At 62.7% G+C, this 57,671-nt stretch carries 39 protein-coding genes and 1 tRNA gene (1 of these 40 running past the window's edge); 14 read left to right on the forward strand and 26 right to left on the reverse strand.

The window, feature by feature from the left end; translation table 11 throughout:
• Positions 1–274: 274 nt before the first annotated feature.
• The gene (locus BLS51_RS23110) at positions 275–1,051 is read right to left on the reverse strand and encodes an enoyl-CoA hydratase (RefSeq protein ID WP_090189876.1); all 777 of its coding nucleotides are present in this window, start codon (positions 1,049–1,051) and stop codon (positions 275–277) included.
• Positions 1,052–1,109: 58 nt separating this feature from the next.
• Here BLS51_RS23110 and BLS51_RS23115 point away from each other — a divergent pair, with 58 nt between their 5' ends.
• Together BLS51_RS23115 and BLS51_RS23120 are read left to right on the forward strand one after the other, a co-directional pair.
• Positions 1,110–2,405 carry an MFS transporter gene (locus tag BLS51_RS23115; protein WP_090189879.1) on the forward strand — a complete coding sequence of 432 codons (1,296 nt, stop codon included), beginning with the start codon at positions 1,110–1,112 and terminating at the stop codon, positions 2,403–2,405.
• Between the two features lie 44 nt (positions 2,406–2,449).
• Positions 2,450–2,887, forward strand: a complete 438-nt coding sequence (locus tag BLS51_RS23120; RefSeq protein WP_090189881.1) for a universal stress protein — start codon at positions 2,450–2,452, stop codon at positions 2,885–2,887.
• On the opposite strand, the gene BLS51_RS23125 is transcribed toward BLS51_RS23120, so the two are convergent.
• Both BLS51_RS23125 and apaG read right to left on the reverse strand, forming a co-directional pair.
• A complete protein-coding gene (locus tag BLS51_RS23125) occupies positions 2,884–4,083 on the reverse strand; it encodes a murein transglycosylase A (RefSeq protein ID WP_090189883.1) in 1,200 nt (399 codons plus the stop codon). The two genes, BLS51_RS23120 and BLS51_RS23125, sit on opposite strands and share 4 nt — an antisense overlap.
• Positions 4,084–4,215: 132 nt before the next feature.
• Positions 4,216–4,590 (reverse strand): Co2+/Mg2+ efflux protein ApaG, encoded by a 375-nt coding sequence (gene apaG / locus BLS51_RS23130; protein WP_090189885.1) that lies wholly within the window; start codon positions 4,588–4,590, stop codon positions 4,216–4,218.
• A 170-nt stretch (positions 4,591–4,760) separates the two neighbouring features.
• Here apaG and rpe point away from each other — a divergent pair, with 170 nt between their 5' ends.
• From rpe to trpC, 7 genes are all read left to right on the forward strand, one after another.
• Positions 4,761–5,426 carry a ribulose-phosphate 3-epimerase gene (gene rpe, locus BLS51_RS23135; RefSeq protein ID WP_090189887.1) on the forward strand — a complete coding sequence of 222 codons (666 nt, stop codon included), beginning with the start codon at positions 4,761–4,763 and terminating at the stop codon, positions 5,424–5,426.
• 4 nt (positions 5,427–5,430) lie between these two features.
• Entirely contained in the window at positions 5,431–6,123 is a 693-nt protein-coding gene (locus BLS51_RS23140; RefSeq protein WP_090189889.1) for a phosphoglycolate phosphatase, read from the forward strand.
• 201 nt (positions 6,124–6,324) lie between these two features.
• A complete protein-coding gene (gene trpE / locus BLS51_RS23145; RefSeq protein ID WP_090189891.1) occupies positions 6,325–7,821 on the forward strand; it encodes an anthranilate synthase component I in 1,497 nt (498 codons plus the stop codon).
• A 1-nt stretch (position 7,822) separates the two neighbouring features.
• The gene (locus BLS51_RS23150; RefSeq protein WP_090189893.1) at positions 7,823–8,386 is read left to right on the forward strand and encodes an anthranilate synthase component II; all 564 of its coding nucleotides are present in this window, start codon (positions 7,823–7,825) and stop codon (positions 8,384–8,386) included.
• Between the two features lie 17 nt (positions 8,387–8,403).
• The gene (gene trpD / locus BLS51_RS23155) at positions 8,404–9,441 is read left to right on the forward strand and encodes an anthranilate phosphoribosyltransferase (RefSeq protein ID WP_090189895.1); all 1,038 of its coding nucleotides are present in this window, start codon (positions 8,404–8,406) and stop codon (positions 9,439–9,441) included.
• 2 nt (positions 9,442–9,443) lie between these two features.
• Positions 9,444–10,094 carry a LysE family translocator gene (locus BLS51_RS23160; RefSeq protein WP_090189896.1) on the forward strand — a complete coding sequence of 217 codons (651 nt, stop codon included), beginning with the start codon at positions 9,444–9,446 and terminating at the stop codon, positions 10,092–10,094.
• A 2-nt stretch (positions 10,095–10,096) separates the two neighbouring features.
• Complete coding sequence (gene trpC / locus BLS51_RS23165; RefSeq protein ID WP_090189898.1) at positions 10,097–10,897, forward strand: indole-3-glycerol phosphate synthase TrpC; 801 nt, start codon at positions 10,097–10,099, stop codon at positions 10,895–10,897.
• On the opposite strand, the gene BLS51_RS23170 is transcribed toward trpC, so the two are convergent.
• From BLS51_RS23170 to BLS51_RS23200, 7 genes are all read right to left on the reverse strand, one after another.
• Positions 10,890–12,071 carry a GGDEF domain-containing protein gene (locus BLS51_RS23170; RefSeq protein WP_090189899.1) on the reverse strand — a complete coding sequence of 394 codons (1,182 nt, stop codon included), beginning with the start codon at positions 12,069–12,071 and terminating at the stop codon, positions 10,890–10,892. The two genes, trpC and BLS51_RS23170, sit on opposite strands and share 8 nt — an antisense overlap.
• Positions 12,072–12,215: 144 nt before the next feature.
• Positions 12,216–14,036, reverse strand: a complete 1,821-nt coding sequence (locus tag BLS51_RS23175) for a M61 family metallopeptidase (protein WP_090189901.1) — start codon at positions 14,034–14,036, stop codon at positions 12,216–12,218.
• Positions 14,036–14,602 (reverse strand): nucleotidyltransferase family protein, encoded by a 567-nt coding sequence (locus BLS51_RS23180; protein ID WP_090189903.1) that lies wholly within the window; start codon positions 14,600–14,602, stop codon positions 14,036–14,038. Before BLS51_RS23180 ends, BLS51_RS23175 begins: the two co-directional genes overlap by 1 nt.
• A 5-nt stretch (positions 14,603–14,607) precedes the next feature.
• Positions 14,608–16,824: a xanthine dehydrogenase family protein molybdopterin-binding subunit gene (locus BLS51_RS23185; RefSeq protein WP_090189905.1), complete on the reverse strand. Its 2,217-nt coding sequence runs from the start codon at positions 16,822–16,824 to the stop codon at positions 14,608–14,610.
• A 10-nt stretch (positions 16,825–16,834) separates the two neighbouring features.
• On the reverse strand, positions 16,835–17,293 hold the full coding sequence (locus BLS51_RS23190) for a (2Fe-2S)-binding protein (RefSeq protein WP_090189908.1): 459 nt from the start codon (positions 17,291–17,293) through the stop codon (positions 16,835–16,837).
• 41 nt (positions 17,294–17,334) lie between these two features.
• The gene (locus BLS51_RS23195; protein ID WP_090189911.1) at positions 17,335–18,063 is read right to left on the reverse strand and encodes a DsbC family protein; all 729 of its coding nucleotides are present in this window, start codon (positions 18,061–18,063) and stop codon (positions 17,335–17,337) included.
• 18 nt (positions 18,064–18,081) lie between these two features.
• A complete protein-coding gene (locus tag BLS51_RS23200; RefSeq protein WP_090189913.1) occupies positions 18,082–19,308 on the reverse strand; it encodes an FAD-dependent monooxygenase in 1,227 nt (408 codons plus the stop codon).
• Between the two features lie 77 nt (positions 19,309–19,385).
• On the opposite strand from BLS51_RS23200, the gene BLS51_RS23205 reads away from it, so the two are divergent.
• Both BLS51_RS23205 and BLS51_RS23210 read left to right on the forward strand, forming a co-directional pair.
• Positions 19,386–19,461 (forward strand) — tRNA-Phe (locus tag BLS51_RS23205).
• Between the two features lie 87 nt (positions 19,462–19,548).
• Complete coding sequence (locus BLS51_RS23210; RefSeq protein WP_090189914.1) at positions 19,549–21,330, forward strand: DUF885 domain-containing protein; 1,782 nt, start codon at positions 19,549–19,551, stop codon at positions 21,328–21,330.
• A 60-nt stretch (positions 21,331–21,390) separates the two neighbouring features.
• Here BLS51_RS23210 and BLS51_RS23215 read toward each other — a convergent pair whose 3' ends face one another.
• The 5 genes from BLS51_RS23215 to BLS51_RS23235 form a co-directional block, all read right to left on the reverse strand.
• Positions 21,391–23,490 carry a GmrSD restriction endonuclease domain-containing protein gene (locus BLS51_RS23215; protein ID WP_090189917.1) on the reverse strand — a complete coding sequence of 700 codons (2,100 nt, stop codon included), beginning with the start codon at positions 23,488–23,490 and terminating at the stop codon, positions 21,391–21,393.
• 8 nt (positions 23,491–23,498) lie between these two features.
• The gene (locus BLS51_RS23220) at positions 23,499–24,983 is read right to left on the reverse strand and encodes a M48 family metalloprotease (protein ID WP_139168774.1); all 1,485 of its coding nucleotides are present in this window, start codon (positions 24,981–24,983) and stop codon (positions 23,499–23,501) included.
• Complete coding sequence (locus tag BLS51_RS23225) at positions 24,983–25,333, reverse strand: hypothetical protein (protein WP_090189923.1); 351 nt, start codon at positions 25,331–25,333, stop codon at positions 24,983–24,985. The genes BLS51_RS23220 and BLS51_RS23225 overlap by 1 nt, the downstream gene beginning before the upstream one ends.
• A complete protein-coding gene (locus BLS51_RS23230) occupies positions 25,320–26,729 on the reverse strand; it encodes a CHASE2 domain-containing protein (RefSeq protein WP_175472666.1) in 1,410 nt (469 codons plus the stop codon). The genes BLS51_RS23225 and BLS51_RS23230 overlap by 14 nt, the downstream gene beginning before the upstream one ends.
• Before the next feature lie 107 nt (positions 26,730–26,836).
• Positions 26,837–27,739: an AEC family transporter gene (locus BLS51_RS23235; RefSeq protein WP_217636486.1), complete on the reverse strand. Its 903-nt coding sequence runs from the start codon at positions 27,737–27,739 to the stop codon at positions 26,837–26,839.
• A gap of 64 nt (positions 27,740–27,803) precedes the next feature.
• Here BLS51_RS23235 and yegQ point away from each other — a divergent pair, with 64 nt between their 5' ends.
• Positions 27,804–29,159 carry a prephenate-dependent tRNA uridine(34) hydroxylase TrhP gene (yegQ, locus tag BLS51_RS23240; protein WP_090189926.1) on the forward strand — a complete coding sequence of 452 codons (1,356 nt, stop codon included), beginning with the start codon at positions 27,804–27,806 and terminating at the stop codon, positions 29,157–29,159.
• 93 nt (positions 29,160–29,252) lie between these two features.
• Positions 29,253–30,110, forward strand: coding sequence for a CAP domain-containing protein (locus BLS51_RS23245; RefSeq protein WP_090189929.1), 858 nt, complete (start codon positions 29,253–29,255; stop codon positions 30,108–30,110).
• A gap of 4 nt (positions 30,111–30,114) precedes the next feature.
• On the opposite strand, the gene BLS51_RS23250 is transcribed toward BLS51_RS23245, so the two are convergent.
• The 7 genes from BLS51_RS23250 to BLS51_RS23280 all read right to left on the reverse strand — a co-directional run bounded on the left by BLS51_RS23250 (position 30,115) and on the right by BLS51_RS23280 (position 47,413).
• A complete protein-coding gene (locus tag BLS51_RS23250; protein WP_090190355.1) occupies positions 30,115–30,663 on the reverse strand; it encodes a DUF2058 domain-containing protein in 549 nt (182 codons plus the stop codon).
• Positions 30,664–30,735: 72 nt separating this feature from the next.
• Positions 30,736–42,180 (reverse strand): Ig-like domain-containing protein, encoded by an 11,445-nt coding sequence (locus BLS51_RS23255; RefSeq protein ID WP_090189931.1) that lies wholly within the window; start codon positions 42,178–42,180, stop codon positions 30,736–30,738.
• Positions 42,181–42,350: 170 nt separating this feature from the next.
• Positions 42,351–43,772, reverse strand: a complete 1,422-nt coding sequence (locus tag BLS51_RS23260) for an efflux transporter outer membrane subunit (RefSeq protein ID WP_090189933.1) — start codon at positions 43,770–43,772, stop codon at positions 42,351–42,353.
• Between the two features lie 12 nt (positions 43,773–43,784).
• Positions 43,785–44,663: an efflux RND transporter periplasmic adaptor subunit gene (locus tag BLS51_RS23265; protein WP_090189935.1), complete on the reverse strand. Its 879-nt coding sequence runs from the start codon at positions 44,661–44,663 to the stop codon at positions 43,785–43,787.
• Positions 44,664–44,665: 2 nt separating this feature from the next.
• Entirely contained in the window at positions 44,666–44,872 is a 207-nt protein-coding gene (locus tag BLS51_RS23270; protein WP_090189937.1) for a DUF1656 domain-containing protein, read from the reverse strand.
• Positions 44,869–46,947, reverse strand: coding sequence for an FUSC family protein (locus BLS51_RS23275; protein ID WP_090189939.1), 2,079 nt, complete (start codon positions 46,945–46,947; stop codon positions 44,869–44,871). Before BLS51_RS23275 ends, BLS51_RS23270 begins: the two co-directional genes overlap by 4 nt.
• Positions 46,948–46,963: 16 nt before the next feature.
• On the reverse strand, positions 46,964–47,413 hold the full coding sequence (locus BLS51_RS23280; RefSeq protein WP_229207728.1) for a MarR family winged helix-turn-helix transcriptional regulator: 450 nt from the start codon (positions 47,411–47,413) through the stop codon (positions 46,964–46,966).
• Positions 47,414–47,528: 115 nt separating this feature from the next.
• On the opposite strand from BLS51_RS23280, the gene BLS51_RS23285 reads away from it, so the two are divergent.
• Positions 47,529–49,403 (forward strand): alpha/beta hydrolase family protein, encoded by a 1,875-nt coding sequence (locus BLS51_RS23285; protein ID WP_090189941.1) that lies wholly within the window; start codon positions 47,529–47,531, stop codon positions 49,401–49,403.
• Here the strand turns inward: BLS51_RS23285 and BLS51_RS23290 are convergent.
• The 4 genes in view from BLS51_RS23290 to BLS51_RS23305 are tightly spaced (at most 2 nt apart) and all read right to left on the reverse strand, a layout consistent with a single transcriptional unit that may run on beyond the window.
• Complete coding sequence (locus BLS51_RS23290; protein WP_090189943.1) at positions 49,387–51,813, reverse strand: cyclic nucleotide-binding domain-containing protein; 2,427 nt, start codon at positions 51,811–51,813, stop codon at positions 49,387–49,389. The genes BLS51_RS23285 and BLS51_RS23290 overlap by 17 nt on opposite strands.
• 2 nt (positions 51,814–51,815) lie before the next feature.
• Positions 51,816–53,165 (reverse strand): multiheme c-type cytochrome, encoded by a 1,350-nt coding sequence (locus tag BLS51_RS23295; RefSeq protein ID WP_090189945.1) that lies wholly within the window; start codon positions 53,163–53,165, stop codon positions 51,816–51,818.
• Positions 53,162–56,923: an LVIVD repeat-containing protein gene (locus BLS51_RS23300; protein ID WP_139168775.1), complete on the reverse strand. Its 3,762-nt coding sequence runs from the start codon at positions 56,921–56,923 to the stop codon at positions 53,162–53,164. Before BLS51_RS23300 ends, BLS51_RS23295 begins: the two co-directional genes overlap by 4 nt.
• 1 nt (position 56,924) lies before the next feature.
• Positions 56,925–57,671, reverse strand: the end of a protein-coding gene (locus tag BLS51_RS23305) for an SH3 domain-containing protein (protein WP_090189947.1). 1,317 nt of this gene lie beyond the right edge of the window; the window shows 747 of its 2,064 coding nt (coding positions 1,318–2,064); the start codon falls outside the window, past its right edge; it ends in the stop codon at positions 56,925–56,927.

Raw genomic sequence — 57,671 nt, forward strand, 5'->3', positions numbered from 1 at the left:
CCACTGCTGGTCACTGGTTCGCTCTTCTCAAAAATACTGACAGTATTTCTACTGAATATTTCTTTGTTGAGCATTTAATGCTTTTTGTTGCAGCATCAAACGCCCACATTTATCGACTGTAAATTTTTAAAGATCTTGCACTGCGTGCCGCGAAGCGTTTTGTTCGTCAGCGAAGAAGGAAGAGTATGAAGCGTTTGCAGCATTTCGTCAACCTTCTTTTTCTCTCGCTTAACTCAGCATTTACATGCGGTGTCTTGCGAGGGACAGAATCATATCAAAGCCCCTCGAAGTTTGGCAAGCGTTTTTCCAGGAAAGCTTTCATGCCTTCTTTTTGGGCTGGTGTGCCGAACGCGGAATGGAACAGGCGGCGCTCATAAGTCACGCCTTCCGACAGCGTGGTTTCGAAGGCGCGGTTGACCGCATCCTTGATTTGCATGGCCACCGAAGTCGGCATCGCGGCGATCTGCGTGGCCACCGCCAGTGCCTCCTCGATCAGCTTGTCGGCCGGAATCACGCGCGACACCAGGCCGATGCGCTCCGCCTCGGCCGCATCAATGGTGCGGGCGGTCAGCAGCATGTCCATGGCCTTGGCCTTGCCGATCGCGCGCGGCAGGCGCTGCGTGCCGCCGGCACCCGGCGTCACGCCAACCTTGATTTCCGGCTGGCCGAACTTGGCGCTGTCCGCCGCGATCAGGAAGTCACACATCATCGCCAGCTCGCAGCCGCCGCCCAGCGCGTAGCCGGCCACGGCGCCGATCACCGGCTTGCGGACGCGCAGGATGTGTTCCCAGTTGCGGCCAATATAGTTGTCGCGATAGGTATCCGGGTAAGTGTATTCCGCCATGGCGGCGATGTCGGCGCCGGCCGCAAACGCTTTCTCGCTGCCGGTCAGCACGATGCAGCCGATGGCCGGGTCGGCGTCGAACTTATATAAAGCCTCACCCAGCTCGTTCATCATATTGTCGTTCAGCGCATTCAGCGCTTTCGGACGGTTCAGACGGATCAGGGCTACTTTATCGTGCACTTCGACAATCAGGTCTTCATACGACATGTGTACCTCCAGGTGGAATATTTACCGGGCGATTGTAGCGCCTATCCCCCGCGCTGGTATGATTGAAATCTGGCAACCCGCACCAAACGAGCTTCCTATTCTTAACGCCTTCCGCAACGCGCTTCTGAGCGACAACCTGCTACGCAACGGCGATTTCCGGCGCTACTGGTCCAGCGCCATCATCAACGGCTTCGGCAGCTATGTCAGCGCGCTAGCGCTGCCGTTGTGTGCGGTGCTGCTGCTGAAGGCATCGCCAGCGCAAATGGGCATGATGGGCGCCGCCGCCGCCCTGCCCTACGCGCTGCTGGCCCTGCCGGCCGGCGTTTTCCTCGATCGCAACCGCAAGCTGCCCATCCTGCTGGCGAGCAAGGCCGTGCAGGCGGTGTCGCTGGCCAGCATCCCGCTGGCGTGGTGGCTGGGCCTGCTGTCGGTGCCATGGCTGTATGCCATTTCCTTCATTTCCGGCATCTGCGCGGTGATCGGCGGTGGCGCCGAGGTGGTATTCCTGACCAATATGATTGGCCGCGACAAGCTGACCGACGCCCAATCCAAGTTCACCGCCACCGATTCCGCCGCGCGCCTGCTGGCACCGGGCTTTGCCGGCGTGCTGATCCAATGGCTGACCGCGCCGTATGCGGTGCTGCTGAACGCCATCGGCTTTCTCGTCTCCATCGCGCTGCTGCGCAATGTGAAGGCCAACGATCCCAAGCCGCCGCCGAGCGACAAGCATCCGCTGCGCGATATCCACGACGGCATCCTGTTCATCTGGCGCCAGCCGCTGCTGCGCACGCTGGCCTGGGTTTCCGGCTCGTGGCACATGCTGTTCTACGGCTTCGCGGCGCTGCACGTGATTTTTGCCACGCGCGAGCTGGGCATGAGTCCCGGCATGCTGGGCATGGCACAGATGCTGGGCGGCGTCGGCGTGCTGGCCAGTTCGCTGCTGCTGAAGCCGCTGACCCAACGCTATGGCCCCACCGGCACGATGAAAATGGGCATGACCCTGTGTGCGCTGGCATACACTGTAACGCCGCTGATTCCAGCCAATCTGTTGGGCTATCCGCTGGCCAGCGCGATTGCCTGCGCCACCATGTCCTTCTTCCTGGATTGTGGCGTGATGCTGTTCCTGCTGCCATACACCACCATGCGCCAGAAAGTCACGCCGGACGCGTACCTTGGCCGCATGGTGTCGACCATGCGCTTCCTGACAGTGTCGGTGGCGCCGCTGGGCGCGCTGAGCGCCGGCTATCTCGGCGAACATTTCAATGTGCGCACCGGCATGGCCTGCGTTGCGGCCGGCGGTATCGTCCTGACTTTGCTGCTGGCCCTGTCGCCTTCCGTGCGCCAGAAAAGCTGACGAGCCGTTAGGCTGGCTCCAGTGTTCAACAATAGGAGTCAGCCATGTTCAAATCCATTCTATTGCCGACGGATGGGTCCGATCTGTCCGAGAAAGCCACCGCGACCGCCGTGGAATTCGCCAGGCTGCATCAATCGCGGATTACCGCCATTTCGGTGATCCAGCCGCTGCTGATGCCGTCGCTGGGCGACAGCGGCGCCATGATCAGCATCGACCAGTACGAAGCCGACATGAAAAACGCCGCCCGCCAGCATATCGACAAGGTGGCGGCAGCCGCCAGCGCGGCGGGCATTCCATTCGAGGGGATTATCGCAGCGTCGCCCAATCCCTATGAAGAGATCGTGGATGCTGCCAAGAAGTACGGCTGCGACCTGATCATGATGGCCTCGCACGGCCGTACCGGCCTGAGCAAGCTGTTACTGGGCAGCGAGACGCAAAGCGTGCTATCCCACACCACGCTGCCCGTGCTGGTACTGCGTTAGAACTTCTTCGGCAGCAGCACCCAGATATTGCCGCGCTGTTTCATGCGGCCGGCATTCTCGGCAGCCTCGGCGCCAAAGCCGAAGAAGTAGTCGACACGGATGGCGCCACGAATGGCGCCGCCCGTATCCTGCGCCATCACCAGCCGCTGCAGCGGGATATCGCTGTTCGGCATGGTGGTGGACAGGAATACCGGCGCGCCCTGCGGCAACTGGGTGGCGTCGATGGCGATCGAACGCTGCGGCGTCAACGGCACGCCCAGCGAGCCTTTCGGCCCCACTTTCGGGTCCGGCAACTTCTCTTCTCTAAAGAACACATAGCTCGGATTGACGTTGAACAGTTCCTGCATGCGGGTAGGATGACCAGCCACCCACGCCTTGATGCCCTGCGCGGACGCCTGTTCCACCGTCAACTCACCCTTCTCCACCAGGTATTTGCCGATGGATTTATACGGATGGCCGTTCTGGTCCGCATACGCCACACGCACCGTTTCACCGGTTTCGCTCAGCTGCACGCGGCCCGAGCCCTGCACCTGCAGGAAGAAGGATTCGACCGGATCGTCGACCCACAGCAGCTCCTTGCCGCTGAAGCTGGCCGATTCGATATCGGCGCGGGTGGCGTACGGCACCACCTTTTTGCCAACCAGCTTGCCGCGCAGGCGCATGCCCTTCAACTCCGGATAAACGCCGGCCAGGTCGATGGTGACCATGTCGTCCGGTACTTTATACAGCGGCGTCTGATAGGCGCCGCCTTTTTTACGCGAACCATGCAGCAGCGGCTCGTAGTAGCCGGTGACCAGGCCGTCGCTGGCGCCATCCGGCGCGATCACCTGGTTCGGCTCCAGGAAAGTCTCGAAGAAGGTGCGGATCGCCTTGTCGTCATTGCCATTGACGCTGCGGGCGACAGTGCAGGCTTCCTTCCACGTCGCCTGCTTGACCAGCACACTGCACGATGAAGTAAAGGCTGGCCAGGCGGCGCGGACGTCGTCCTTTTCCCAGCCTGGCAGCGCGGCGAACGAGGCCGGCACCATTTGCAGCTTGCCAGGTGGCGCAGGCTGGGCCGGCGGTGCTGGCGTCGGGATTGGCGCTGGCGGCGTCGGCTGAACCGGTGGCTGCGGCGGCACTGGCGACACCCTGGCCTGGTCGGGCGGCAGCGGCGTGGAGGTACAGGCGGCGAGCGCAAGCGCAACAACGCCCATCGAAACGGGTAGACTACGGCGTGGAGATAACATAAACAAGGATAACTATGTGGCTATTAATGGTGGAAGCAGGCGTGGCGTTTTTCCTGCTGGTGTTCATCGTCTGGTGGACCATGAAGGGCAAGAAATAAGTCAGTGCAGCGTGCGCGGCAGCGACAGCACGAATTCCGGGATCTTCGCCTCGAACTGATGGCCGTCCTCGGCCACGCAGAAGTATTCGCCGACCATCGAGCCCTGCGGCGTTTGCAGCGCGGCGCCGCTGGTGTATTCGAACTGCTCGCCCGGTTGCAGCAGCGGCTGGTGGCCGACCACGCCCAGCCCGCGCACTTCCTCAATATGGTTGTTGGCGTCCGTGATGATCCAGTGGCGCGAAATCAGCTGCGCCGCGACCGTGCCGGTATTCTTGATCGTGATCGAGTACGTAAACACAAAATTCGTGCGCTCCGGGTCTGACTGATCCGGCAGGTACTGGGTTCTGACCGATACGGTAAATTCATAAGTCGACATCAACATTCCTCTACATGGCAAGCTTGGCGATCAGATACCGCCAAGCATCCATTGCACCTTAAATCGGCGCGCTGTGCAAGGACGGCGCGGCAGAAAACGGGCGCAACGGCGCGGAGCAGCGTAAAATAACGCATCTTTTTTAATGCAAGCCCAAGGGCCAGCCCAAAGCCATGACCACTTTCCGCATCGCTCCCAGCATCCTGTCCGCCGATTTCGCCCGACTGGGTGAAGAGGTACACAACGTCGTTACCGCCGGCGCCGACATCATCCACTTTGACGTGATGGACAACCATTACGTGCCCAACCTGACCATCGGCCCGCTGGTGTGCCAGGCGATCCGTCCGCACGTGGATGTGCCGATCGATGTGCACCTGATGGTCAAGCCGGTGGACCGCATCATTCCGGACTTCGCCAAGGCCGGCGCCAACATCATCACCTTCCACCCAGAAGCGTCCGATCACATCGACCGTTCGCTGCAATTGATCCGCGACCACGGCTGCAAGGCCGGCCTGGTGTTCAACCCGGCCACGCCGCTGAGCTACCTGGAGCACGTGATGGACAAGATCGACATGATCCTGATCATGTCGGTCAATCCAGGCTTCGGCGGCCAGTCCTTCATTCCGCAGGCGCTGAAGAAGATCGCTGAAGCACGCCGCCTGATCGACGAATCCGGCCGCGACATCCTGCTGGAAGTCGATGGCGGCATCAAGATCGACAACATCGCCGCTGCCGCCGCTGCCGGCGCCGACACCTTTGTTGCCGGTTCGGCCATCTTCGGCCAGCCGGACTACAAGGCCGTGATCGACGCCATGCGCGCCAACCTCGCCAAGGTCTAAGACGATGAGCGTGCTGGCAGGCGTGCGCGCCGCAATCATCGACCTTGACGGCACCATGCTGGACACGATCCCCGACTTCCATGTCGCGATCAACGCCATGCGTGGTGAACTGGGCCTGGCGCCGATCACCCAGGCGCAAATCGCCCTGATGGTCGGCAAAGGCTCGGAAAACCTGATCCGCTCCGTGCTGTCGCTGGATTGGGATGCCGAGCGGGTCGAGGCGGCCTTCGAGGCGGCGATGCAGTCCTACCAGCGCAACTACCTGGCCATCAACGGCAACCACAGCACGCTGTTCCCGGAAGTGATACAGGGCCTGAGCGCGATGAAGGCCAACGGCCTGCGCCTGGCCTGCGTCACCAACAAGCCGATCAGCTTCACCACGCCGCTGCTGAAGCTCAAGGGCCTGGACCAGTTCTTCGAAGTGGTCTACGGCGGCGACTCGCTGCCGCGCAAGAAGCCGGACCCGCTGCCGCTGCAAACCGTGTGCGCCGACTTCGGCCTGCCACCGGCGCAGGTGGTGGCCATCGGCGATTCCTCGAATGACGCGCAAGCCGCACGGGCTGCGGGCTGCCCGGTGCTGACGGTGCCATATGGTTATAACCACGGAGAGTCTATACACGACACGGATTCCGATGGTATAGTGAGCACGCTGCTAGAAGCGGCTAGCCTGATTCGTTCACATCACACCCATAGCTGAACAACTGACCAACATGTCGTCTCTCACCAAAAAACACAACGTCAACCAACCAGGCTCGATTGAGGCCTGGCTGTGGCGACGCTGGCAATCCTGGCATAACTAAGCCGAACTGATTGCTGTCGTCCGCCCGCTTGCGCGCGACAGGTTTTTTTGATGCACCACCCGCCGGCATACCTCATACCGGCGGCATGGAGAGAACACATGACCGAACTCGAATTCAAATCGTTGGCCACGAATGGCTACAACCGTATCCCGCTGATCGCGGAAGCTTTCGCCGATCTCGAAACGCCGCTCACCCTCTACCTGAAACTGGCGCAGAGCCAGAACGCCGGCAAGAACACCTTCCTGCTGGAGTCAGTGGTCGGCGGCGAGCGTTTCGGCCGCTACTCCTTCATTGGCCTGCCGGCCACCACGCTGCTGCGCACCTTCGGCAACCGCACCGAGATCGTCAAGAACGGCGCGGTGATCGAGACGCACGAAGGCAATCCGCTGGATTTCATCGAGACCTACCAGAAGCGCTTTAAAGTAGCGATCCGCCCTGGCATGCCGCGCTTCTGCGGCGGCCTGGCCGGCTACTTCGGTTACGACACCGTGCGCCACATCGAGAAAACGCTGGCCAACAGCGCGCAAAAAGATGACCTGGGCTTGCCCGACATCCAGCTGATGGTGACCGAGGAGCTGGCCGTCATTGATAACCTGAGCGGCAAGCTGTATCTGATCGTCTACGCCGACACCGCGCAGCCGGAATCCTACGCCAAAGCGAAACTGCGCCTCAAAGAGCTGCGCGTGATGCTGCGCCGTGGTGTCGAAGTGCCGGTGGCTAGCGCCTCGGTGCGCACCGAAGCCGTGCGCGAATTCGCCAAAGAAGATTATCTGAAAGCCGTCGCCCGCGCCCACGAATACGTGCTGGCCGGTGATCTGATGCAGGTGCAGATCGGCCAGCGCATCCGCAAGCCGTATGTCGACTCGCCTTTGAGCCTGTACCGCGCATTGCGTTCGCTGAACCCGTCGCCGTATATGTACTTCTACAATTTCGGCGACATGCAGATAGTCGGCGCCTCGCCTGAGATTTTGGTACGCAACGAAACCGCGCCGGACGGCGAGAAAAAAGTCACGCTGCGTCCGATCGCCGGCACCCGCCCACGTGGCGCCACACCTGAACGCGATATTGAGCTGGCCAGGGAACTGCTGGCCGATCAAAAAGAAATCGCCGAACACGTGATGCTGATCGACCTGGCGCGCAATGACCTGGGCCGTATCTCGGAAATCGGCAGCGTCAAGGTGACCGACCGCCTGGTCATCGAAAAGTATTCGCACGTGCAGCACATCGTCTCCAACGTCGAGGGCAAGCTGAAAGACGGCTTGTCCAACCTGGACGTGCTGCGCGCCACCTTCCCGGCCGGCACGCTGACCGGCGCACCGAAAGTGCGCGCGATGGAAGTCATCGACGAGCTGGAAATCTCCAAGCGCGGCATCTATGGCGGCGCCTGCGGCTACCTGTCGTTCGGTGGCGAGATGGATGTGGCGATTGCGATCCGCACCGGCGTGATCAAGGACGGCAACCTGTACGTGCAGGCTGCCGCCGGCATCGTCGCCGATTCGATCGCCGAGATGGAATGGCAGGAAACTGAACACAAGGCGCGCGCTGTACTGCGCGCCGCCGAGCAAGTGCAAGATGGCCTGGATGGGGAGTTCTAATATGCTGCTAATGATCGACAACTATGACTCCTTCACCTACAACATCGTGCAGTATTTCGGCGAACTGGGTGAGGACGTGCGTGTCTACCGCAATGATGAAATCACGATTGCGGAGATCGAGGCGCTGAATCCGGACCACATCTGCATTTCGCCGGGTCCGAAAGATCCGTCGCAGGCAGGCATCTCCATTGAAGTGCTGAAGCACTTCGCCGGCAAGAAGCCGATTCTGGGCGTGTGCCTTGGCCACCAGGCCATCGGCGAAGCGTTCGGCGGCAAAGTAATCCGCGCCAGGCAGGTCATGCATGGTAAAACTTCTTTAATCGCGCATACGGGCGTGGGCGTCTTCAAGGACATCCCGTCTCCCTTCACAGTGATACGTTATCACTCGCTGGCAATCGAGCGTAGCTCGCTGCCGTCCTGCCTGGAAGTTACGGCATGGACCGACGATGGCGAAATCATGGGCGTGCGGCACAAGGAATACGACATCGAGGGTGTGCAGTTCCACCCCGAGTCCATCCTGTCCGAACACGGCCATCAACTGTTGAAGAACTTCCTCGTCCGCTGATTAAAGAAAGAACCGCCATGCCTATCACCCATCAAGAAGCGCTGGTGCGCTGCATCGAACACCGCGAGATTTTCCACGACGAGATGCTGTACCTGTTCCGCCAGATCATGTCCGGCGAAATGTCGCCAACCATGGTCGCGGCCCTGACCATGGGCCTGCGCGTGAAAAAAGAAACCATCGGCGAAATCGCCGCCGCCGCGCAAGTGATGCGCGAATTCTCCACCAAGGTGCCAATGGCCGATACCAGCGGCCTGCTGGACATCGTCGGCACCGGCGGCGACGGCGCGCATACTTTTAATATCTCCACCACGGCGATGTTTGTCGCTGCGGCGGCCGGCGCACGCGTGGCCAAGCACGGCGGCCGCAGTGTGTCGTCGTCGTCCGGCAGCGCCGACGTGATCGAGTCGCTGGGCGCCGACATCAACCTGAAACCGGAGCAGATTGCGCAGTCCATCGCGCAAACCGGCATCGGCTTCATGTTCGCGCCGAATCATCATGCGGCCATGAAGCATGTGGCGCCGGTGCGCAAGGAACTGGGCGTGCGCTCCATCTTCAATATTCTGGGGCCGCTGACCAATCCGGCCGGCGCGCCGAATATTTTGATGGGCGTATTCCACGCGGACCTGGTGGGTATCCAGGTGCGCGTGCTGCAGCGCTTGGGCGCGCAACATGCCATCGTGGTGTACGGCAAAGACAATATGGACGAGGTGTCGCTGGGCGCGGGCACCATGGTCGGCGAGCTGATTAACGGCGAGATCCGCGAGTACGAGATTCATCCTGAGGACTTTGGCCTGCAGATGATCGCCAGCCGCAATCTGAAGGTGGCCGATGCGGCCGAGTCGAAAGCACGCATGATGGAAGCACTGCGCGGCGAGCCTGGTGCAGCCTACGATATTGTGGCGCTGAACGCTGGCACGGCGCTGTACGCAGCCGGCGTGGCCAGCTCGATCGAAGATGGCCTGAAGCGCGCACGCTTCGCCATCACCTCCGGCGCCGCGCTGCGCAAGATCGATCAATTCGTCGAAGTCACGCAGACGCTCGGCAAGGGGAACTGACCATGTTCGGCATCCATGACCTGACGCTTTTTATCATCTCGGGCCTGCTGCTGAATCTGATGCCCGGCCCGGACAACCTGCTGATCATGACACGCAGCGCGACGCAGGGCTGGCGCGCCGGCTCGGCGGCCGCATTGGGTATCGGCGCCGGCACCATGGTGCACGTGCTGGCGGCGGCGCTGGGTTTGTCGGCACTGCTGTCGACGTCCGCTGCCGCTTTCACGGTGGTGAAGTGGGTTGGCGCGGCGTACATCGTCTACATGGGCATCGGCATGCTGCGCGCGAAGCTGCGTGGTGAGGATGACGGCGCCGCCGACCTGGCGGCGCGTGCAGCCCAGCCGCTGGCCTGGCGCAAAATCTTCTTCCAGGGCTTCCTGACCAATGTGCTGAATCCCAAGGTGGCCTTGTTCTTCCTGGCGTTTGTGCCGCAGTTTATCGCGGCAGACAGCAGCAACAAGCCGCTGGCCTTCATTATCCTGGGCGCGATTTTTAATTTTAACGGCATGCTGTATTGTCACGGCCTTGCCTTGTTCACTGCCTTTGCCAGCGCGCGCCTGAAGATCAAGCCGCTGTTGTCGCTGTGGCTGAACCGCACCATGGGCGGCCTGTTCCTGGCCCTCGGCGTGCGCCTTGCACTCTCGGAGCAACGTTAATCATGTCTGACATTCTGAATAAAATCCTCGCGGTCAAAGCCGATGAAGTGGCGGCCGCCAAGCAGTACCGCAGCTTCGCCAGCCTGCGTGACGACGTCGAGTCCAACGCCGAACTGCGCGCGGACCTGCGCGGCTTTGAAGCCAGCTTGCGCGCCAGGATCGCGGCCGGCAAGCCTGGCGTCATCACTGAAATCAAGAAGGCCTCGCCGTCGAAAGGCGTGATCCGCGCCGACTTCCGCCCTGCCGACATCGCCGCCACCTATGAAGCCAATGGCTCAGCATGCCTGTCAGTGCTGACCGACGAGCAGTTCTTCCAGGGTTCGGTGGCTTATTTGCAGCAGGCGCGCGGCGCCTGTTCGCTGCCGGTGCTGCGCAAGGACTTCATGATCGACATCTACCAGATCTACGAAGCGCGCGCGATGGGCGCCGATGCGATCCTGCTGATCGTCTCCGCGCTGGATCACGGTCTGATGGCAGAAATGGAAGCCGTCGCCCACGAACTGGGCATGGACGTGCTGGTGGAAACCCACGACGGCGACGAACTGACCGCCGCACTGAAGCTGAAAACCCGCCTGGTCGGTGTCAACAACCGCAACCTGCGCACTTTTGAGGTATCGCTGCAAAATACGCTGGGCCTGCTGGACCGCATGCCGGCCGATAAAATGGTCATCACCGAGTCCGGCATCCTCAGCCCGGCCGACGTCAAAACCATGCGTGACGCCAATGTCCACGCCTTCCTGGTCGGCGAAGCCTTCATGCGCGCACCGGATCCGGGCGCCGAGCTGGCCCGCCTGTTCAGCTAAAGCGGGTAGCCCGCGCCGTCCGCAGTGGCGGCGCACTCACCTGCGCCACCTCGATACGGTCCCGCCCCATTTCCTTAGCACAATACAACGCCTGGTCGGCGCGATGCAGGATGCTATCCAGGCTTTCGTCCGCATCGTCCTGGCAGGCCACGCCTATGCTGACGGTGTATGGCGGGATATCCGCCCGGGCCGTCCGCAGCGCAGACTGAATGCGCTCGGCGATGTGCAACGCTCGTTCCAGGGCGGTGGCCGGCAGCAGAACGACAAATTCTTCGCCACCAAAACGGGCGACGTGATCCGAAGCACGCAGCGCTTTGCCGATCATTTGCGCCACATCGACCAGCACACGGTCGCCTACTGCGTGGCCGTGCGAGTCATTAATCTTTTTAAAGTAATCGATGTCGATATTCAGCATCGTCATGAATGTGCCTTCGCGGCGCATCAGCGCGTGCTCTTTAGCGTAAATATCGGCAAAGCCACGGCGGTTCAATGTCAGCGTTAAGGGATCGAGGGTGGATCGGCGTTCCAGAGTTGTTTGCAGACGGCGCGTGCAAACCGTCATAAAACCAACGGTCATCATCAAGGTCATGAAGTGCGCAGTCGCCAGATATAAGGCGGCAAATGCGCCCGTACCCAGCAGATTCACATCGCCCCTGCCGGTAAAAGCCAAAATACCACGCGCGCCCACGATCGCCGCCTCAATCACCACCAGGCTAACAAAAAACAAGGTGGAGAAATGACGATTACCGTTCCTGAAAACGACAAATATAACGCGTGCATGCAGCGTGAATACAAATATCGAAGATATGACTACACGTGTAATAAAATCCGGCTTAATCCACAGGAAATAACCCAGCAATAATCCAGTTAATATCCAGATGGAATGATATAGCCACCACGACGGCCGTAAATTATAAAACCGCTCTGTGCCGATAACGGTCATTCCCAGTCCGCAAACCATGATGATATTGGCCAGCAGCAGGAGAATATCGGACTTGCCAAACACTGCGAACAGCAGCACGCCGCCCACCAGTAACACCAGTGCCAGCGCCCATTCGCGCAAGCCTTGGATTTCTTTGGGGAAGTTCAAATGGGCTGAGTACAGGACCACGCTCATGGCGCCGGCCATCAACGTCGACATCAGCAGTATGGTGGTCGGGTCGGGCAATATCATCTGCGGCGATTCTAAACCACAAAGCCGCATGGGTGGGGAATATGCCTGTTACGTGCCGGAAACTAGCGAGTACGTGCCAAAAACTGGCATGAAACGGCATAAAAAAAGCCGCATCGCCTGGATGCGGCCTGGTCAGCGTTGTTTTTAGCGGCTTGCGCTAGGGCGCAGCGGCCCGCTGGATTTTTTAGCGGCCGGCTCCAGCGTCAGCGAAATACCCGGCACCCGGTCGCCTTGCAGCGTCAGATCGAAGCGCATCAGCTCATCGCGGCGGAAGGCGTAAACCTCCACCGTGTCGCCTACTGCGTAGCGCGACAGCAAGTTATCCAGGTTGCTGGCGGTAACGCGCAGGCCGTCAACGGCAATCAGAATATCGCCAGCCGATAATCCGGCATGATGGGCGGCGCCATTTTCATGGACAGCCGACAGTTTGCAGTCATTGCCGTCCTTGCCCAGATTGGCATCGAAACTCGGCTTGGCGGATTTACGCTCGTCGAGATATTTAACGCCGAATGGCGCCAGCAATTTAGCCAACGGCAAATCTTCTGTGCCACGGACATATTTGTCGAAGAAGGGCTTGAATCGGCCGCCGCTGATCTCATCGAATAATGCCTCGGCTTCCGACGGTGTAACGCCACGTCCGCCGCCAGTATAAAAATCACGGCCATAACGCGACCATAATGCGCGCATGACATCATCCAGAGATTTCTTGCCGCCGGTTTTAGCGCGAATACTTAAATCCAGCGCCAACCCGATTAAAGAACCTTTGGTGTAATAACTGACGATGGCGTTCGGTGCATTTTCATCCTGGCGATAATATTTACCCCAGGCGTCGAAACTGGAATCGGCCACGCTCTGCTTGGTACGGCCGGCACCGCGCAATACGCTGCCGACAGTTTTGCCCAGCAATTTGAAATATGCCGGCTCGGCGATAATACCGGCGCGCACCAGCATCAAATCATCGTAATAACTGGTGAAACCTTCAAACAGCCACAGCAGCGGCGAATAGTTCTCAACTTGCAAGTTATACGGCGCAAACGCCGCCGGCTTGATACGCTTCACGTTCCAGGTGTGGAAATACTCGTGGCTGCACAGGCCCAGGTATTGCAGGTAGCCGTCGCTGATATCCCTGTTCCTGGCCGAGGTGGTCGGCAGGTCGCTACGGTTACAGATCAGCGCGGTCGAGGCGCGATGCTCCAGGCCGCCATAACCGTCGCCCACCGCCATGGTCATGAACACATAGCGGTCCATCGGCGCTTTTTTGGTCTTCGGCTCGAAGAAGGCGATCTGGGTTTCGCAGATTTTTTTCAGGTCGTCGCTCAGGCGCGCCAGGTCCAGGTTCGGCACACGGCCGGTGATGACGATATCGTGCGGGATGCCGTGCGCCTTGAAGGTGGCCAGCGCGAAGTCGCCCTGCTCCACCGGATGATCGATCAGCTCATCATAGTTCGACGCGATGTAGGTGCCAAAACCATAGCGTTTCGCTTTCAACTCTGGCAGCGAGGTGGCGACGCGCCAATCGGCTGCAGCTTCGTCGTCCGGGCGCTGGATGTCTACCACATGCGGCTGCGTTTCCTGGCCAAGCACTCGCAGGAACACGCTGGTGCCGTTGAAAAAACCGTGGTGCTGGTCCAGGTGGGCGGCGCGCACCGACAGGTCCCAGGCGTAGACTTCGTAATGCACAGTCAGCGCGGCGCTGCGGTCGGCCAGCGGCGCGGCCTGCCACGAGTGCTTATCCAGCTTGGCCAGTTCGACCGGTTCACCCTTCGATTCGGCGCGGATGCGTACAATATTGCGAGAAAATTCACGGATCATATAGCTGCCCGGTATCCAGGCCGGCAGCGCGAAAATCTGTCCGCCTTCAGCCGGCGCGGCCACCGTCACCGAGACGTGGAACAAGTGCGCCGCCAGGTCATGGCCGACGATGGTATAGGCGATAGCCGGAAGTTTTTTGCTCGGTTTTTTCATCATAGATCCTGTCTTGTATCGATGTCGCGCACCACGCCGTCATCATCGACCGCCACCTCGTTGACCGGATGGCTTTTTAAAATCGCGCGCGCGCCCTGATCGCCTTGCAGCGCCAGCAACAGCGGCAAGTGATAAGCACTGAAGGCAACGGGATTGCCGCGCCTTCCCTCAAACACCGGCGCCGCGATGTGCGCGCCCCGCTCTATTGTAGCGGCCAATGCGCGCATGGTCTCTGGCCGAACGTAAGGCATGTCGCCCAGTCCTATCAGCCAGCCTTCGGCGGCTTTGGTGTGTTCGATGGCGGTGAGGAGCGATTCGGCCATGCCCAGGTCGGCGTCGGCACAGACGCGCACTTCGCAACCGAGACGGCCCAGCAGCGCGGCAACCTTGTCGTCGCCTTCGCGTACCACGGCCAGCACGCGCGGCAGCGCCGCCAGCATATTCTTCGCACTGGCGGCGACGACGGTTTCGCCATCGGCCAGCGTTTGCAGCAGTTTGTTTTGTACGCCGGACGGGTCGAAGCGTCGACCGCGTCCGGCTGCCAGCAGGATGCCGGTTATCGCCATCCCGCTCAGGCGCTGGCCAGATCGAACGGCAGTTTGCGCAGGCGCTTGCCGGTCAGTTTGAACAGTGCGTTGGCGAAGGCCGGCGCCAATGGCGGCAGGCCAGGTTCGCCCATGCCGGTCGGCGGATCGTTGGACGGCACGATGTGGACGTCGATCTTCGGCATGTCGGTAATGCGCGCCACGGTGTAATCGCTGAAGTTCTGCTGCTCGACCACGCCGTCCTTCAACGTGATGGCGGCGCCCGGCAAGGTCATGCCGAGGCCCATCAGCGCCGCGCCCTGGATCTGCGCTTCGATGGTCAACGGATTGACCGCCGTGTTGCAGTGAACGCCAGCCGTAACCTTGTGCAGCTTGGGCGTGCCGTCTTTCACCGACGCCACCACCACATAGGCGATCACGGTGTTGAACGACTCATGCACCGCCACGCCATAGGCCTGGCCTTTCGGCAGCGCCTTCTTGCCGTAGCCGGATTTGGCCACCGCCAGCTCCAGCGCGGCGATGTGGCGCTTGCCTTTTTCGCCCATCAGCTTTTTGCGGTAGGCGACCGGATCGACCTTGGCCGCGTGCGCGGCTTCGTCGATCAGCGTCTCCATGACAAACGCGGTGTGGGTCGAGCCGACCGAGCGCCACCACAACACCGGCACATTGGCCTTGACCGAGTGCGCGCTCAGATTCAGCGGCACTTCATACGGTTCGCCCATGCCTTCGACCATGGTGGCGTCGACACCGTTCTTCACCATCATCGGCTCAAACGGCGTGCCGCTGGTGATCGACTGGCCCACGATCACGTGGTCCCAGCCGACGATCTCGCCCTTGGCATCCAGGCCGATATTGGCGCGGTGGACGTGCGAAGGTCGGTAGTAGCCGCCCTTGATATCGTCCTCACGGCTCCAGATCACCTTGACCGGCTCCTTGTGGCCCGCTGCCTGCCACACCTTGGCGATGTTGACCGCTTCCACCAGATAATCGGAAGTCGGCACCGCGCGGCGGCCAAAGCCACCGCCGGCCATCATCGTATTCAGTACCACCTGCTCTGGCTTCAGGCCGGCGGTGGCCGCAATCGCGCCCTGGTCGACAGTCTGGAACTGCGAGCCGGCCCACACGGTGCAGCCGTCCTTGCGCAGGTCGACCACGCAGTTCAACGGCTCCATCGGCGCGTGCGCCAGGTAAGGGAATTCATAGACGGCGGAGATTTTCTTCGCCGCGCCAGCCAGCTTGGAGGTGTCGGCAGTGCGCACCGGATTGCCCGGCTTCTGCGACAGCGCCTTGTATTCCTCCAGCTGCTTGTCGCTGCTGACCTTATCGACACCGCTGGTATCCCATTCGATCACCAGCGCTTCGCGGCCGCTCTTGGCCGGCCAGTAGCCATCGGCGATGACCACCACGCCGCTACCGCCACGGTCGGTCTTCACTTCCAGCACATCGATTACGCCCTTGATGGCCTTGGCCTTGCTGGCATCCACCTTGGCGACCCTGGCGCCAAACACCGGCGGACGCGCCACCACGGCGACCTTGCTGTCCGGCGCCTTGAAGTCCATGCCGAACTGCTGCTTGCCGGACGACTTGGCGCGCGCGTCAAGCCGCTTGACCGGCTTGCCGATCAGCGTGAAGTCTTTCGGATCTTTCAGCTTGACGGTGGCGGGCACCGGCTGCTTCATGGCCGCATCGGCCATGGCGCCGTAAGTGGCTTTTTGCCCTGCGGGGCCGATCAGCGTGCCCTTGACGGTTTTGATTTGCTCCGCCGGCACCTTCCATTGTTCGGCCGCCGCCGCGATCAGCATCGCGCGCGCCTTGGCGCCGATTTCGCGGTACTGCATGAACGAGTGGGCGATGCTGCCCGAGCCACCAGTGATCTGGATGCCAAAGGCTGGATCTTTATACTGATCGCCAGCCGGCGCCAGCGCGCCGTTCACTTTCGACCAATCCGCCTCCAGCTCCTCGGCGATCAGCATCGGCAACGAGGTCTGCACGCCCTGGCCAAACTCCAGGCGGTTGACCTGCACCGTCACCGTGTTATCCGGCGCGATATGCAGGAAGGCGTTCGGTTCATACACCTTGGCTGCTGGCTGCTGCGCATTTGCCCAGCGGCCAGCGCCCGGCATAAAGAAGCCCAGTACCAAGCCACCGCCAGCGACGGCGCCCGCTTTCATGAAGCTGCGGCGCGAAACGCCCGAAGCCGAAGCACTCGCAATGGTGCCCTGATTAAGCCATTCGATACGCATGATGGTCTCCTCAGGCAATCGCTTTGGCAGCGTCTTTGATCGCAGCGCGGATGCGCTGATAGGTACCACAGCGGCAGATATTGCCAGCCATGGCGTTGTCGATATCCGCATCCGATGGATGCTTATTCGTCCGCAGCAGCGCGGTGGCGCTCATGATCTGGCCACTCTGGCAGTAGCCGCATTGCGGCACGTCGATCTTGACCCACGCGTCCTGCACGGCCTTGCCAACCTTATCGTTCTCCATCGCCTCGATGGTGGTGATCTTCTGTCCCTCGGCCGCCGAAATCGGCGTCACGCACGAGCGGATCGGCTGCCCAGCCAGGTGCACGGTGCAGGCGCCGCACAGCGCCATGCCGCAACCGAACTTGGTGCCGGTCATATTCAGGTTATCGCGCAAGGCCCACAGGATGGGCGTCGACGGATCGGCGTCCACCTGTACATCTTTACCGTTGATGTTCAAGGTAATCATCTTATCTCCCTGTTCTGGCTACTGTTGGTTGGCTACGGAGCTTATTTTTTGAGCTTGCTGAATTTGTCTTCCAGCGCTTTGGTATCGATGGCGCCTGGAATGCGCGAACCGTCGGCGAAGAAGATCGCCGGCGTGCCCTGAATGGCCAGCTTGCGGCCCAGCGCCAGCACTTCCTCATTAGGCGAGTCGCACGACGTGGCAGCGGTGGCCGGCACTTTACCGCTCAACATCCAGTCATCCCAGGCCTTCTGGCGGTCCGGCGCACACCATACATTCTTCGACTTGACGAACGAGTCTTCCGACAGGATGTTGTACATGAAGGTGTAGATGGTGACGTTGTCGGTTTCCTTCAGCGTGGTCTGGCGCAGGCGCTTGCAGTAGCCGCAGTTGGGATCTTCAAACACCGCGATCACGCGCGAGCCATCACCCTTGACCGACTTGATCGCCTTGTCCAGCGGCAGGTCGGAGAACTTGATCTTGGTGACTTCCTCGATGCGTTCGCGGGTCAGGTCGGCGCCGGTGGTCAGGTTGAAGATGTGGCCGTTGATCAGATAGGTCGCGGTCTTGTCGGTGTACAGGATATCGCTGCCGATGCGCACTTCATACAGGCCGCTGTACGGCGTTTCGGTCACCGAATCCACCTTGACGTTGGCGCCCAGGCGCGGCTCGATCAGCTTCTTGATCGCATCGGTACTCGGCGGCGTTTGCGCTTCCACGCAGGATGCCATCAGCACGGACAGCGACAGTAAAGCGATCTTGGTCTTTCTCATAACTTCTCCGGTAAATGCTTACTTGCCCATTGCGTGAGAGATCAGGCGGCGCTTCAGCACAGGTAATTTATCCAACAAGTTTAATCCGAAATTGCGCACCATGCGCAAAGGCTCGATATCGGTCTCGAACAGGCGCGCCAGGCCATCGGTGGTGACCTGCATCAGCAGCACGTCTTCCTTGCGCGCGCGCGCATAGCGGGCCAGCACGCGTTCATCGCCGATGGCGCGCTGCGGCTCGCGTTCGGACAGGGTTTTAATCAGCTGCACCACATCGCCAAAGCCCAAGTTCATGCCATGGCCAGCCAGCGGGTGAACCACGTGGGCGGCGTCGCCGATCAGCGCCACGCGCGGCGCAACCATGGCATGCGGGCGGATCAGGCGCAGCGGGAAATCGCGCACCAGTTCCGGTTGCAGCGGCGTCAACGCGCCCAGCTTCTCGCGCGCGAAGACCGCCAGGCGGTCGGCGATCTGCTGTGCCGATTCGGCGCGCAGCGTGTCCGCCAGTTTCTCCGGCGCCGACCATACCAGCGATACCTGATTACCCGGCAGCGGCAGCAAGGCGACGATGCCCTCGGCGCCAGTGAACCATTGGTGGGCGGCGCCATGGTGCGGCAGCTCGCATGCAAAATTGGAGACCACCGCGCACTGGTTATAGCTACGGTAATCGAGGCCGATGTCGCACTGGCCGCGCACCCAGGATTGGGCGCCGTCGGCGCCAACCACCAGTGCGGCCTTGATGCTGCCGCCGTCATCCAGCTGCACGGTGGCGCTGTCGGCGTCGCGCAGCAGGCCGATGGCGCGGCCACTGGCCACCTTCACGTTTTGCGCAAAGCGCAGCGCGGCGTCCAGTGCCTGATTCAGATTGCGGTCTTCAAGTATCCAGGTCAGCGTGTTGGCGTGCGCGCCGTAGGCGTCGAAGGCCAGACCGCCGGCATGCGGGCCGTCGCCATGGACGATCATCGCGTCGACCGGCGCCACGCGCGCATGATCCAGCGCATCCCACACTTTAAGAGAGGACAGCAAATGACAGGCGGTGTGATTCAGTGCATAGACGCGCGCGTCCCAGCCGTGATCGGCCGATGCCGATGCCGGCGTCGGCGGTGAAGCCGTTGGGCCAAGCAAGGTCACACTCAGGCCGGCCTGGGCCAGGCCCAGCGCGGCGGTCTTGGCAATCGCGCCATTGCCAACGATACAAATATCACTTTCGATCACGCGCAGCGCTGCGGGAGAGGTGGGCTTATTCATCCGGCCATTATAGCGTTTGTAGAAAATAGAAATTGCTACTTGCGCTTTCAACCCCACGTGCTATAATTCTGCTCCTTGGCCTGGTAGCTCAGTTGGTAGAGCAGAGGATTGAAAATCCTTGTGTCGGTGGTTCGATTCCGCCCCGGGCCACCAAGAACAAAGAAAAAGCCACCTCTGGGTGGCTTTTTTGCGTTCCGCCACATGCTATCCTTTCATGGTTGTCGATAACGAAAGGAACACATGACCCGCTCTCTCCCGCTGCTGCTGGCCACCGTGCTGTGCGCCGCCCTGCCCGCCTTCGCGCAAACGAAAGTGCCGGCCACGCCGGAAAAAATGAACCAGTTGTACGCTGACTATTGGGAAGACCACCTGCGGGAGAACCCGATCGCCGCCACCTTCAATGGCGACCAGCGCTACAACAACCGCTTCGGCGCCGTGACCTCGGCCGAGAATCGCGCGCAAAGCCGCGCGCTGGCGGAAAAATACCTGGCGCGCAGCGCCGAATTCGACCCGGCGCCACTGCCGCCGGAAGACCGCATCAGCTATGACCTGCTGCGCTATCGCCTGCAACAGGTGCTGGACGGCCTGCGCTTCCCGTCCGACCTGGTGCCGGTGGACCAGTTCTCCGGCCTGCACCTGACGCTGGCCCAACTCGGCTCCGGCACCTCGGCCCAGCCCTTCCAGACCGTGCAGGACTATGACAACTGGCTGCAACGCGCCGCCGCCTACGCGCCAGCGGTGGACGCCATGATGGCCGACATGCGCACCGGTATCGCGCAAGGCATCGTCATGCCGAAGGCGCTGATCAGCCGCGTGCTGCCGCAACTGGACAACGTCGGCACCGACGACCTGGCGAAAAGCACTTATATGAAGCCGGTGCAGAACTTCCCGGCCTCCTTCAGCGCCGCCGACAAGACGCGCCTGAGCGACGCCTACGGCAAGCTGGTGCGCGAACAACTGGCGCCGGCCAACCGCAAGCTGCTGGCCTTCATGCGCGACACCTATCTGCCAGCCGGCCGCGACACCGCCGGTATCGGCGCCCTGCCGGGCGGCCAGGACTGGTACGCCTTCCTCGCGCGCCGCTCGACCACCACCGAACTGACGCCGGCCGAAATCCACGACATCGGCCTGCGCGAAGTAGCGCGCATCCGCGCCCAGTTTGAAGAAGCCAAGGTGCGTGTCGGCTTCAAGGGCACGCTGAAGGAATTCTTCACCTACCTGAACACCGCGCCTGAATTGCGCTTCAAAACGCGCGAAGAAATCCAGGCGTCCTACGAGGCGCTGCGTCCGCGCGTCGAAGCCAAGGTGGACCAGTTGTTCGCGCGCGTGCCGAAGGCGCCGTTCGAGATCCGTCCGGTCGAAGCCTTCCGCGAAGTCAGCGCGGCGCCGGCCTCGTACCAGCGTGGTTCGGTGGACGGCAAGCGTCCCGGCATCTTCTACTACAACGCCTACAAACCGGAGACGCGCACTCGCTTCACCACCAACGCCTTCTTCCTGCATGAAGCGATCCCGGGCCACCACTTCGAGCGCAGCCTGGCACAGGAAACCACCGGCCTGCCGGCATTCCGCCGCTTCGGCAGCAGCACCGCGTTCTCCGAAGGCTGGGGCCTGTACAGCGAAATGCTGGGCCAGGAAATCGGCATGTACGACGATCCGTGGCAATGGGTGGGCCGCCTGACGGCGGAAGTCTGGCGCGGCGTGCGCCTGGTGGTCGACACCGGCATCCACGCGAAAGGCTGGACGCGCGAGCAAGCCATCGCCTACTTCAAGGACAACGTACCGCAGGATGAGGTCACGGCGGTACAGGAGGTCGAACGCTACATCGCCGTGCCAGGCCAGGCGCTGAGCTACAAGATCGGCGAACTGAAACTGCGCGAACTGCGCAGCCGCGCCGAAAAAGCGCTCGGCCCGAAATTCGACCTGCGCGCCTTCCACAACGAAGTGCTGTCACACGGCTCGGTGCCGCTCGACGTGCTCGATGGCGCAGTCGACCGCTGGATCGCCACGCAAAAGAAAGGCTAAACTCGCAGCAAGCTAAAACAAACGCCACCTTCGGGTGGCGTTTGTCTTTGCAGGCTGACGTCAGGCAGTTTTCTTTGGATCTGCTTCTGCGTACAGAAAGAGCAGCTTCTCCCGGTCTTCGTCGATCAGCCTGAAGTTCCAGCGCTTTTCCATGAAATTCAGCAGGCGCAATCCACGCTGACGGATTTCCTCCGGGCCCCAAACGGCATTTTGGGCAACTTCGATTTCAGAGTGAGATCCATCCGCATAACCATTACGGGTTTTCTTGCCATTGCCGTCGATCTTTGGTGACTTCTTGTCGACAAACGCATCGTTCTGAAGCGAGGAATTAATCGACATAGAAAGCAACAACAGATTACCCAGCGATCCTACATAGCGTTTGCGCCCCACTGCGCTGATTTCACTGAATGGCGCCTCCCACACATCTTCGGCGGTCTGCGGATAAATATGTTCGATCGAAACACGGTCACGCTCCGACTTCAGAAAATCAGCCCATTCAACCTTGCGCTGACGCGCTTTCGAATACAGCTCTTCTTCATACTCGAACAATACATAGCGCAGGCCTGACCAACCATAGTAACCACTGCCCGAAGCAAATTTCTTGAACAGGACGTTATAAAACTCATCAATCCGAAGTGCGCCATCCTTATGGAAAGTATAGGCAAGTCGCTGCTCCAGCTTGAGTTTGATGTCCTTCAACGTGAAGTCACCACGATCAAGCGCGCGCGCAGCATTGTAAAATTCACTGCTCCCGTAATTGGCGCGCGCCGTTCCCAACCGGAATACCAGGAACAGGAAGCGTTCGATCAGGTTAAACATCGCAACGCGCTCGTCAACCGACGGTTCACGCTTCAGTATCACCATCACCAACGGACGGAAATAGCCAATGCCCACACGGTTGAGACGATCCAGCGCCTGCTTTTCCGCCGCCGAGCGTCCGCTAACAAGATTCGGATAAAAGGAATCGAACCAATGGACGGCAGACTCTCCGAGGCTAAAGATGTATTCCCGGATCGCGTCGGGAGTGACCTTACTGGTAGCCTTGAAGCTGCCATCCTCGGTTAGCGCAACGAGCAACTCATCTTGCTCCTCAGGCTCAATATCGGACGACTGTTCCTCAATGCCGTCCAGTTCTACATCCTTCTCGATCAATTCATGCACATTCTTCGAGGTGAAATAGGAATCAAGCAGGAACAGCGCATAATCACGCCCAGTGTTACGAGAATACTTGAAATAAGTGATCCAATGGGCGCGCAGGAAATCATCGTCGTTGAGCGGTTTGGATTTGTTCCTGCCTAGCTGATGGTAAACCTCTTTCCACGCATCGTTGATTTTATCTCGCAGTGCCCGACGGCCGCCTACATCCAACTGCTCATCACTGTAGAGCGTGGTAAGGTAAATCAGGCGATTCTTCAGCAACTCCAAATCAGACAACTTCTTGCCACGATTGTTCATCGTCTCAAATGCTACAAAGACGTCGAACTCATCTTCAATAGCATATTCATTAAACAGTAGCCGCTTCGTCAGTTTTTTGAAAAGCTCAGTAAGCCCCACTGTTTTCCGCTGCCGATAAAACTCTTCGATCTGCCCCAAAAAATAGGTCTGTGCATTACCCAGATTTAAGGTGTAAAAAGTTTCTTCGATGCCGCCACCGCCGCGCTCGCCAAGAATCTGATGTTGCAAAAACTTCTGGCTCGGGTTGTCATCGGTATAGCCGAACTTGTAGGTCCGGAATCCGCCTAATGGATTGGTTTTAAACAAATATCGATCTTGCAGATCCGCAAGCGACAAGCTGTCAGTAATGTAGATTTTGTCCGCCGGCCTGCCTACGTTTTCCGGCAACTTTTGGAAGAAGTCGGCAAACGCCTGCACAAATACCACGAAGGTAGTCAGCCGCTGCTGGCCATCGACGACATTGTACAAGCGGTATGAGTGATCTTCGACTAGCCAGAACTCTCTGGAATCCTGCGCGATGCGTTCGCTTCTGACTTCAGTGAGGGTAAGTACACCAGTGTAATGCGATCGTTCTGGTTGAAGGTTGACCAGGTCCTCCCAAAAAGCCTTGAGCTGTTCTTTTTGCCATGCATAGCCGCGCTGGTAGTCGGGAATACGAAAGATTTTTTCCTTGAACAAACGCTCAAGCGATATCGGTTTTTCCATTGTTCCTATTACTGGTTAAGTTTCAGCTTGTCTTTCAATTTTTGTTCCCACTTGTTCAGCTGCTGTTGCTGGCGGTTGGCCGCCTGGTTGGCGGCTTGCTGGCGTTGCGCGTCAGTCTGGGTGTTGTAGACGCAGGCGTCGCGAAAGCGCGCCTCGGTGGTGCATTTCAGCGACAGCGCCAACTGGGAGAATTTGTCGCCGTTGCGGAAGTAGAAGCCGACCATGTCCGGCCAAGTGCGCGGCGCTTCGCCAAAGTAGGCGTATTGCTCTTGCAGGAATTCCTTGGCAAACGGCTGCTGCTCCGGCGTGACCAGCATCGCCGCCTGATACTGCACCGACCACGAGCGCTCCGGCCAGCTGCGGTTACGCAGCAGCACGGCGCGCTGCTCCTCAATGCTGGCGCCCGTCCGCTTCATCGCGCCCTGTAGCACCAGCAGCATGGTGCCGTCGCCCGCCGTGGCGCCGGATGCGGCGACCTGCGCCAGCTTCAAGGCATCGGCGTTGCGACCGGCCGCCTGCAGCTTGGCGATCTCCGGCAGCAGCGCGAAGTGCGCCAGCACTTCCGCCGTCTCCTTGTCCTTCACCACCGCCTGCCATGGCGCCTTGCGCGGTGCCGGACGTGGACGCGGCATCAGCGGCAGCATCTTGGCAGTCAACACTTCCTCGCGCTCGCGCGCGGTCGCATGGGTTTTGCGCGTTGTCCCCGGTGCGGCAGCTGGTGTGGCACCGCCTTCTGGTGCGCCGAAAGGCTGGCTGGCCTGTTCGCGCTGCTCCAGCGCAGCCAGCCGTTCCAGGAAAGCCTTGTAGCCGGACGGGTAGGAGTAGCGCTCGCGCAAGCTGAGCGTGGCGGCAAACATGTCGGCCTGCTCTTCCACATCACGCTGCCACACCGGGATCAGCGAATCGTGCACCACGCCATCCACCAACGCCAGGCTGTCAAACGCGCTCCAGCTGGGATTGGTGCCCGGCAGTTTTTTCTGGAAGATGCCCAGCAGCGCCACCTTGGCGCCGGTGACGGCGTTCGACGCCACCTGATGCGCCTCGTAGGCCGCCTGGTGGTTCAGGTAGATGTGGGCAAACTCATGCGCCAGCACGCCATAGATCTCATCTTCCGACTCGGCAGAGCGGATCAATCCCATGTGCAGATAAATATTGCCTGACGCCGAAGCGTGTGCGTTCAGCGTCGTGTCGGACGAGATGTGCACCGCCCCCGGCCAGTCCGGCACGCCGGCGGCAATCTTGATATGGGTATACAGCCCGTTCAGATATTTGCTCAGCGCCGGCGCCGATACCAGGCCGTTGCCGGCGGTGCGGTGATCGTTGAGGTCGACCGTCAGGTCGCTCCACTGGTGGGCCGGCGCTGGCGGCAGTTCGCCGATCAATTTCACGGCCGGCATTGCCTGCTCGCTCGCGGGCTCTTCAGCTTGCGCGATGCTGCGGCAGGCCAGCAATGCGGCCAGCAGCAAGGCCTTCGGCCGTGGCGCGCGGCGCATCAGCGGCACCGCGACGGTGCTGCACCCGGCAAGACCGCGCCAATGTCAGGCTGGGTACTGTTCTTCGGCGGGCAATCGGATTTGGCGTCACGCACCACGTTCACCTGCATCGAGTCGATCCATGCGTCCTTGCCGCCCAGCGTCACCTTGAGGAAGGAGTTCTTTTCCTCCTTGATGGTCCATGGCAGGCCGCTGGCGTCCACCTTGCGGCCAGGCTTGGCATCGTCGGCCACGTCGAACAGCTCCACCTGCTTGCCCTTGATGCCGGTAATCAGGTCGGCAGCCTGCACGCCTGGCAGCGCCAGCGAGAACAGCATGGCAATGGCGGCAAAACGCTTAATGGGAAACATGCTTCTCTCCTTTTTCGGTTAATTTGGGCCAGAAGTATTTGCCCAGCTTTTCATTGACTTCAAACCATTCGGCCAGCAGCGTCAGCACCACCACATTGATGATCGACAGGAAGCCCAGATCCAGCCAATACTGGCCGATCAGCAGCATCAGGCATCCGACCAGCAGCGAGATGATGATGCGCGCTGGCCCCCACAGCAGGTACAGCACGCCGCGCCAGAAATAAACCTTGTGTCCATCCGGCTCCAGCCGGTGCTCGACCGCGTGCTTGAAGCGCTGCAGTGGCAGCGTCACGATCAACATCGCAATCACCAGGAAAACCGGCAGCTTGAGGTTGTTCCAGTCCAGCGACAAGTGCATGGCGCGCGCGTAGTCGTCGCCGAACACCATCAGGTTATCCAGCGCCATCGCGTGCAGATAGACGCCGGGAATGCGGCCATGCAGCGGCGACAGCACCACATCGCTGAAATCCGATAGCGCCGTGCCGACCAGCACCACCTTGCCTTCGATCAGTAGGCGCAGCCGCGCATCCTGTTCCGGCGTGGTCGACATCAGCTGGCCGGCGCGGATGGTTTCATGGAAAACACACAGCGGCTTGTTGCCATCGTCATAGAAAGCGTTGCGCACGCCAGGCGGCGACAATTCGGCCAGCAGATTGTGCGGGCGGCGGCAGTACGATTCATCGGCGCCCGGGCCATGCAAGCTGGTCACCCAGCCAACGCCGTGCGCGGCTGGCTGGCTGCCCCAGGTCAGCGCCATCGCGTGATGTTCCACCGGCACGGTGGCGCCGCCTGTTTCGTACAACGCCAGCGCAGCACTCTTCATCCCATGTTCGTCGTGATGGGCGCCGGGCAGCGCCAGCGTGTAGTTCCAGGCCAGGCGGTCCAGCTCATCCGGCGTGTATTTGACCGCCACTTTTTCGAAGCACTTGCCGGCCAGTTCTTCCAGTTCCGGCCGCAACACGTATTCGTCACGCCGGTTGCGAGAGGCCGCCAGGAAAACCTTGGTGCCCTGCTCGTGCAGCGCACACACCTGGCGCAGCAGCGCCGGCAGGCTGTCGTCTTCGCGTTGGGCGCCGTAATAGATGTCGACGAAAACCGCCTTCGGCCGGTATTGCGCCATTGCGCGCAGCAGGCGCGCCGAGTAGCCGTAGCGCGCTGGCCACTCTTGTCCGGCATCGGCCAGCGCCATGTCGTCGATCAGCAGCACGCGGATGTCGTCGCGCCGGCCTTCGCCGTAAACGGCGCCGGCGAAGGGCGCATAGCCACGCGCTTGCTGGCGCGTGACAAACTCTTCCCCAAATGCCCATTCCAGCAGGATCGTCAGCAATATCCCGACCAGCAAAGCCACACCACACTCCAGCAAGCCGCGCCGGTACTTCTTTGGGAATGCCAACATGCAAGCAACCATTTATTTTAGGAAACAGTTTCCATAATGCCTTATTGAGATATTTTTAACAATAACTTTATAGGAAGCAACTTAACTTAGTTGCTATTTGATCACCCTCACAGCATGGCCAGCACGGCGATCAGTGTGATTGCCGACAGCATGGTCTGTAGCGTGATGATGCCGGCCATCAGTTGGCTGTCGCCGCCCATCAGCCGCGCCAGCACGTAGGAGGTGGGCGCGGTTGGCAGCGCGAAGAACACGATCAGGATGCTGCTCTCCAGTGGCGGCAGCGTCAGCAGTCGGGCGCACAGCAGCGCCACCAGCGGTGCGCCAAACAGCCGCGCCAGCGCATTGACCGTCAACGTGCCCGTTTCGCCGCGCAGTTCGCGCAAGTTCAGCGCGGCGCCGACGTTCAGAAGGCCCAGCGGCAGACTCGTGCTGGCAAGTAGCGTCAGCAACTTGTCAGCGCCCCATTTCAGTTCGAGCCCGCACAGGTTGAATGCGGCGCCGGCGACGCAGGCCAGGATCAACGGATTGCGCACGATCGGCAGCAACAGCGACGACAGGCTGGCGCCCCGCCCCGCGCTAAAGGCCAGCACCGACAGCACGTTCACCGTCGGCACATACACCGCCATGATGACCGCCGCCAGCACCAGTCCCTGCTTGCCAAACAGGCTGCCGACCACCGCCAGGCCCAGATAGGTATTAAAGCGCAGCACACCCTGCGCCAGCACGCCGAAGCGCGATGCCGGCCAGCGCCGCAACCGCCAGGCTGCCAGCAAGCCGATGCTGCACACGACCAGGCACAGCAGCACTGCGCCCAGCACGCGCGGCAAGGCGGGATTGTCCAGCGGCGCGGTGGCCAAGCTGGAGAACAGCAGCGCCGGGAAGAGGATGAAGTAATTGATCTTTTCCGCACCGGGCCAGAAGCCCTCGCCGGGGAAGGCGCGCTGCTTCATCACATAGCCAGCGATAATCAGCAGGAACACCGGCCACAGGGTTGTCAGTAAAGGAAGCAATTTCTTGATTTAGCGCAAAGTGTGAGGGAGGCGGACACATTAAAGTGTCCAGCTTTTTATCCCTATGCGTCAAGCTCCCGAACTTCTCCTGCCCGCCGGCTCGCTCGACAAGATGCACGCCGCTTTCGACTTTGGCGCCGATGCCGTCTACGCCGGCCAGCCACGCTACAGCCTGCGCGTGCGCAATAACGACTTCTCCACCCTGCAAGCGCTACAGGAAGGTATCGACGGCGCACATGCGCGCGGCAAGCAGTTTTTCGTCGCCAGCAATATCTTCGCCCACAACGCCAAGCTGAAAACCTATCTGCGCGACATGGAACCGGTCATCCACATGAAACCGGACGCGCTGATCATGGCCGATCCCGGCCTGATCATGATGGTGCGCGACAAATGGCCGGACGTGCCGGTGCACCTGTCGGTGCAGGCCAACGCCGTCAACTGGGCCGACGTCAAGTTCTGGCACCGCATGGGGCTGACGCGCGTGATCCTGTCGCGCGAGCTGTCGCTGGACGAAATCGAAGAGATCCGCCAGCAGTGCCCGGAGATGGAACTGGAAGTCTTCGTGCACGGCGCGCTGTGCATCGCCTATTCCGGCCGCTGCCTGCTGTCCGGCTATTTCAACCACCGCGATCCCAACCAGGGCACCTGCACCAACTCCTGCCGCTGGGACTACAAAGTGCAGAACGCCGAGGAAGACGCCACCGGCGACTTCGCCAAGGTCATTCCGCTGCAATTCCAGAAAGCGCTGCAGGAAGCCGAGCAGCAGCCCTTCTCCTCGCTGCACCAGCAGCCGCGCCATCCGCTGGCCGACCGCGCCTATCTGATCGAGGAAGCCGAACGTCCCGGCCAGCTGATGCCGATCATGGAAGATGAACACGGCACCTACATCATGAATTCCAAGGATTTGCGCGCGGTCGAGCATATCGAGCGGCTGGTGAAGATCGGCGTCGATTCGCTGAAGGTCGAAGGCCGCACCAAATCGCTGTACTACGCGGCGCGCACCGCACAGGTCTACCGCCAGGCGATCGACGATGCGGTGGCCGGCCGCCCGTTCAATATCGACCTGCTCGGCCAGCTGCAAGGCCTGGCCAACCGCGGCTACACCGATGGCTTCTACCAGCGCCACCACACCCAGAGCTACCAGAACTATATGCGTGGCGCCTCGGAGGCCAACCGCAGCCAATACATCGGCGATGTGCTGAGCGTCGAAAATGGATGGGCGCGCGTGGAGGTGAAGAACCGCTTTGCCGTCGGCGACCGGCTGGAAGTCATCCACCCGCAAGGCAACCGCGACATCGAACTGACGCGCATGCTCAACGACAATGGCGACGAGATCAACGTCGCACCAGGCAGCGGCCACTTCGTGCGCATCGCGCTGGACGCCTCGCTGGATCGGGCACTGCTGGCCCGCTATTTGTAAACCTTAGGCAACAAATATTACCCACCAGATTGCGCGTGAGCCCGTGCTGTGACATGATTCGTTGCAACCATACTTGCAACACAGGAAGAAATCTTGTCAAAGGCGCACATCCCGATCATCTTGCTGCTGGTCTCGTCCGCTGCCGCCGCGCAGTCGGACGCCGACCAGCTGACGGCCATGGTCAACGCCTACCGGGCCGCGCCCGGTCTGTGCCAGGACGAACCCACGCAGTCGGTGGCGGAACTGAAGCCGCAAGCGGCGCTGGCAACGGTGCATCTCAAGCCTGGCACCATCCTGTCAGCCGCGCTGGAAAACGCCGGTTACGCCAACACCAGGGCCGACGCCATTTCAATCAACAGCGCCGGCACACTGCAGGCGGCTTTCTCGCTGATACGCAAAACCTATTGCCGCATCCTGCTCAACGCGAGTTACACCGATATCGGCGTTTCGCGCAATGGCGCCGAATGGACCGTGGTGCTGGCGCGCGCGGCCGCGCCCCTGCCGTCCGCCAGCTTTCCGGCATGGCAGGACGCCGGCGCGGCGATACTGGCAAGTGTGAACGTGGCGCGCGCCGCCGGCCAGGTGTGCGGCGAGCGCGCTTTTCCGCCGGCGCCGCCGCTGCGCTGGAGCGCCAGTCTTGGCGACGCCGCGCTGGCACATAGCGGCGAGATGGCCGACAAGCGCTATTTCAGCCACACCGGCACAGACGGGGGCAAGGTCGGCGACCGTGCACGCCAGGCCGGCTACAGCTGGACCCGCATCGGCGAAAATCTCGCTTACGGCCAGAACACACCACAGGAAACGGTGGATGGCTGGCTGGCCAGTCCAGGCCACTGCGCCAACATCATGAACGGTGACTTTACCGACATGGGCGCCGCCTACGCGGTGACTGCCGACCAGCGTGCCGGCGTGGCCTACTGGACGCAGACTTTCGGCAAGCCGCGCCAGTAAAGGCTTACCACATCAGATCATCGGGGATCTTGAAGTCGGCGTATGGATCGTCCTCGTCCACGTCGGTGCTGGCCTGCTTGACGCGCACCACGATGTCCGGATTGCGCTCGGCGATCTTGTCAGCGATTACGCGTGGCACCAGCTCATAGCCGCCACCCTCGCCAACGATTACCAGACGGCCGGCGACCAGATGCTCGCGTACCGTGGCGCTGACATAGATGCGTTCAATCTTGCTGCCGAAGGTGAAGTTGTAGGCGATATCGCCATTGCGGCCCTTATCCTGTTTATCCTGCTTATTCTGCTGCACCATCTGCGTGATTTGCGCGGCGATCGCTTTCTGCTGCGCGGCGGCGTCACGCCCGGCGTTGGCCAGGCGTGCCTTCTCGGCGCTCAGGCGCTGCTGCTCCTGCACCGCCAGCTTGACCTCATCGACGGCTTCGACGCCCGCACGGCGATTGTCTTTTTCCTGCTTGCCCTTGGTCTGATGGACAACCTTGACTTTCTTCTTGTCGACCAACCCGGCCTTTAATAACTGGTCCGCCAATCCCATGATGCCACTCCTTTTTAACGAAGGCGATAGCATACCACTGCCGTGGCCGGGCGAACCGCCCGGCCACGGCGAGGTTTAGCCGGCCAGGCTGATATCGTGGACGGTCAGCGCGGTGACGCCGACGATCACGATGGCATGGCCCTCACCCAGGTCGATGACGGTGCTGGCGCCTTCCACATGGCTGCGGGCCAGCACCTCGGCCGCGCTGCTCAGGGTCAGGCCATTAAACTGGTGGGCGAACACCAGCTGGTCGCCGTCGGCGCTGGAGAAGTTCAGCACATTCAGATCGCCCGCCTGCTCGTGGATGACCAACAGGTCGGCCACGCCGCTGTCCGCCAGCAAACTGGCGTTCGACGCCAGCGTATCGGCAATGCCGCCCGAACGGCCGGCATTCACCATCAGATTGATGTAGTAGTTCACCATCGAAGCTGCCGACGCCAGCGAGTCATCCCTCTCATTGATGTAATCGAGGTAGGCGCGTGCCTGCGCCGACGCCGCATCGCCGACATAGGCGGCATTCTGCGCAGCGGTCATCTGGTCGGTGAAGTACTGCGCGGCGTAGGTACGGTTGGCCGTCGCGCCGATATCCTCGTTATGCGCACCGTTGGCGATGTCGTTGACGATGGTGCTGTAGGACAGTTCGCCACGCGACAACGGGCCGCTCCAGAAAGTAATTTCCGACTGGTCGTAATCGCCATGGCGGCCGAACAGATTATTGTAAATCTTGGCGATGATGGCGTCGTCGGTCAGGCCGCCCCAGGTGGCCTTGTATTCCGGCGAGTTGACAAAATGATCGCCCAGCATTTTCATGACATCGACCAGCGCCTTGCCGCTGGCCAGCTCGGTCCTGGCGATCGCCACCTTGCCAGCCAGGCCGTCCTTGTCGGCCGGGCGGCCGAAATAGCCGAGATACATGCGCTGGATCTCGTAGGTCAGATCGTTGTCCGACACCGGCGCCAGCTTGACCCAGACGTCGCCGACATTACCGTCGTTCAGCGTATAGCTGTAGTGGCCCAGGCCATGCGCGCCGCTGGCCGTGGTGAAGGCGACGTTGCTGCCGCTCAGCGACACGCTGCCGCCGCTGATGCCCCGGACTGAGGTAATCCAGATGGTCGAATCCGGGTCCGAATCGTTCAGCAACAGCGTCGAAGTGCTGGTGTTTGCCTTTGCGCCGGCGCTTTCACTGCCCATCACGATGTCATTGCCCACCTGCGAAGGATCGTCCACCGGCGTGATATTGGCCTGGAAGCTGGTGGTCGAGGTCAGGCCGCCGGCATCCTTGACGGTGACGGTAATCGTGGTGGTGCCGTAGGCGTTGGCGCTCGGCGTCAGCGTCAGCGTGCGGTTGGCGCCGGTGCCTTCGAACTTGAAGCCGCTGACCATGCCGTTCGACGACGTGGCGGAGAAGGTCATGCCGTCCAGCGACTCGGCATCGGCCACGGTAAACGCCAGCGGCGACGATTTGGTGTCTTCGGCAAACGTGGTGTTGGCGATCGCCGAAATGGTCGGCGCGGTATTGCCCAGGATGGTGAAATTGCCGAGCGTCGCATTGCCGGCCTGGTCCACCGCCCTGACTGTCACCTGGTGCGCCCCGCCGGTCACGACCGCGCCAGCGGCCAGCGACAACACGCCGGTCCTGGCATCGATGCTGAACAAGCCTTCCGGATTGGCACTGAGGCTGTAGCCTCCCGCGACTGTTCCGACGGCATTCGCGGTGACGCCGACCAGCGCGCCAGCGGCGCCGCCGACGTTGGCGAAGTTGGCCGCCGTATTGGTATCGGTCAGCGCGCCGGGCGCAGTGGTGTCCAGCGTTACCGTCAACGCGCCGGAGGCCGCCGACACGTTGCCGGCGAGATCGACAATCTTCGCGGTCAGGCTGTTGCTGCCTTCGGTCAGCGCCACCGTGGTGGTAATGGTCCAGACGCCGCTGCTGTCGGCGACGCCGGTGCCCATCAGCGTTGTGCCCTTGTACAGGTTCACGGTCGCGCCGGCTTCCGCCTTGCCGGTGAACACCGGTTTGCTCACATTGGTGTAGTTGTCGGTGTTGTAGTTGCTCATGCCCTCGTTACCGCTGTCCGAAGCATCGGTCAGGTCCGGCGCGCCCGGCGTGGCGGCGCTGGTATCGATGGTCAGGTTCAGGGCTTCCGAATCGGCCGACACATTGCCTGCCAGGTCGGTGATGCGCACCGTCAGCGTATGCAGGCCGGCGGCCAGCGTCTTGCCGCTCAGCGTCCAGGTATCGGTGGCGTCGGCCGTCACCGTGGTCAGCAGGACACCCTTGTCATAGATCGCCACTTTGGACCCGAATGCCGCCTTGCCAGTCACCACCGGCGCGGTCACATTGGTGATGTCGTCGGTCTGCGAAGCGCCGCTGTCCGATGCTGCCGCCAGGTCCGGCTTGCCCGCCAGGTCCGCCGTGGCATCGATGGTCAACTGCATAGACGCCGATTCCTGCGACACATTGCCGGCAACGTCAGTCACGCGCACTGTCAGCAGGTGGATGTCCTGGCTCAGGTCATTCAGCTTGATCTGCCAGGCGCCGGTGTTATTCGCCACCGTCTCGCAGATCGCCTTGCCGCCGTCATACAGCACCACGGTGGCGCCGGCTTCGGTAGTGCCCTTGATCAGCGGCGACGTCACATTGGTGACATTGTCGGTGCTGGACTGACCGCTGTCGGAGCCGGCATCCAGATCCGGCAGCGCCGGCTGGGCGATGCTGGTGTCGAGCACCAGCGCCAGCGCTGGCGACGAGGTCGAGGTATTGCCCGCCGCGTCGGTGGCCTTGATCGTCAGCGTATGGGCACCGGCACTCAGCACGCCGGTGGTGAAGCTCCAGCTGCCGTCATCCGCCACCACGGCGTCGCCCAGCTTGACGGTGCCGTCGAACACCGCCACCTGGTTGCCCGGCTCCACCTTGCCGGTCAGCGTAGGCGTGGTGTCGCTGGTGATCTTGTCGCCGCTGACGCCGCTGTCGGACAGCGGGTCCAGCACTGGCGCCACCACCAGCGGCGCCTTGGTGTCCACTGTCACCACCAGCGCCTCGGAAGGATCCGAGACATTGCCCGCCAGGTCGGTGGCGGTGATGGTCAGATGATGCTCGCCATCGGCCAGGGTAGCGGTCGAAGCCGGCGTATAAGTCCAGACGCCGGCAGCGCTGGCGGTCACACTGCTCAGCTTGACGTTGTTGTCATACAGCGTAATGACGGCGCCGGCATCCGCCTTGCCGGTAAACGACAGCAGGTTCTTGTTGGTCAGGTTGTCGCTGTTGGAGATGCCGGTATCCAGCGCGTCGGCCAGGTCCAGCGCCGCCGGCGCCAGCGGCTTGCTGGTATCGATGGTGATCTTCAGCGCGCTGGTCGACATGGCCGAGGTGTTGCCGGCAATATCGGTGGCGGTGGCGGTCAGCGTGTGCAAGCCCTCTGACAGCGGCTGGGTCAGCGTGATCTGCCAGGCGGTGCCCACCGCCGTGCCGGTGCCAACCACGGTGGTGCCTTCATACAGCGTGATGAAGGCGTCTTTCTCCGAGGTGCCGGAAATGGTTGGCAGCACGACGTTGGTGATGTTATCGGTCTTCACGCTGCCGCTGTCCGAGGCTTCCACCAGGTCCAGCGCCGTTGGCAGCGCCGGCGCGGCGGTGTCGATCGTGATCACCGTACTGGCCGAGGCCGTCGAGACATTGCCGGCGGTATCGGTGACACGCACCGTCAGCGTGTGCGCGGTGGCCGACAGCACACCGGTGGTGAAGCTCCATACGCCCTGGTCGTCAGCCAGCGTCGAACCCAGCAGTGTCGTCCCTTCGTACACCGCCACCGTGGCGCCAGCCTCGGTGACGCCACCGACGGTTGGCGTGGTGTCGTTGGTGATGCGGTCGGCGCTGGAGCGGCCGCTGTCCGAGGCGGCGTCCAGCACCGGCGCCAGCGCTGTCGGCGCGATGGTGTCGATATTCACCACCAGCTCGGCCGACGCGGCCGAGACATTGCCGGCGACATCGGTGCCGCGCGCCACCAGATGGTGCTCGCCGTGCGTCAGCGCGGTGGTGGTGGTAAAGCTCCATACGCCATTGGTGGCAATGCCGGAACCGATCACGGTGTTGCCTTCATACAGCGTGACAGTGCTGCCAGCTTCCGCCGTGCCGGTGACGGCAAACGTGGTCTTGTTGGTCAGGTTGTCACTAGACGAGGCACCGCTGTCCGAGGTGGCCACAAGATCCGGCGCCGATGGCGCATCCGGCGCACTAGCATCGATCGTCAACGCCAGCGCGGCGCTGGCGATCGAGACGTTGCCGGCGATGTCGGTGGCGGTCACGGTCAGGTTATGTTTGCCATCGGCCAGCGCCTCGCTCAGCGTGGTCTTCCAGTTGCCGGACGTATCGGCCAGCACCGTGGTGAGCAGCTTGCCATCGTCGTACAGCGAGATGAGGGCGTTGGCTTCGCCGGCGCCACTCAGCGTCGGCTTGCTGACGCTGGTAATGCGGTCGGTCTTGGAACTGCCGACATCGTCGCTGGCCAGCAGCGTCGGCGCGGCGGGCGTGGCCGGCGCGGCAATATCGACGGTCAGCACCAGCGCCGCCGACGTGGCGACATTGCCAGCGGCGTCGGTGGCCTTGACCGTCAGGCTATGTGCACTGGCGCTCAGCGTGGCGGTGGTGAAGCTCCAGCCGCCATTGTCGTCGGCGGTGGTGGTCGCCAGCAGCTTGGCACCGTCGTACAGCGCCACGCTGGCGCCTTTTTCCGCCGTACCGCTGACGGTCGGCGTCTGCACATTGGTGATGTTGTCGCTGTTCGAACGGCCGCTGTCGGACAGCGCCGCCAGCACCGGCGCGGTGACGGCGGGCGCTGCGGTGTCGATGTTTACTTCCAGCGCCTCCGACAGCACGGAAACATTGCCGGCCGTGTCCGTCGCGGTAGCCTGCAGCTGATGGACGCCATCGGTCAGCGTGCCGGTGGTAATAGTCCAGGCGCCGCCGGTCGCGGTGTACTTGCCAAGCAGCGTTACACCTTCGTACAGATTGATCACCGTGCCAGCCTCGGCGGTGCCGGTGATGGTCGGGGTCTTGATATTGGTCAGGCGGTCAGTGGTCGAGCTGCCGCTGTCGGAGCCGCTGGCCAGCGCCAGCGTGGCCGGCGCGTTCGGCGCGGTGGTGTCGATGGTGACATTCAGCACTGGCGACGCCGCCGACACATTGCCTGCCGCGTCCATCACCTTGACGGTGAGCGCATGCTTGGCTTCGGACAGCGGCGCGCTCGGCACGATCTGCCAGGCGCCGGTGCTGTCCACCCGCGCGGAGCCAATCACGACCGTGCCTTCGTACAGCGTCACGGTGGCGTTCAGTTCGGCTTTGCCGACAAAGGTTGGCAGCACCACGTTGGTGATGTTGTCGGTGGTGGACGGGCCGCTATCCGATGCCGCCAGCAGATCCGGCGCGGCCGGCGTGGCAGGCAGCGCCGTATCCAGCACCAGTGCCAGCGCCGGCGATTGCTTCGACACATTGCCCGCCAGATCGGTCACGGTCACGCTCAGGTTGTACGTGGTGTTGGATGCCAGCGCGGCCATGGTATAGGTCCACAGGCCGTTGGCATCGGCCTTGGTGCTGGTCAGCAGTTGGCCATTGACGTACAGCGCCACCGTCGCATTGGCTTCGGTCATGAAGGACAGCGTCGGCGTGGTGTCGTTGGTGAGGTTGTCGGTTTGCGAGATACCGGTATCGGACAATGGGTCGAGCACCGGCGCCGAGGCCAGCAGGGGCGCCTCGGTGTCGACGTTAATGGTCAGTGCTGGCGACAGCGCCGACACGTTGCCGGCCAGGTCGGTGGCGGTGGCGGTCAGCTGGTGCACGCCATGGGCCAGTGCATTGGCGGCAGTAATCGTCACACTCCAGACGCCGCTGGCGGGCGTGACGACGCTGCTGGTAGCCACCAGTTTATCGCCCTCGTACAGGCGGATGACCGTTCCCGCCTCGGCGCTGCCGGTGATGGTCGGTGTGGTCACTTTGGTCAGGTCGTCGCTGGTGGACGCGCCGGAATCGGACGTCGCCAGCAAATCCAGCGCGGTCGGCGCCAGCGGCGCATCGGTGTCGATCGTCAGGCTGAGCGCGGCCGACGACACTGAAGTGTTACCCGCCAGATCGGTGGCGGTAACGGTCAGCTTGTGCACGCCCTGGCTCAAGGACTGCGCCAGCTTGATTTGCCAGTTGCCGGCGTCGTCCGCCTGCGTCGTGCCGATCAGCACCGTCCCGTCGTACAGCGCCATCGTGGCCTTGCCCTCGCTCTTGCCGCCGATGACAGGCTGCGTCACATTGGTGACATTGTCGGTGGTCGAGGTGCCGCTGTCATGCTCGGCGACCAGGTCCGGCACGGCGGGCGTGGCCGGCGGCGTGGTATCGACAGTCACGGTCAGCGTGGCGGTGCTGAGATTGCCCGCAACATCCGCCGCCTTGGCCGTCAGCAGCCGCGCGCCATTGGCCAGGGCGACGCTGCTGGTAATGCTCCAGGCGCCGTTGGCGTCGGCCAGCGCGGTGCCCAGCACGGTGCTGCCGTCATACAGCGTCACCAGCGCATTGACTTCGGCGGTGCCGGTAATCGTCGGCTTGTTGACCTTGGTGACCAGATCGCTGTTGGACAGGCCGCTGTCGGACGATGCGTCCAGCACCAGCGGACCCAGCTCCGGCAACTGGCTGTCGATCGTCACCAGCAGCTCGGCCGATGGCGCCGACACGGCGCCGGTCTGCAGATTGGTGCTGATCGCCGTCAGGTGATGCTCGCCATCGGCCAGCTTCGGCGCCAGCGTCCAGACGCCGGAAGCATTGGCCGTGACCGTACCCAGTACGACCGTGCCATCCAGCAGGGTCACGCTGGCGCCGGCTGCGGCCTTGCCGGTGATGGTCGGCGCGGTGATGTTGGTGATATTGTCGGTGGTCGAACGGCCGCTGTCGGTGGTCAGGTCGAGTGCGCTCGGACTGAGCGGCGGCGTGGCATTGATGGTGACGGTCAGCGATGGCGAAGCCGGCGACACATTGCCGGCCGCATCGGTGGCCTTGGCGGTCAGCACGTGCGCACCATTAGCCAGGTCCTGCGCCGGCGTGATCTGCCAAGCGCCGCTGCCATCGGCGACGGCACTGCCCAGCAGCACGTTGCCATCGTACAGCGCGACCGTGGCGCCCACTTCCGCCGTGCCGGTAACCAGCGGCCGGGTGACGGAGGTGATGTTGTCGGTTTTGGACGAACCGAGATCGCTGCCATCCGCCAGATCCGGCGCCGATGGCGCGTTCGGCGCCTTGGTGTCGATGGTCAGCAGCAGCGCCGCCGATGCCAGCGAGACATTGCCGGCCGCGTCGGCCGCCTTGACGGTCAGGCTATGCGCGCCCTCGCCCAGCGCCGCTGTCGGCGTGAAGCTCCAGTTGCCACTGTCGTCGGTGGTCGCGCTGCCGATCTGCAGCGCGCCATCGAATACCAGCACGCTGGCGCCCGCCTCGGCGGTGCCGGTCAGGTGCGGCGTGGTGATGCGGGTAATGCCGTCGCTCGACGACAGGCCGCTGTCGGACGCCGCATCCAGCAGCGGCGCCGCCGGCGCTGGCGGCGGCGTCAGATCGATGGTCAGCACCAGCGCTTCCGATAACGGCGAGACATTGCCTGCCACATCGGTCACGGTGGCGGTCAGGCGATGGCTGCTCTCGGTCAGCGTGTGCCCCGCCAGCTTCCAGTTACCGTCCTGGTCGGCCCGCACGCTGGCGACCTGCACGCCATCGTCGTACAGCGTGATGGTGCTGCCAGCTTCCGCCTTGCCGCCAATCATCGGCGTCGCCACATTGGTCAGGTTGTCGCTGCTGGACACGCCCTTGTCGCTGTCCGCCGCCAGATCCGGCAAGCCCGACGCCGTCGGCGGCGTGGTATCCACCGTCAGGCGCAACGCCGCCGACGCCGGCGATACATTGCCAGCCACATCGCTGGCCGTGGCGGTCAGCTGGTGCACCGCGTCGCTGAGCGGCTTGCTCAGCGCGATCCGCCACTGGCCGCTGGCGTCCGCCAGCGCCGTACCGATCAGCGTGGCGCCGTCGTATAGCGCGACGCCAAGGCCGGCCGCAGCCGTGCCGACGATGACCGGCGTCGCCACATTGGTGATGTTGTCGCTGTCCGACAGGCCGCTGTCGCTGCCGGCCAGCAGCTCTGGCGCGCCGGGCGCTATCAGCGGCGCCGCCAGCACCGTCAATTCCAGCGCCGCAGTATGCGCCGACAGGTTGCCGGCGGCATCGCTGGCGCGCACCGTCAGGCTGTGCTTGCCGTCCGCCAGTGTCTGCGCAAAGTGCCAGCTGCCGTCGGCGTCAGCCACCGTGCTGGCCAGTTGCTGGCCATCGTCATACAGAACCACGGTGGCGCCCACCTCGGCAGTGCCGCTCAGGCGCGGCTGCGCCACGTTGGTGATGCCATCGCTGTTGGAAACACCGCTGTCATCCAGCGGATCAAGCACCGGGGCGCTGACCACGGGGGGCTGGCTGTCGATGGTGACAGCCAGCGGCGCCGAGGGTTGCGAGACCGTGCCGGTGAGTGAACTGGTGCTGGCGGTCAGCTGGTGCAAGCCGTCCGCCAGCTGGCTGGCGGTGATGCTCCAGTTGCCGCTGGCATCGGCCCTGGCCTCGCCCAGCAAGGTGGAGCCGTCATACAGCCGTACCAGCGCGTCGGCGTCCGCCTTGCCGGTGATGGTCGGCGTGGTGTCGCTGGTGACGCCGTCGCGGTCGGAGACGCCGCTGTCCGAGGCGGCGCTCAGCGCCAGCGCGGTCGGCACCGCCAGCGGCCTGGCGTCGATGATGACGGTCAGCGCCGCCGACGGCTCCGACACATTGCCGGCGACATCAGTGGCGCGGATGGTAAACACGTGCTCGCCATCGTTCAGCGGCCGGGCCGGCTGGAAGGTCCAGTTGCCGTCCTTGTCGGCCATGGTGCTGCCGAGCAGCGTGGTGCCGTCATATACCGCCACGCTGGCGCCGACCTCGGTCTTGCCGGCCAGTTCCGGGCGGGTGACAGCGGTGATGTTGTCGCTGCCGGAAGTACCGCTGTCTGAGCTTTCCAGCAGATCCGGCGCGGCAGGCGCGGCGGGTGCCTTGGTATCGATGGTGATCTGCAGCGCCGGCGAAGGTAGCGACACATTGCCGGCCACATCGGTGGCGGTCACGCTCAGGCTGTGCGGGCCATCGGCCAGTTGCTGCGCCGGCTTGATGGTCCAGCTGCCGTCGGCCCCAGCCACCGTGCTGCCCACCAGCTCGACACCTGCGTACAGCGACACCGTGGCGCCCGCCTCGGCACTGCCGTGCAGTTCCGGCGTGCGGTTGGTGATGCCATCGCTGTTGGCGCTGCCGCTGTCCGACAGCGGCTCCAGCAGCGGCACGGCAGGCGCCGCTGGCGCGTCGGTGTCAATGGTGATCTGCAGCGCGTCCGATGGCGCCGACACCGTGCCGGTCAGCGCGCTGGTCTGTGCGGTCAGGCGGTGCAGGCCGTCGCCCAGTGCGCTGGCGACGATGCTCCAGTTGCCGCTGGCGTCGGCTTTGGCTTCGCCCAGCAAGATCTCGCCTTCGTACAGCTTGACCGTGGCATTGGCCACCGCCTTGCCAGTAATCGTCGGCGTGCTGTCTTTGGTGATGCGGTCGCTGGCCGACACGCCGCTGTCCGAAGCGGCCGCCAGCGCCAGATCGGTCGGCGCCACGGCCGGCGTGCTGTCGATCGTGACCGCCAGCGCGGCCGACGCGGCCGACACGTTGCCGGCCACGTCGGTGGCCTTGACGGTGAAGCTGTGCACGCCGTCCGCCAGCGCCTGCGCCGGCTGGAAGGTCCAGTTGCCGGCGTCGTCCGCGAGCGTGCTGCCCAGCAGCGTTGCACCGTCGTAGATGGCAATGCTGGCGCCGGCCTCGGCCTTGCCGCCCAGTTCCGGCCGGGTGGCATTGGTGATGTCGTCCTGATCCGAGATGCCGCTGTCCGAGCTGTCCAGCAGGTCCGGTGCGGCCGGCGCCTGCGGCGCCTTGGTGTCCACCGTGATGTTGAGCGCGGCCGATGGCGCCGAGATGTTGCCGGCGGCATCGGTCACGCGCACCGTCAGGCTGTGCTTGTCGTCCGTCAGCTGACTGGTGTCGATGCTCCATTTGCCGAAGACGTCGGCGCTGGCCTCGCCGACCTTGACGCCGCCATCGTACAGTGTCACCAGCGCGCCGCTTTCGGTCACGCCGGTAACGCGCGGCGTGGCCAGCATGGTCACGCCGTCGTTGCCGTACCCAGTGTCCGATTCCGGCGCCAGTTGCGGCGCATCGGGCTGCGGCGCCTCGGTATCGATGCTGATGAACAGGTCGGGCGAGGCAGCCGAGACGTTGCCGGCCACATCGCTGACCTTGACGTTCAGGTTATGGTCGCCATCGGCCAGCTGGTCGCTGGTGATGCGCCAGTTGCCGTCGGCATCCGCCACCGTGCTGCCGACCTTGGTGTTGCCATCGTACAGCGTCACCGTGGCGCCGGCCTCGGCCTTGCCGCTGACGGTGGGCGTGGCGTCGCTGGTCAGCGCGTCGTCGGCGTAACCGGTGTCGGACAGCGGGTCCAGCAACGGCGCGCTGCTGGCGCGCGGCGCGGTATTGTCGACGGTGATCAGCAGCGCTTCAGAGCGGGCGATATTGCCGGCAAAGTCGGCCTGGCGTACCACAGTGATGCTGTGCTGGCCGTTGCTGAGGAACAGATTGTCCAGCCGCCAGTTGCCTTGGGCGTCCGCCACCACATCGATCACCTCCCTGGTGCCGTCAAACACTTTCAGCGTGGCGTTGGCGACCGAGGTGCCGCCGATGCTGACCAGATTGGCGTTGGTGATGCGGTCGCTGTTGGAACTGCCGGTATCGAAGGCCGGCAACAGTTCCGGCATCGCCTGCGGCGCGGTCTGGGTGAGGATCTGCAATTGCTGCACGGCGGACGGCAACGACACATTGCCCGCCAGATCGGTCAGCGTGACCGTCAGCGCATGCATGCCTTCGGCCAGCACATCGGTGGTGATGCTCCAGACGTAACTGTCGTCCATCACCTTGGCGCTGCCCACCACGGTGGCGCCATCGTACAGCGTGACCGTATAGCCGACTTCGGCGGCCGTCAGCTTGCCGGCGAACACCGGCGTGGTTTTGTTGGTGATGTAGTCGCCATTGATGCCGGTATCCTCGCCGGCGATCAGCTGGGGCGCCACCAGCGGCGCCGGTGGCGTGACGTCGATCGTAATCGCCAGTTCGGCCGAATTGACCGACACATCGTTCCCCACCGTCGCCGTGGCGCTCAGCGCATGCCTGCCTTCGCTCAGCACGGTGACGGCCTTGATCGACCACGCGCCGTTGCCAGCCGCCACAGCAGTCCCCACCACCACCTGGCCGTCGTACAACGTGACCAGGGAACCGGCGGTGGCCAGTCCCGTCACTGTCGGTAACACGATATTGGTCAGTTTGTCGTTGCTGACACCACTGTCAGCGGTAGGGGCGAGAACCAGGTTACGAGGCGCGGCAATGGTAGGCATCTAAGTATCCGTGTGCAAAGTAAAATTTCAATATGGAACTACTATTAGCAATCACGCTACCATATTCATTTAATAATTGCACTACGGAAATTCAGAATTTTGCTATTTATTTTGACAATTAACAGTTCACCAAAACGAAGTAACATTTACGCAGTTTTACAGTCTTGGCATCACTTCTCCCAGCCGCCGCCCAGTGCCAGGAATAGCGCGATCTGGTCGGACGCCAGCGCGGCATCGGAAGCGGCCCAGGCGGCGTCGGTGGCAGCCAGCGTGCGGTCGGCGTCCAGCACCGACAGGAAATCGATGCGGCCATACTGATACAGGCGGTGCGACTGCTCGGAAGCCTGGGCGCTCTCGTCGCGCGCAGTTTTCAGCGCGACGTTGCGGTCCAGCTCACGCGCGTAGACCGTCAGCGCGCTTTCCGCCTCCTTCAGCGCATTGAGCACCGTGCCGTCGAATTTCGCCAGCGCGCCGTCGCTGCCGGCTTGCGCCTGGGCGATGCGGCTGCGGGCGGCGCCGGTATCCGGCAGCGTCCACGAGATCAATGGGCCAAGACTCCAGCGGAAAGCGTTGCCGGCGCCGACATGGTCCAGCAGCCCGGTGCTGCCGACCGAGGCGCCGATACTGATGTTCGGATACAGGTCGGCCGTCGCCACGCCGATGCGTGCGGTGGCGGCGGCCAGATTGCGCTCCGCCTGGCGGATGTCCGGACGGCGGCGCAGCAGCGCGGCGCCATCGCCAACCGGGATCTGCGTCGTCAGGCGCGGCGCGGCCTGGCACTGCAACAGGTGCATATTCATTTCGGCCGGCGTCTGGCCGGTCAGTGCGGCCAGACGGTAGTGTGCGGTGCGGTGCTGGGCTTGCAACGGCGGCAAGGCGGCCTGCAACTGCGCCAACTGGCTACGGGCGCGGGCGCCGTCGATGGCGGTGCCACGGCCGGCGTGGGTGCGCTGGTCGGTCAGTTCAACAAACTTCTGCTGCAAGTCGACCGACTGCTGGGCGACGCTGATCTGGCGCACGGCCGCGCAGGCGTCGGCATAAGCACGCGCAGTATCGGCGGCCACGGTTACGCGCACCAGGTCCACCGCAGCTTGCGCGGCCTGTGTATCGGCGTTGGCAGCTTCCACCGCGCGGGCGATCTTGCCAAACATATCGGTCTGGTAGGAAACGTGGATACCGGCGTCGTAGTTGAAACGGTCCGGCAACGCGGTCTTGGAACCGGCCGTCACGCCGGACGAGCGGCCGACGCCGGGCGACGCGCTGACGCTGACTTCGGGCTTGCGTTCTTCTTCCGTCTGATCCAGCACGGCGCGAGTGCGCGCCAGGTTGGCGGAGGCCACGCGCAAATCGGTGTTGGCGGCCAGCGCTTTCTGGACCAGTTGATCGAGCACCGGATCATCGTACAAGCGCCACCAGTGTGTCGGCAGCGGTTCAGACTTGTAGGCCGCTTCCTGCGTGCCGAGGAAAGGCGCGGCGGCTTCGGGACGTTTGACGACAGCCTGTGCGGGCACCGTGTAATTCGGCCCGACCGTCGTGCATGCCGCCAGCGCGGCAGCCAGCGCCACACTGCCCAAGAGTTTGAGTGCGTTCATCATAACCTCCGCTTACGAATGGTTGGCCTGCACATCCACCGTCACGGTCTGGCCGGCGACCAGGCGCGCGCCGGCAGGCAAGGCGTCCAGCTTGATGCGCACCGGGATGCGCTGCGCCAGGCGTACCCAGTTGAAGGTCGGATTGACGCTGGAGAGCAGATTGGACGAGGTGGTGCGGTCACGGTCGGCGATGCCACCGGACAGGCTTTCCACATGGCCGCTGAGACGCTGCGAGGCGCCCATTGGGATCACCGCCACGGCGTCGCCGACCTGAATCGCCGGCAGCTTGGTCTCTTCGAAGTAGCCTTCGACATAGTAGGAATCGCTGTCGATCAGCGCCATCACAGCGTGGCCGGCGCTGACATAGGAACCCATTCGCAGGTCCAGGTTGGAGATGGTGCCGTTCACCGGCGAGACGATGCGCGTGCGTTCCAGGTTCAATTTTGCCACGTCGCGCGCGATCACGGCTTGCGCCACTGCTGCGCGCAGTTGATCGACGCGCGACGAGCCCTGCTCGCGCGTTTCTGCCGATACCAGGTCGCGCAGGTCGTTGTTGCGGCGCGCTTCCTTCTGCGCCTGCGCCAGCGTGGTTTGCTGCGCCTGCACGGCGGCTTCGGCCTGGCGCAGCGCCAGCTCAAAGCGTGCTCGGTCGACTTCAAACAGCACCTGCCCGGCTTTCACCTTCTGGTTGTCGTGCACCAGCACGGCGGTGACCTGGCCGGTAACGTCCGGCGCCACCTGCACCACGTCCGCCTTGACGCGGCCGTCGCGCGTCCATGGCTCGACTTCGTAATGCTGCCACAAGCGCCATGCCAGCGCGGCGGCGACCAGCACCGCCACCATGGTGACGGCAAAGCGGCCCGTGGCCATCAATATATTCTTGAGGTTCATGTTCAGCCCCGATTGGTTAACAGTGTAGAGAAGCTGCCCAGCAAAATGAAGAACAGCGCAAATTCAAACAGCGCCGGGTGCCATACCAGGCGATAGAAACCAACCCGCATCAGCAGCCGCCCCAGCACGCGCGTGCAGATCAGCGCCAGGATGGACAGCAACAGCAAGGTGGGGACGTATAGTCCGTACAAACTCAGTTCAGCAGTCACGATGCAAGCTCCGGTTGATAGGCGGCGGCACCGGGGAACAGGTCGCGCCGCATGCTGGCCAGCGCGGCGGCGGCCTGTGGGCGTACGTCGCCGGCGGCCGCACAGACGGCACGCAGCGTGCTGTCGATGCGCGCCAGCAGCACCGCCGGTGCCTGGCCGTGGGCGTAGCCGCCGTCGCTGAAATAGCCACCCAGTTTTTGCAGCAGCGGTTGCAGCGCCACGCCGGCCTGCTCCAGTTGCAGTCGCATGCCGCATAGCTGCGCCACGTGCAGGCCAACGCGCAGTTCGCGCAAGCCATCCACCGCCACCGCGCGTGCTTCCGGCGTCGGATGGGCGATGGCCAGGCGCGGCATCAGCAGGCCGATACGGTCCACCATGCGCGCCGAGATGCGCAGCAGCGCATCGCGCGAAGCCGCCGCCGATGACGGCACCGGCGACCTGGCCGGCGCTGGTGCCGGTGGCGCCATTCGCACCATTTGCGCCACTTCGCGGCGCGCGGTGCGCAGCATGCGGCGCGCCATCCAGTCACCGCCTACAGTGCGTATCAGGCTGGTGATAACGGCGGCGGCGATAAAGCCGAACAGCTGCGCCACCATGCTGTTGAGGAAATTCGGAATATCCAGCGTGCCGGTATCCTGCAAGGACAAGGTGCCCGCCACGCCGATCAGGAAGGCCAGCGAACTGCCCGCCGTGGCGGGACGCGGCATGAACACGCCGCCGATCAGGAACACCGGCGCCAGCGTCAGCACCAGCATTTCGTAGCTGTGCACCGCCGGCAGTACGCACAGGATGTAGAACGCCGCCACCGGCATCGAGATCACCGTCCATTTGACGAACATGCGTATCAGCGGCACCGGGTTATCCTGCGTGGCGAAGAAGCAGCAGGCCACACCGGCCATCATCGGTGCGGCGGCGCCGGATGGCCAGCCGGTCAGTATCCAGAACGCGCAGCACACCAGGATGGTGATGACGGTGGCCAGCGCCGAGCGCAACGCCATGCCATGATCGCGATGCAGCACGGTCGGCGTCAGGTGCGGCGTGTAACTGGCGGCGCCGCCCTGCATCACCGTGCTGACATTGGTGCGCAGTTCCAGGCCGTCTTCGCAGGCTTCGATCAGCGCGTCGAGGCGCTGCGCCAGGTTCAGGCGCAGGATGTCGCTCCAGCTGGCGTCCGGCGCCAGCACCGGCTGCAACTGCGCCAGCGCCGCGCGCAGTTGTGCGGCACGCGCCGGATCGGCATCACGGCCCGCGGTTACCCAGGCGGCGATATCCTCCAGCACGCGCGTCCACGGCATCAGGCTATCCGGATCAACTTCACGCAATGAATCAAGGCGGTCCTCAACCGCCAGCAGCAGCGGCACCATGATGCTCAGGCGGTCATGCAGGCCGTGCACCATGCCGGCGGTCCAGCGCAGCTGCGAGGTATCGAACGGCAAGTGGGTCGACATCACGCGCAGTTCGCTGATTTCGCCTGCCAGCGCCAGGCGAGTGTGCGTATTGTGGGCCTTGGCGGCGCCGGGCTTCAGCACATCGCTCATCCAGCGCTGCGCATCGGCGATGGCGCGGTCCAGGCGGCCCAGCAGCACAGGTCCCACGCCCTGCGGGAACACCAGCGAATGCACCACCGTGGCGGACAGGATGCCGATCGAGATCTCCTCCACCCGCGCCAGGCCGGTATCGAAGATGGCCGCTGGATCGGTCACCGCCGGGAAGCCGATCAGGCCCGCCGTGTACCCGGCCAGCATGAAGATGTAGGAACGCGGTGTGCGGTCCAGCAGCGAAATGTACAGGCACAGGCCTACCCAGCAGGCCAGCGCCAGCGACAGCAGCTCCGGCGCATTGGCCATGCGCGGCACCATGATGATGGTGGCGATGCTGCCGATCAGCGTGCCGCAGACGCGAAACAGCGCCTTCGAACGCACCGCGCCGGAGAACGGGCTGGCGACGATGTAGGCGGTCATCATCGCCCAGAACGGACGTGGCAGGCCGGCGGCCAGCGACACGTACAGCGCCAGCATGGACGCGGCAAAGCACTTGGCCGAGAACAGCAACTCGCTGCTGGAGGGCGACTTCATGGCGTTGCCCCGCCGCTTACGCCGCGTTGCGGCCAGCCAGCACCTGGTCGAGCTGCGTCAGCACGCGCACGGTGGCTTCGACATCGGCCTGCGGCATGTCCCTGAACAGGTCACGGCGGAACGGCGCCAGCGCCTTTTCCAGCCGTTCGGCGATTTTCTTGCCGGAGACGGTCAGCGACAACGTCTTGGCACGGCGGTCGCTCGGATCATCCTGGCGCAGCACCAGGCCGGCCGCCACCAGTTGATCGATGATGCGCACCAGCGACGGCGGCTCGATGCCCACCGCATCCGCCACCTGCCCCGGCCGCACACCGTCGCCCAGGCGCGAAATCATCAGCACCGGCCAGGCGCTGGCGTGCGACAGCTCGAAATCCGCCGTCAAGCCATCCGCCGCGCTCTTGTAGGCACGCGCCACGTGTATCAGCGTGTGGGTCAAGGACATCAAGGTTTTGTCGTAACTGCTCATCGCGGACTCGTTTAAATGTACTTAGGAAGCTAAATATTAGCATCGAACGAAAATCTTCGCTGGGGGGCGGATAAAAACTACGTTATCGTTAATGTTTTAGCAGCATAGATACTTTATGAGACCTTTCTTCGCGCTCGCCACTTGCGCGCTTGCTACCGGCCTGGCGCAGGCGGCGGATATCTCGTCCATCGCCATCGAAAAATTCTTCGGCAAGGCCAACATCACCGGCGCAGCCATCGCGCCGGATGGCCGCAACGTCCTGTTGCGCACGCGCTCAGATGCCGGCCGTAGCATGCTGACCGTGGTGAACACGGAGACGCACCAACAAAAAACCGTCGCCAATTTCAGCAACGCCGATGTCGATATGTTCTTCTGGCAGAGTGATAAGCGGCTGGTCTACTACACCATTAATACCGACCGTGACGGTGTCATGAGCCGTCCGGCCCTGAATGCGGTGGACCGCGACGGCAAAAATTTCAAGGTGCTGTCGTTCACCGTCCTGCAGCCACGCTCCTTTGCCGACACCAGCTACAACAAGTCCGACTACTACGCCGCAGCCACACAATACGGCTTCCGCTACCGCAAATCAGAAGCGATGTTTTCGCCTGCGGATACCGACGGCAACAAATCACTGGTACGTATCGATACGCGAACCAGGCAACAAACCGACGTCCAGGTGCCACGCAATACTTACCGCTGGCTGGTCGATTCAGACGGAGATGTCCGCATTGCGGTGACGCGCCTCGATAGCAAGGACACCGTGCATTACCTTGACGGCGATTGGCGTGAACTGGCAAGCTTCCTCCCCTCGGCGCCGGAAGCGTTCGAACCACTGCTGTTCGCGGAAGGCAAGCTGTATGTCCGCGCCCGCAACGGCAGGAACGAATCGTCGATCTACCGCTACGATCTGGAAAAGAAAGCGCTGGAAGCCTCGCCGATGATCTCCGTGCCCGGTTTCGATGCGGACGGCTACTTCCTGCTGGACGACCGCAAGCTGCTGGGCTTCCGTATCAACAGCGACTCCGAAAACACGGTATGGTTTGAGCCTGCCATGAAGGCGATGCAGGAGGAAGTGGATGCGGTACTGCCGCATACAGTCAACACCATTTCCTACGGCGAGCATAGCGCCACGCCGTATGTGCTGGTCGATGTGCACAGCGATGTGCATGATCACTTGTACCTGCTCTACAACCGCGAGACCAAAAAGCTGCTGCAACTAGGCGCAGCCCGTCCCGCCATTGATCCGCAGCAGATGGCGCCTATGCGCATGGCACGCTTTCCGGCGCGCGACGGCGCCCACATCCCGCTCTACCTGACCTTGCCCGCCGGCGCAGCAGCGAAGCCGCTGCCGACCGTGGTGCTACTTGGCGATTCGCAGTCGCACCGAACCGCCAACTGGGAATGGAATGACGAAGTGCAGTTCCTCGTCTCCCGCGGGTACGCCGTGTTGCAACCGCAGCCACGCGGCATCAGGGGTTTCGGCGCGGCGCATGAAGCGGCGGGAGCAAAACAGTGGAGCCTTTCCGACGCCCAGAAAGATATTGCGGATGCCGTCAAGTGGGCGGCAGCGCAAGGACATACCGATCCTGCACGGGTTTGCATCGCCGGCGGCGGCTACGGCGGGCATGCCGCCATGACGGCATTGGTGCTCGACCCGGCACTGTTCAAGTGCGGAATCAGCTGGTCCGGCGTTATCACCAACAGCGACGCAGACCTCAAGGCAAACCAGGCCAGGGTGCATGACACCACCCGCATCACGCAGCCGGTGCTGCTCGCATATGGCAAGAACGACCGCCACGTGCCATTCAGCGATGGGCGCCAATTCTACGAGAAGCTATCGGCCACCAATCACAGGGTGGAGTGGCTGGAATATTCGTCCAGTGCAGAAGACTGGAAAACGCAGCACAATCGCATCGACTTGTGGGGCCACATCGAAGCCTTCCTCGGCCGGAACATCGGTGCGGCCGCGCCAATTAGGCCTGGCTCTTGAAGAACTTCTCCGGCGAGATGCGGATCGCGGCGCCGGTTGGGCAGGCGCGCACGCAGGACGGGCCACCTTTCAAGTCCTTGCACAAGTCGCACTTGACGGCCTTCTTCTGCACCGCAGGATCGTAATCGGCCTGGCGCTCGCCGGGCGTGGCACCGAGGCCAAACAGCAGCCACGATAAGCCGCCGCCGCGCTTCGGTGGCTTGTCCACTGCCATCTGGATCACGCCGTAAGGGCAATTGCGCTCGCAGTTGCCGCAACCGATACAGGCATCGCTGATAAACACTTCCCCTTGCAGCGACCGGCCGATGGCATCCGGCGGGCAGTCCTTCATGCAGTGCGGGTTCTCGCAATGGCGGCAGGCCGTCGGCAAGTGAATATTGGCGAAGGTCGGCCCCAGCGCACGCTTCAGGCGGGAGGTACCGTTGTGGGTTTCGGCGCACGCGGTTTCGCAGTTATTACACTGGATGCACATGGTCTCGTTGATCAGCAAAACATCCGACGCCTCGCCCACGCCCTGCCCCAGCAAGAACTGCATCAAGTCGCCGTCGCGGCGCTTGGTATGCTCCAGCAGAACGTTTTGCTCGGTGCGCGAAATCACCTGGTCTTCAACCGATTTGCGCCAGCTCGGGTTGGCGATCAGCTGGTCACGCACGGTTTCCGCATCCAGCACCAGTGCTTCGGTCAGCACTGTGGCTGTCACTGTGGCGCTGCGCGGTGCATCGCGCAACAGCGCCATCTCGCCGACGTAATTGCCAGCAGCGACATAAGACAAGATGCGTTCGCCGCCACGCGCTTCATCCTTGCGCGATACCGTGACCGAACCGCGACGGATCAGGTACATGCCGTCGGCCCGGTCGCCTTCCTTGAACAGCGTCTGTTTGGCCTCGAAACGCTTGACCGTGACACCACCCGCCACCAGCGCATCAATCGCGGTGCGCGACAGCATATTGCCAAGGTAGTTATAGATTGCGTTGCGCACGAAGACCATGTCCATGCGCTTGCGCACATCGTCCACCGAGGCGATCAGCTTCAGCATGGTGCGGCGTGGCGTTTCCATCAGCACGCAGTTGGCGCCGGCGCGAATGGTGGCGGTACGGCGACGGCCCGAGATCAAGCCCATCTCGCCAAAGTACTGACCTTTATCCAGCTTGATGTTGCGCACCTTGCCGTCGTTGCCGGTCAACTCAATTTCCACCGTGCCTTGCAGAATCGAATAGAAGGTATTGGTGTAGTCGAATTTGCGGAATACGATGTCGCCCTTGCGTGGCGTCAGCAAGGTCGATTCGAGCATGAACTCGCGCAGCTGCAAGGTCGTCACCTGATTAAACAGGGGCACGCCGCCCTTGATCTCCTCAATCACTTGCGATACCTGCCGGTCCGGGCGCCACGGTTGCAGCTTCTCGCGCAGCAGCGCTTCGTCCGCCGGCTGCACCGGCTTGCCGACGATGGTCTGCACCACCTCGTAGCCCTGGTTCATCGCCTGCTTGATCAGCGGATAGCCGCCCAACGCACCAACAATATACAGGCCCGGCACATTGGACTCATAGGTATCCGACAGCGCCGGCGTGGACGCCGGATTCGCATTCGGGAACACGACGCCGAAGCTCTCGATCAGTTTGCGCGGCGGCGTCGCGCCGAGACGCGCGATCACGCGGTGCGCGTGTACCGATTCCTCGCCGTGCTTGCCGTTGAAGACAAACAGCAGCGGCGTGTCCCCGGCAGTCTCGATGAACTTGGTGGACGCGCTGTAGCGCACCTTGATCTTGCCGCTTTTTTCCGCCGCCGTAATCAGCACCCGATTACCTTCTTTACAGGTGGCGAATTCCTCCTGCCGGTTCAAGATGTAGACCGTGTTCTTCTCGGCCAGCGCCAGCGCATTCTCGATACCGGCATCACCAGCGCCAACCACCACGATGGTCTCGCCCGAGAACTCATCCGGGTCGGACAAGGTGTACTGCACGTTCGGCAAATCCTCGCCCGGCACGCCCAGCTTGCGGATATTCCCTTGCAGGCCGATGGCCAGGATCACGGTGCGCGATTGCCAGCTACGCTTGCCGCCGGCACCCTCGCTGGTCAGCGTGAAGATGCCGCTGTCGGCATCGCGCTCGATAGCGCTCACGCGCTGGCCGTGCTCCACGTTGACGCCCTGCCGCGACATCTCCTGGTTCCAGGTGGACAGCAGCGCCTCGCGCTTGCCGGCGCCGAAACTCAGATCGCTGCGCAGCGGCAGGATGCCCGGTTCGGCCATCACGTGCTTGCCCTTCTGGTACTGGTAGATCGTGTCCGACAGGTGCGGCTGCGTTTCCAGCAGCACGTGGCGCACGCCGAGTGCCTTGGCGCGGGCGGCGGCGGACAGGCCAGCCGGCCCGGAGCCAACGATAACGATCTCGTACAGTTCAGTAGCGTCCATGATTAATTCGACTTCGGTGAAATGGTGCGCGACAGCCCTTGCAGGCCATTCGCAAAGACGTCCGGCTTGAACGCATCCTCATTGGCAAGCGACACCCGCAGCGTCGCCAGCTTGCGGTTCATCTCCGCCACGCCGGCGGCGCCGCCCAGCGCGCCCTGCTTCGCCAGCGACGAGGATAGGCTGGAGATAGCCATGTAGGCCTGCTCCGCGCCGGCATAGTCCGAAAACTGCTGACGCCTGGCTTCATCAATCAAGCCGAGCAACACGGCACGCTGCACGGCGGGCGTAAAGCGCTGCTGTTCCAGCTTGACGATGACACGCTGGATGGTGGCCGACAGCGTAGCCGCCAGTGCCAGCGGGTCCGCACCGCGTGCAGCGGTACTGCCCGCGACCGCGTGGTGCAGCTGCGACACCTGGTCGCTGAAGGCATTCGCCCCAGCTGGATCGGTAGCGCGCACGATCGCCCGCAGCATCAGCAGATTGCTGTCGTTGAGGCGCATGCGCCCCGGTCCCACGCCGAGGCGTGGCGACCACTTCTTCTCGCTCATCGGGTGATGGCAGGCGTGGCAATCGAACAGCGCCAGTTCCGGGAACAGGCCGTCGCGGCCGCGTTTCGGATCGGTCAGCGCATCCAGCTGGTTCCTGGACGCCAGCGCCTGGCCGATGGCCCACAGGCGCACGCTGTCGTAATCACCTTTGCGCTGCCGCCAATCGTCGTCGATCTTGTAGTGGGCCGGCGCCAGCTGGGAGAAGGTGTCCAGCTCAAAGCTCAGGCGTGGGTGGCCGGCGCCCATCAGGCGGTGCGAGACAAAGCGGCTGCTGTCGCCGACATGGCAGGACAGGCACAACCTGGCTTGCTCCACCGGCTTTTCAGTCGGATACATGCCCTTGGCGACATTATCCGCATGGGTGGCGCCGGGCGCCGTGTGCGAACGGATCCACTTGTCGGCCGGGCCATGGCAAGCTTCGCAGCCAACGCCGTCGGACAGCATGTGACGCTCGCCGCGTAACGCAGGCGGTGGATTATGGGCGTGACAGTCCAGGCATTCCTGCGCGTTCTCGGCGCCCTGCTTGAGACCCAGCTTGGCGGCGATGGAGCGCGATTGCGCGTTCAACAGCACGGCATAAGCCTTGGCGTGCTTGTCCAGCCGCAGCCATGTGGTGTACTCGTTCTGCTGCACGTTGGAGCCGGTCCATGGCGCGACCGCGCCGTGGCAAGTGCTGCTGGCGCAGTTGACCGTGCCCACCGACTGGTGCGGCGACGCGTTGGGCAGTACCTGCGTGGTGCTCGAACTGGCGGCCAGCACCAGTCCGCAGACCAGCATCAGGCAGGCGGACAGCATGCGTTTCATTTCTTTCCTTTCTGCGTGCGCGGCACGTAATCGCCAGGCACACCCTGATCGCTCACAGTCCACACCTGTGAATCAGGCCGTAAATACAGTCTGGCCATTTCCGCAGCGTTGAACGGGCGCGAGCCGATGCGGCCGAATACCGCGATCTGGCCGCCCGTTTCATCCACCGCACGGTCGCGGTCCAGGCCCTTGGACAAGGCCAGCGCCGGCGAGCGGGTGCGACTCCACGCGATCAGCTGCGGCTTCGGCTCCGGCGAGAAGCCATAGAAGCGCGGCTGCGTGTCGGGCGCCGTCAGTTGCAGCACTTTCAAGCCATTGGCGCCATCGGCCACGTAGCCAAACAGCGAGGCATTGGTGGAGCCGACGATCACGTCGCGCGCATCGTTCAGCTGGCCGTCCGCATCGAACATCTGATAGACCTTCGGCTCCGCCGGTTTCTCGACGTCGATGATGGCGAGTCCCTGGCGGCCCGCCGCCACGTAAGCATAGGTACGCGCCAGGTACACCTTGCGCGCATCGGCCAGCGCCACGCGGCCCGGCAGCAGCACCGGCTTGGCCGGCAGCGTGACATCGATCACGCGCAGGCCGCTCTTGTCGGTCACGAACAGGTAGCGGAATTGCAGCGCCGAGGCGCGTGCGCCATCCAGCGGAATGGTCGCCAGGTGGCGCGGCTTCAACGGATTATCCAGGTCAACGATCACCATGCCGGCATCGGCAGCGATGTAGGCGATATGCCCGCCCAGCACGATGTGCTGCGCGCCGTTCAGCAAACCGTTCGGATTCCAGGTCAGCGCGCGCTTGAGGAAGTTGTTGCGCGCCTCGCCGTCGGCCAGCGTGTCCACGTTCACCAGGATCAAACCCTCTTGCGCGTCGCTGATGGCGGCGTAGTGGTAGATCGGGTGGAAAGCCTGCTCCTGGTTCGTCACGCGCATCAAGTCACCCTGATTGCGCGTTGGAGCGATCGGCTGGTTGGTCGGCAGCGCCATGCAAGTGGCGTTCTTCGACGTTACTTGCGTGTTCTGGCCCAGCGGCGAATACGGCGCGGTGACAATGCGCTGCGACACACCCTTGTTGGCGATGCTGGCCACATCGTACACGCGCAGGCCGCCCTTGCCTTCTGCCGTGAACAGGTATTCGCCGCGCAGTTGCAGGCAGTTGGCCGCGCCATCGGTGGGATGCGAGTGCGTTTCGGTCAGCTCCATCTTGCGCGCCTTGTGCTGCTCGTACCAATCCGGGTAAGCGTAGCGCTGCAGATAGCTGCCTTTCACCGCCTGCGGCTCGTCCCACTCGGTGACGGTCGCCGCTTCCACGTGGCCCGCTTCACCGATCCACGCGTTGTAGCCGATGAAGTTGACGAAGTTGGTCCCTTGCAGCAGCAACTGCGCCATGATGGCGTTGTTGTCGTTGGCCTTGGAGACGTGGCAGTCGGAGCAAGTCTTGGTCTCTTCCTTGCGCTCCGTGTGCGGGTAATGCGGCGCAAACGCCTGCGACGAGAAGCCGCTGGCCGCAATTGGCGGCTGCTGGATGTAGATCTTCTCGCGGTTGGCGTTCACCGACGACAGCACCAGCGCCGAACTGGAACGTACTGGCGTAATCTTCGAACCCTTGACCGGGCCGGCCACACCCAGCTGGAACATATCGTCGCGCGCTACCTGCGGGTTGTAGGATGCGTAATTACGCGATTCGCCACCCTCGTAGTGCAAACGCTCCGTCTTCCAGTTGGCCTGGATCGGCAGGTGACAACCGGCACAGCTGGTGGTCCACGACAGATGGCAGCTATGGCAGCTCATCTTGTCGTTATCGTGCGCCAGCTTGCCGATGCCCGGTCCCCACTTGCCCTGCTGGCCTTCCGCTCCAGCGCTCATCAACTTGGCCCGCGCAGCTTTCTCGTTGTAGTGCGGGTTGGCCGGATTGACCGAATCCTTCACCAGGCTGACTTCCCATTCCTTTTTCGGATCGGTGGCGGCGCGCTGGTACAAGCGGCCCTCGCGCCATTCGAAACGCTGGCGTCCGTCCTGCGTTTTCAGCAGCGACATGTCCATGCCGCCTGGCTTGGCCGCAGGGCCACTGGTGCGCAGGGTCGGGTAGCGCGTGGCGCTGCCATGGCAATCGATACAATCCACTTCAATCGCCGCCGCGACCTCGCCGTAGATATGGCCGTTGCTGTGCGCATCCTGCGAGAAGTGACAGTCCACGCACTGCATGCCCTTTTCCATGTGGATCGAGGCAAGGTGCACGGTCTTCTTGAATTTATCGGGATCGTTATCGTCAATGATCTTTCCCTTGGCATCAAGCAGTGCGCCCTTGCGGTCACGCTTGTAGATGGCACGGAAGTTCCAGCCGTGTCCGTGGTAGTCGGCGAACTGCGTATCCTTCAGGGTTGGATTCAGGCCGGAGACGTTCTTCAGGAATTCAGGATCGCCCCAGTTGCCACGCGTGGCCGCCTCTTCCGGGTTTCGCGCCTGGATGGTGCGAATCTCGGCGTCGGTCGGGTACTTCTGCTTCTTCGGCCACATCGACGGTGCATCCGATTCGTAGTCCCACATCGTGTAGCCGTAGAACGAATTGACGAAGATGTTCGGCTGGTGCATATGGCAGGTCATGCACTGCGACGAGGGAATCGCGCGCGTGAATTCGTGCTTGATCGGGTGTCCGGACTGATTCTTCGGAATGGTCGGATCAACGGTTCGGGTCATGCCGCTGTTGCCAGCCGCCGCGTAGGGACCGGAGTGCAGCGGATCGCGATCATTGGCGTAGATGGTGTGGCACGCGGTGCAGCCGGACGAGCGGTAGTCCCCTGGTTGCTCGTTCGTCCCGAGGAACCACAGGTGCGGATCGTTCAGGCGCGTCTTGGTGATGTTGATGGCAGGGACAGCGATGCGCCCGCCGGTGCCGGGCCCGCGATTGGACTGGTGGATATCCGGGCGGCCCGGTTCATCGAGTTTTTGCAGCGTGCCGGAGCTGTTCGGCAAGCCGATCTCCGGGAACTGGCTGTTGATGACGCGGCCACCGCGCTCGAACACGCGAAACACGTCGGCAGGTGCGATGGTTTCCCACGCCGGCAGAGGATATAGCCGGTCAAGAATACCCTTGTGGACAAACAGTTCGTTATCCACACGCAGCGGATTGACGATGGCCGCAGCTGCGCCTTCGGGCGTGTACGACTCGCCGAGGATGTAGCGTTTGAACGGCAGGATGCCGTTGTTATAGCTGGCGCCGCCCCACAGCATGGCGGACGTCGCCATCAAGCTGCGTTCCTGTGCCTGGATGATCGGCAGGTGGCACGCACCGCAAGCGTCACGCGCCACGCGCAGGTCACCAGGATTGATGAAGCGGATATAGGCAGGGTGTTCCTGATTCAGCTTCGCATAAGAACCTTGCGGATTGGCCGACGATGGGTACTGCCAGTACTTCTCGTTGCGTGGCAGGATATGCGCCGCGTCCAGTGCGGAGCGATAGGCCGCGCTATCCGGCTTGCCTTCGCCCACCACGGACGCATTGCCGCCGTGGCAATCGGTACAGCCCAGCACCACGCCGGGATTGGCGTGCATGGTGTGGCGGTCGGTGACGGTGTGGCAGCTCAGGCAGCCGGACGATTTGGCGTCAGCCTGCTTCTCGGTTTGCGCGGCCGGTGCGGCGGGCGCCATGACGTACTCGCGCAGCGTCAATACCGCCGACGAATTGGCGCTCACCAGCGAGACCGCCGCCACTGCCATCAGCAGCAGCGCCAGTGCGAGGATTTGTTTGAACGCCTTCATATCAGAAACTCAGTACCATGTTGAATAAAACGGAATACAGCGTGCCCTGCTTGTCGCCGTACAGGGCTTTCAGTGCTTTGCCGGGCCGCAGCGCAGCCACGGAGCTATTGATAATCACGTTCTGGTTATAGAATGGCCGCCAGTGCATGCCGACCGAGAAATCGGTGCCCATCTCTTTCGACGGTATCGCTTGCGCACGCAGCACTTCCAGCACGCGCGTTTCCATGAAGCGCAGATACGAGACGTTGCCGAATACGCGCAACTCCGGCGCCAGGTCCATGTCCGCGCCGACGCCGATCAATGCGAGACCGGGATTGACGAAGTTGGACTGCCCTTCATCCTTCGACGAGCGCAGCGACGGCAGGATGCCGTTGCGGCCCGACAGCGCCACGCCACCACCACCGATCAGCGGCAAGCCCTGACGGATCGAGAAGCTGGTATCGGAGCCGGCGATCTGCGGGTTTTCCATGATGGCGTCGAAGCCGGTGGACTTGTTGTCATAAGGGTCCTTGTCGCCGGAGGCCAGCACCAGCGAGGCGCGCGCGCGTATCCAGCTGAAGTCGCGCGACAGTTCGCTGGCGTGGTAGCCGGCGCGGATTTTCTGCCCGCTGTGCGCCAGCGGATCGTGTTCGTTGTGGCCCAGCGCCAGGTAGGTCGACGTGGCCAGGTTCCATGCACCGAGGTGGCCATCACCGCTGTAGCCGAGGTAGGTAACGTGGTAGCGGTGCGAGCGCAGGTCGCCGAGGAA

This window comes from Duganella sp. OV510 (assembly GCF_900100205.1).
Lineage (GTDB): Bacteria > Pseudomonadota > Gammaproteobacteria > Burkholderiales > Burkholderiaceae_D > Rugamonas.

What these genes read in the sequence shown, in the direction of transcription:
- BLS51_RS23110 (WP_090189876.1), bottom strand. Translation starts at nt 1,051, where the DNA reads ATGTCGTATGAAGACCTGATTGTCGAAGTGCACGATAAAGTAGCCCTG.
- BLS51_RS23115 (WP_090189879.1), top strand. Translation starts at nt 1,110, where the DNA reads ATGATTGAAATCTGGCAACCCGCACCAAACGAGCTTCCTATTCTTAAC.
- BLS51_RS23120 (WP_090189881.1), top strand. Translation starts at nt 2,450, where the DNA reads ATGTTCAAATCCATTCTATTGCCGACGGATGGGTCCGATCTGTCCGAG.
- BLS51_RS23125 (WP_090189883.1), bottom strand. Translation starts at nt 4,083, where the DNA reads ATGGGCGTTGTTGCGCTTGCGCTCGCCGCCTGTACCTCCACGCCGCTG.
- apaG (WP_090189885.1), bottom strand. Translation starts at nt 4,590, where the DNA reads ATGTCGACTTATGAATTTACCGTATCGGTCAGAACCCAGTACCTGCCG.
- rpe (WP_090189887.1), top strand. Translation starts at nt 4,761, where the DNA reads ATGACCACTTTCCGCATCGCTCCCAGCATCCTGTCCGCCGATTTCGCC.
- BLS51_RS23140 (WP_090189889.1), top strand. Translation starts at nt 5,431, where the DNA reads ATGAGCGTGCTGGCAGGCGTGCGCGCCGCAATCATCGACCTTGACGGC.
- trpE (WP_090189891.1), top strand. Translation starts at nt 6,325, where the DNA reads ATGACCGAACTCGAATTCAAATCGTTGGCCACGAATGGCTACAACCGT.
- BLS51_RS23150 (WP_090189893.1), top strand. Translation starts at nt 7,823, where the DNA reads ATGCTGCTAATGATCGACAACTATGACTCCTTCACCTACAACATCGTG.
- trpD (WP_090189895.1), top strand. Translation starts at nt 8,404, where the DNA reads ATGCCTATCACCCATCAAGAAGCGCTGGTGCGCTGCATCGAACACCGC.
- BLS51_RS23160 (WP_090189896.1), top strand. Translation starts at nt 9,444, where the DNA reads ATGTTCGGCATCCATGACCTGACGCTTTTTATCATCTCGGGCCTGCTG.
- trpC (WP_090189898.1), top strand. Translation starts at nt 10,097, where the DNA reads ATGTCTGACATTCTGAATAAAATCCTCGCGGTCAAAGCCGATGAAGTG.
- BLS51_RS23170 (WP_090189899.1), bottom strand. Translation starts at nt 12,071, where the DNA reads ATGATATTGCCCGACCCGACCACCATACTGCTGATGTCGACGTTGATG.
- BLS51_RS23175 (WP_090189901.1), bottom strand. Translation starts at nt 14,036, where the DNA reads ATGAAAAAACCGAGCAAAAAACTTCCGGCTATCGCCTATACCATCGTC.
- BLS51_RS23180 (WP_090189903.1), bottom strand. Translation starts at nt 14,602, where the DNA reads ATGGCGATAACCGGCATCCTGCTGGCAGCCGGACGCGGTCGACGCTTC.
- BLS51_RS23185 (WP_090189905.1), bottom strand. Translation starts at nt 16,824, where the DNA reads ATGCGTATCGAATGGCTTAATCAGGGCACCATTGCGAGTGCTTCGGCT.
- BLS51_RS23190 (WP_090189908.1), bottom strand. Translation starts at nt 17,293, where the DNA reads ATGATTACCTTGAACATCAACGGTAAAGATGTACAGGTGGACGCCGAT.
- BLS51_RS23195 (WP_090189911.1), bottom strand. Translation starts at nt 18,063, where the DNA reads ATGAGAAAGACCAAGATCGCTTTACTGTCGCTGTCCGTGCTGATGGCA.
- BLS51_RS23200 (WP_090189913.1), bottom strand. Translation starts at nt 19,308, where the DNA reads ATGAATAAGCCCACCTCTCCCGCAGCGCTGCGCGTGATCGAAAGTGAT.
- BLS51_RS23210 (WP_090189914.1), top strand. Translation starts at nt 19,549, where the DNA reads ATGACCCGCTCTCTCCCGCTGCTGCTGGCCACCGTGCTGTGCGCCGCC.
- BLS51_RS23215 (WP_090189917.1), bottom strand. Translation starts at nt 23,490, where the DNA reads ATGGAAAAACCGATATCGCTTGAGCGTTTGTTCAAGGAAAAAATCTTT.
- BLS51_RS23220 (WP_139168774.1), bottom strand. Translation starts at nt 24,983, where the DNA reads ATGCGCCGCGCGCCACGGCCGAAGGCCTTGCTGCTGGCCGCATTGCTG.
- BLS51_RS23225 (WP_090189923.1), bottom strand. Translation starts at nt 25,333, where the DNA reads ATGTTTCCCATTAAGCGTTTTGCCGCCATTGCCATGCTGTTCTCGCTG.
- BLS51_RS23230 (WP_175472666.1), bottom strand. Translation starts at nt 26,729, where the DNA reads ATGTTGGCATTCCCAAAGAAGTACCGGCGCGGCTTGCTGGAGTGTGGT.
- yegQ (WP_090189926.1), top strand. Translation starts at nt 27,804, where the DNA reads ATGCGTCAAGCTCCCGAACTTCTCCTGCCCGCCGGCTCGCTCGACAAG.
- BLS51_RS23255 (WP_090189931.1), bottom strand. Translation starts at nt 42,180, where the DNA reads ATGCCTACCATTGCCGCGCCTCGTAACCTGGTTCTCGCCCCTACCGCT.
- BLS51_RS23260 (WP_090189933.1), bottom strand. Translation starts at nt 43,772, where the DNA reads ATGAACGCACTCAAACTCTTGGGCAGTGTGGCGCTGGCTGCCGCGCTG.
- BLS51_RS23265 (WP_090189935.1), bottom strand. Translation starts at nt 44,663, where the DNA reads ATGAACCTCAAGAATATATTGATGGCCACGGGCCGCTTTGCCGTCACC.
- BLS51_RS23275 (WP_090189939.1), bottom strand. Translation starts at nt 46,947, where the DNA reads ATGAAGTCGCCCTCCAGCAGCGAGTTGCTGTTCTCGGCCAAGTGCTTT.
- BLS51_RS23280 (WP_229207728.1), bottom strand. Translation starts at nt 47,413, where the DNA reads ATGAGCAGTTACGACAAAACCTTGATGTCCTTGACCCACACGCTGATA.
- BLS51_RS23285 (WP_090189941.1), top strand. Translation starts at nt 47,529, where the DNA reads ATGAGACCTTTCTTCGCGCTCGCCACTTGCGCGCTTGCTACCGGCCTG.
- BLS51_RS23290 (WP_090189943.1), bottom strand. Translation starts at nt 51,813, where the DNA reads ATGGACGCTACTGAACTGTACGAGATCGTTATCGTTGGCTCCGGGCCG.
- BLS51_RS23295 (WP_090189945.1), bottom strand. Translation starts at nt 53,165, where the DNA reads ATGAAACGCATGCTGTCCGCCTGCCTGATGCTGGTCTGCGGACTGGTG.
- BLS51_RS23300 (WP_139168775.1), bottom strand. Translation starts at nt 56,923, where the DNA reads ATGAAGGCGTTCAAACAAATCCTCGCACTGGCGCTGCTGCTGATGGCA.